The following is a 54,996-nucleotide window of genomic DNA, read 5'->3' on the forward strand; positions in this document are numbered from 1 at the left end:
GGGCTGGCCGGGGCGGTAGTGCAGCGGTTCGTGCCAGCGCTGCAGCTTCCACCCGGCTTTGGTTTCCAAACCGATCTTCTCGTGCTTCCACGCGCCGAGGGTCGCGCCGGAGACGACAGGGCCTTGATAAACGAAGGTGGTGCCTGCGGCGGGCAGCGCGGTGAGGGCCGAGAGCGCGGCGTAACCCAGCTCGCGACCATTGCGATCCGCCACGGCGGTGTCACCGACGAAGCCTTCGCGCGGGCCGAGTTCGCCGCTGGCACCTTGCAGAAAGAGGCAGGGCGCTGCGGTCTCGCGCTCCACGAGTTCGCGCACCGCGCCGATGTAGTCGGGGCTGATGAGCGTGTTCTCCCACGCGAGCGTGGTGGGATGGCAGGCGTAGTTCACAATGCTGGCGAGCATCCGCCCGTCATCCGCCGTCACGCGTGCCACGATCACGCTGTTATCCGCAGGCACACCGGGATTGTGACCGCAGATGAACTGGCGGCCGTCCCAGAAGTCGCGCTGTGTGGCCAGACTGCAGCGGCCACGACCATAAACGATGCCCGCTGGTTGCAATGACGCGATGCATTGCTGCACGAGCTGGCCTGCTTTCCCGCCCAGCGCATGCAGGTAGGGCGGAATCAAATCGCCCCCGGGCAGCGTGGCGCGGTCCAGCCCCATGAGGCCTGCGCCGTGGGTGTGGGAGAAGACCACGAGCACCTCCTCCGAGGCCACGCCGCCGACTGCTGAGGTTTGCGCGACGAGCTGCGCATGCTCCGTGGCTCCCATCACGCAATGATCCAGCGCGAGGAGGATCTGCCGCCCTTTTCCCTCCATGGCGGCAAACACCGCCACCGTGGCCCGCAGCGGCCGGTGCACCCCGGTGGCGCGCTCATGTTTCGCCGCGCCCCACATGCGGTGGTAGATGTCCGCTGGAGGCGTGATGTCACACCACGCGAGCGCAAAGCGGCAACGGCTTTGCGGTGTGGGGTCTTCGGTGCGGGAGGGCTGGCGCATGAGACTTGGTAGAATGATGAAGGGTAAAATGCGGGAAAGGCCCGAATCCTTCAAAACATCCTTTTACCCGCCATTATTTTACCGCCGGCTGCTTCGTTCTGCCATGAAGCTGTCTGCCTGTCCTTCTGGTCTGTTTATCATACCAGAGAGTATTTGACTATCTGGCTGCGTAGTTCTGCCATGAAGCTGATTCTCTTCTCCTGCCTGGTTCTTTGCTCCTTCTCTGCATTTGCTGCCGACGCCATCGACATCGGCTCCCGGCGCGAGCTGTTTGTGGATGATTTTTTGATCGACAAACTCAGTGGCAAGGCCGAGCAGCGCCTGCATCATCCGCAGATCCAAGAGATCGCGCTGGTGCATGACCTGCCGTGGGAGGGCAGCGGCAGCGGCTATCACAGCGTCTTCAAAGACGGCGACAAGTACCGCATGTACTACAAGAGCTGGCAGCTCACCGTGACGCCGGGCAAGGTGAACACCGGCGAGCATCCGCTCTTCACCTGCTACGCGGAGAGCGACGACGGCATTCACTGGCGCAAGCCGGAGCTGGGCCTGCATGACTTCAAGGGCTCCAAGGCCAACAACATCGTCATTCCCCATGGCAAGATGGGCAAGGTGGATCCCGACGGTGGTCATCCTGCCGTTTTCAAAGACGAGAATCCCGCCGCGCCTGCGGACGCGAAGTACAAGGCCATCGTGCGCTCCAATTCGCCGAAGGGACTGCTCGCTTTGAAATCACCCGACGGTCTGCACTGGTCACCGATGGCGGATGAGCCCGTCATCACCGATGGCGCATTTGATTCGCAGAACCTCGCATTTTGGGATGCGCACAGCGGCCAGTACCGCGCCTACTGGCGCTACTTCACCAGCGGCACCACGGATGAAAAGAACTGGAAGCCTTCCGGTGATCGCGCCATCCGCACCGCGACCTCGAAGGATTTTATTCACTGGGAAAACCAGCACGATCTGAGCTACGTCGATTCACCCAGCGAGCAGCTTTACACCAACCAGGTGAAGCCCTACCACCGCGCGCCGCATCTGCTCCTCGGCTTCCCCACACGCTACACCGAGCGCGGCTGGTCGGACAGCATGCGTGCGCTGCCCGAGCACGAGAACCGCGAATGGCGGTCCAAGGCCAGCGACCGCTACGGCATGGCCATCACCGAAGGGCTGTTCATGAGCAGCCGCGACGGCGTGAAGTTCAAGCGCTGGAACGACGCCTTCCTGCCGCCCGGCATCGAACGCCCCGGCACCTGGAACTACGGGCATCAGTACATCGCGTGGCATCCTGTGGAAACGAAGTCGGCACTCGAAGGCGCACCCAATGAGCTCAGCTTCTACGCCACCGAAAGCTACTGGACCGGCAAGAGCAGCCAGCTCCGCCGCTACACCCTGCGCATGGACGGCTTTGTCTCCATCCGCGCTCCGATGAGCGGCGGCGAACTGACCACCAAGCCCCTCACCTTCACCGGCAAGGCCCTCACGATGAACTTCGCCACCTCCGCCGCCGGCGGCATTCAGGTCGAAATTCAAGACGCCACCGGCAAACCCATTCCCGGCTTCGCCCTCGCCGACACCACCCCGACCTTCGGTGATGCCATCAACCGCACCGTGACTTGGAAAAGCGGTGGTGATGTGAGCGCACTTGCGGGGAAAACCGTGAAGCTTCGCTTTGTGCTGAACGACGCGGATTTGTACTCGATTAAGTTTGAGTGAGGCCAGCTTACCCAAACTGCCTCGGGTCATGATTTCTTGAGAGAATAGCGACAGAATCTCGCCGATGGAATTGGCGGAGGTTTGTGCCAGCGCTACGCGGTTCCGGACCTGTCGTGATCAGCCTTGGGAATCGCTCTAACTCTGATGCATGGAATGAGCCTGTGCCCTCACAGACTCATCCGCACATCATCTTGTCAATGACAGGAGGTTTTTACACCTTCGCCAAAATCCCATTGAACGTCGCGCTCGGCCGCAGCGCCGCATCAGCCTTCGCAAGGTCAGGCTTGTAGTAGCCGCCGATTTCGACGGGATTGCCCTGCACGGCGAGAAGTTCGGCGACGATCTTGGTTTCGTTGGCGGTGAGTTCTTCGGCGATGGGCTTGAACTTGGCCTGCAGTTCGGCATCGGCGGTCTGAGCGGCGAGGGCCTGGGCCCAGTAGAGGGCGAGGTAGAAGTGGCTGCCGCGGTTGTCGATGGTACCGAGCTTGCGGCCGGGGCTGCGGTCGTTTTCAAGGAACTTGCCGGTGGCGGCGTCGAGGGCGTCTGCGAGCACCTTGGCCTTGGGCAGGCTGAAGTTTTCGGCGATGTGCTCGAAGCTCGGGGCGAGTGCGAAGAACTCGCCGAGGCTGTCCCAGCGGAGGTAGTTTTCTTCGAGGAACTGCTGCACGTGCTTCGGCGCGGAGCCGCCGGCACCGGTTTCAAACAGGCCTCCGCCGTTCATGAGGGGAACGATGGAAAGCATCTTGGCGCTGGTGCCGACTTCGAGGATGGGGAAGAGGTCGGTGTTGTAGTCGCGCAGCACGTTGCCGGTGACGGAGATGGTGTCTTCACCTTTGACGATGCGCTCGAGCGAGAAGGTGCAGGCGTCAGCGGGCGTCATGATGCGGATGTCGAGCCCGCTGGTGTCGTGGTCCTTGAGATACTTCTCCACCTTGGCGATGATCTGGGCGTCATGGGCGCGGGCCTTGTCGAGCCAGAAGATGGCGGGCGTGCCGGAAGCGCGGGCGCGTTTGACGGCCAGCTTCACCCAGTCCTGGATCGGCGCGTCCTTGGTCTGGCAGGCGCGCCAGATGTCGCCGGCTTCAACGGTGTGCTCCAGCAGCACAGCGCCTGCGCTGTCCGTCACGCGAACGGTGCCGTCGGCGGGGATTTCAAAGGTCTTGTTGTGGCTGCCGTACTCTTCGGCGGCCTGGGCCATGAGGCCCACGTTTGGCACGCTGCCCATGGTCTTGGGATCCAGCGCGCCGTTCTTTTTGCAGAAGTCGATCACGGCCTGGTACACACCGGCGTAGCAGCTGTCAGGGATGACGGCCAGCGTGTCCTGCTCCTTGCCTGCGGCGTTCCACATCTTGCCGCCGCCGCGGATCATCGCGGGCATGGAGGCATCGACGATGACGTCGCTCGGCACATGGAGGTTGGTGATGCCTTTGTCGCTGTTCACCATGGCCAGCGCGGGGCCGTTGGCGTAGGCGGCCTTGATGTCGGCCTCGATCTCGGACTTCTTGTCCGCAGGCAGCTTGGAAAGCTTCGCGACGAGATCGCCAAAGCCGTTGTTCAAATCGACGCCGATTTCAGCGAATACAGCGCTGTGCTTGGCGAGGAGATCCTTGAAGAACACACGCACCGCATGGCCGAAGATGATGGGATCGCTCACCTTCATCATGGTGGCCTTCATGTGCAGGGAGAAGAGCACGCCGTCCGCCTTCGCCTTCGCGATCTGGCTTTCGATGAAAGCGACGAGCGCCTTCTTGCTCATGAGCGTGGCGTCGATGATTTCGCCGGCCTTGAGCGGGGTCTTGTCCTTCAGCACCTTGGTGCTGCCGTCCTTGCCGATGAACTCGATCTTCACGTCTGTGGCGGCGGGCACGCAGACGGATTTTTCGTTCGAGAAGAAGTCGTCCTTGCCCATGGTGCCCACGCTGGTCTTGGAATCAGCGCTCCACTTGCCCATGGAGTGCGGGTGCGCCCGGGCGTAGTCTTTCACGGCCTTCGGCGCACGGCGGTCGGAGTTGCCCTCGCGCAGCACGGGATTCACGGCACTGCCCATGACCTTGGCGTAGCGGGCCTTGATGTCTTTCTCGGCGTCCGTCTGCGGGTTTTCCGGGAGATTCGGCACGGCGTAGCCTTTGCTCTGCAGCTCGGCGATGGCGGCCTTGAGCTGTGGCTGGGAGGCGGAGACGTTGGGCAGCTTGATGATATTCGTGGTGGGCTCCTGGCAGAGCTTGCCGAGGTAGGCGAGGTCATCGGACTGCTTCTGCGCATCCGTCAGGAAATCGGGGAAGTTTGCCAGGATGCGGCCTGCCAGGGAGATGTCGCGCGTTTCGACCGTGATACCGGCGGGCTTCGTGAAGGCCTGCACGATGGGCAGGAACGAAAAGGTGGCCAGCAGGGGGGCTTCGTCGGTCAGGGTATAAATGATCTTCGCGGACATGATTTAGAGGGGGAGAATTGAGAGAGGCAGAGCTAAACGAGACCATGCTCCGGCGCAATCCCAAGGTGCGTCGCGGCGCACTGAAAACAAGAGAAGCGGACCCGTTTGGGGCCCGCTTCTCCGCAGATGTTGCCTAGGCGATGCGCCGACTCAGCACGCGGGTGCTGGCTGGCCCGTGAGCAGGGCGTCCATTTTGTCCATGCAGGTGTTCCAGCCCTGGCTGTGATTGCCTCTGCTTTCGGCTGATGGGAAGCCGCTTTGGGTGAGGCGCAGCTCGGTTTGATCCCCGCTGGCGATGAACTCCACGGACACGACCGATTCGCAGCCTGCCCATTCCTCATCGCCTTCATATGTCCAGGTGAAAACCACCTTGGCCGGCGGCGTGATCTCACGATAGACGCCTGTGACGATGAAGGTCTCCCCGCTCTCCGGGGCATGGGTGACGAGGCGGTAGCTGCCGCCGACGCGGAAGTCCGTGGTGCAGGTGGTGGTTTTGCCGCCGCAGCCAAACCATTGGTCCATGTACTGGGGGGTGGTGAAGGCGGCAAACACGCGCTCGCGCGGGGCTTTGAACAGGCGTGTGAGGTTCAGAGTGTCGGATTCGGTGGTGGTCATGGGTGTGGAACGGCGGTGCGGTGCAATTAGTTAACCAAAAGGTTAACAATGCAAGGGCGATTTTCTGGCAAGCTTGACCGCCAAAATTCCGCTCACCGCAAGACGCCGCGAATGGCAGGCACCAGCAGCTCCGCGACGAGCTGCTGTCCGAGGTCATTCGGGTGCATGCCGTCCAGCAGCATGCCCTCGATGGTGGTCTGATGTTTGGCTGCGAAATCCGGGTAGGCCGCGCGGACATCCACCAGCGGCACTTTCAGCTCTGCGGCGAGCTGGCGCAGGGCTTCGTTGTAACCTGCGAGCGTGGCGGAGTCGAAGCCGTCTTCGGCAGCGGGATTGTAGGGCGGTTTGCCATACAGCTCGCGGAGCTTGGAGGTCCAGCGCAGCGGATTGGTGGTCATGAGGATGACCTTGGCCTTCGCCTGCTGGGCGGCGGCGATCATGCGGCGCAGATTGCTGAGGTATTCGTCCAGCGGCACGCGGGATGCTGTGGCGGGAGGGGTCTTCCACACATCCACGCAGGAGTCATTGATGCCGAACTGCATCACGACAATGCGTGGCTGGTACTTCAGCACATCGGTTTGCAGACGCTTGAGCGCATCACGCGTGGTGTTGCCGGGGATGCCTGCATTGTGCACGCCAAACGAGGAGCCGATGCTTTGCAGCATGGTCTCCACCCGCGTGGCATACACCTTCAGGCTGCCGCGCGGCGCGGTGGTGGAATCGCCAAACATGACAATGCCGCCGGGTTTGGGCTCCTTCTTGGGCGGTGGGACAAACACAGGGATCTCACCGGCACCGAGGTCGGCGGTGTTGATCTTCATCCGCAGGCCGCCCTGCATCGTGGTGATCCACAGCTCGCCGGGCTTGCGCTCGTAGAGGTAGGGATACGACACCCGGCCACCCGGCACGTAATTCGCCGCCACGATGACGGGTTTGGACCATGTGGCCGTTTCATCGTCCGAAAAGGCGAGCGACAGCTCCACCCGGCTGGAGCCGCTCTTCGGATCATGCCGCGGCGGTGCATTCCACAGCAGCGCGATGCGTCCGTCGCTCAAACGCGCCATCTGCGGGCAGCAGGTGACGGAGGCGATCTTCGTCTGCTTCAGCCCCTCCCATTTCAAACCATCGCGCGAAGTCGCCTCCCAAAGGAAGCCCGACTCCGTGCGCAGGAGAAGGTAGAGCGAGCCGTCTTTGCGCTCAATGACCGTGCCTTCGAGGGAGCCCGCGTGATCGTGCGTACCGACGCCGTAGTCGAGCATGTCGCCGCGCTGCCAGCTTTTGCCGAGATCGTCCGAAGCCCACATGACCGTGGCATGCCGCCACTGCGGGATGATCTCCTGCCCCACGAGCACGATGCGGCCCGACTTCATCTGGATCATCGAATGAATGCAGCCGCACCATGGCGTGCTGAGCAGCACGGGTTTTTCCCAGGTTTTGCCATCATCGGTGCTGCGGCAGGAGTACGTCGGCAGCACAAAGGCCTTCCAGTCCACGCCCGGCTCGCCCCAGTGCCAGCCTTTGGGCTCCTTGCGCTCCGCCCCGTTCATCCAGGCGGAGATGATGACACCTTCGCGGGTGCGCAGCAGCGCACGCTCGTTGCTGACGCTGAACTTCGCCGGTTCGGCAAACAACGGCGTGGTGCTCCATGTGCGGCCCTCGTCCGTACTGCGCAGCGCGTTCTTGGCATCAATGCACAGCACGCCGCCGTCTGCCGTGGTGACAAACGGCCCTTGATGCGTGAAGGGCAGCGCCGCCGCCTTGGGATGCAGCGTGGGTGATTCAGCGGCAAAGGCAGTGGCGGTGATGCCGAGGAGAAGCGTGAGGAGTCTCATGGTGGTTCATTTCTACGCGTTAAAACAGGAGCTTGTACTCATGGCGCTCTGGTTCTGTAAGCAGACCAGCTGCGCGAATAATTCCGCCCTTAAAGAGCGCCTCCTTCAGGGGCAAGTTCTCTCGTGAACTCAAACCAAGGTTCAGCATCCTCAGTCTGCCACAGCGATGTGGCAAGCTGGCTCGGAAATCGTGGGTTTTGGCGGAGCGCTGATCGAAGGGCAGGAGTGCCCATCGTACTTTTCCTCAGGCGATCACATTCTCACCGCGATTCTCCTTCTGCTGCAGCGTCACCGGCCAGCCTGGGAACTGATTGCCTGGCTTGCCATCGGTCGCATCAATGAGGAAACGGAAGGACTCAATGAAGTAGGTCTTCTTCACTGTGTCAAAGGTGATGAAGCCAAAGCCACTGCCCTTTTCATGCGCCTTGTCGTAACGGTTCGCCGCCTTGCCGACCTCGGGATTGCCCACGGCATAGACGTAGGCCTTGTTGCCGAGACCTTCGATGAACTCGCCTGTGTCCGGCAGGCCATGCTTGGGCCGGTTTTCATGCGGCATCTTGAGCTCATCCGGCCGCCACCAGCGGGGATAACCGGCGGAGATGGCGGGTGTGCAGAAGGACCAGTTGCTGTCGCGCTGCTTGTCCACGCCGTACTGCGTCAGCGTGGTGAGATGCTGGTCGCCATTGATATGCAAAGCCATGGAGGGGCGCATGATTTTCACGGCACGATTGCGCGGCGTCTGCGGCCAGCCGCCTGAATCGAGATCGGCCTTCAGGTAGCCATCGGGCCCGCCATGATGCGTCGCTACATTCGCAAACACCGTCTGGCTGAGCATGGCCTTCAGCGTGTGCCCGCGCCAGTCCTGCGCCCACTTTTTGAGGAACTCCTCCTGCCGTTCGCCGAGCAGCACGAGGCCCGGCTTGTCGAGCGTGGAGGTGTCAAAGTTCGGATCCGGCACGTGGTCTGCGCGGCCAGCGCCCGTCTCCACATGTTCCGGCCCGCTCTTCCACTGGCGGTCGGCGATGATCGCGAAGCTCACGCCGCCATAGACCATGTCGCCATAATACACGCTGATGTCCTGCTGCACCGGCTTGGGATCATACGCATCCGGATGATGCGCCACATTCGTCTTGTGCACCACATTGACCATGCGCGCGGGTTCGATGTAGCCGCCTTTCGAGGAGGCGCCCGTGTCGCCCACGTCCATTTTCTTGCCGCCCTCGCCCCAGATGTTGCCTTGAAAGACATCATGATCATCCGGCAGGCACAGGGTGGGTGCATTGCGCATCACTTCGCGGAAGGCCCAGCCGTGCTGGTAAAACTTGCGCAGGTAGTTCAGGATCGCGGGTTCAGCGGGTTCACGGATGATGCCAAAGCCGCCGTGGTTCTCATAGATCTGGTCGCCGGAGAAGAAGACGAGATCAGGATCGAGCTTGAGCAAATTTTTCGCCACGGGGCCGTAGGGGAAGCCGTAGTCGTTCTGACAAGTCAGCGCCGCCATGCGCAGCGGGCGGCCTTCAGGATTGGCTTTGATGGTGCCGGTCCATTCGTGCGGCGTCTCGCTGCCGTCCGTGTGCTTTTCGCGATAAACCAGCTTGTACGGAGCGGCCTGCTTCTGGTTCCATTTGGGAATGCGGAACGTCGCCACCCATGCATCAGGATCCAGCTTCGCCTCGCCAAGTGATTTCCATTTGCCACCCTGTTGCACCTGCAATTCGACCACCTGACTGTCCTTCGCACCCATGGGACCTGTGAGCGCGCTGAGCTTCATCACAAAGCCCTCGTTCGTGCGTGAGTCGCTCAGCGAGTACATTGACCACAGCAGCAGTCCAAACTGGTTGCCCAGCGTCACGGTGAAGGCGCTGCCTGCCATGGTCCAGTTTTGAAACCGGTAGCGTCCTCCTCCTGCTGCACCCGCCTTGCCCTTATTTTTCTTTGCCCCAGCCACAGCACCGGCGGCGAAGTTGTTGGCGATGGAGACATTGCCGAGAATCTCCTCTGCACGGAAGGGGTGCGAGATCGTCCCCAGCTCCACGCCAGAGTCTGCGATATTGGCCGTGAGTGTCACCATGCACTTGTCTCCTTCAGTCGCGCCCTTGAGAGTCAGCCGCAGCTGTTTCAAAGCGTTGCCGTCTTTGAGCGGAGCGGTCTTTGGGCCCAGAACCAGTTGATCGCCCTGCCACCCGGCATTGATGCCCTTCTGCACAAAGCAGTTGCTGCGGTATTCGTTGATTTCACTGCGCAGGCCAATGCGGAAGCCCGCGCCGCCGTCGGCTTTGCCGATCTCCAGACGGGTCAGCGTCACGCTCATCGTGAAATTACCGCCTTGCGTCAGTTGATGCGTCAGTGAATGCACGCTGCGGCCACCGCCCATGCTTAGGCACTCCGCACCGCCTTCGCTCACGCGCCAGTCTTCCATGGGATTCGCCCAGAATTCACCGCCGAGAAACACACGGTCATGCGTTTTGGCCCAGGCATCCGTTGGTGCGTCGGGTTTGGCCGGAGCGGCAGGTGCGTTGTCACGGGTGCCGAGCCCCATGAGTGTGCCTGCTGTCATCAGCTTGAGTCCAGTGCGTCGGGAGATGTTCCGTTTCATGAGTCCGATGCAACGATGACGAAGGGGCCCGCCCATCATCAAATTTGGTTTTTATGAGGGCGGACAGACCCAATAATGATCGAGTGCGTGTTGAATGTGAGGGCGATCAAATTCCTCGTCGGGGTCGTTCAAGAGAAAGAGCAGGAAGCTCCGCACACTAAGTCGCTGCTCAGGTGACAGGAGATCGAATTTGGTATGATCGACTACAGCTGCATGGGCCAGATGAAACGTCATGCCCATGCGATCGCCGCCCTGCAGATTCAAAATAAGAAAGGCAGGCAGATGAAACCGCATTCCTTCAGCATCGAAGAAGCTTAGACTGCTATGGCAGCGATTCAGCTCCTCGGCGGTGATGCGCCTCCAGTCTTCTTTTTCATCCTTTTCTCGATAGGCAGCACAAGTCACCTCATCTGCATAATCATCCAGACCCTGGGCCTGAAGCAGGCCGACACCTGAGCCGAGCGTCACTCCATGGAATGCCGTTTCAATGACCTCGCATAGTTTCAGCGCCTCCTTGCCCCGTTCCATCTGCTGCACTGCCAGCCTGCTCGTTTCGGCTTCATAGCCTCGCGTCTTCATTTCAGCGATCTCTGCGGCTGTCGGATAATTCATGAGCCCGATGCAACGTGAGTCACGATCCACACTCATCAGCGAATTTTGACTTTTTTCTCAACTGCCTGCCGGAGCCTCAGAGGCGACGCGTCGATAGATTTCCTTCGCCGCCTCATACGCGCGTTTGGCGTCTTCCCGCTCTGCCGGGGCGATGTTTTTCTCCCGCACGCGCCAGAGCTGCTCAATGCAGCCGAGGCACCACTGCGCACTGCGGCGTGAGGCGCGGATGGGTTGTTCTGCGACTAAGACGTTCACCGGGTTCGTGTGAAGCTGTGGAAACTGCCGCACCGCCACCCAGCTGCTGCGGGGGATGTCTGCGCTGAAGGTGATCTCATGAATCTGATCATCTGCAGGCACCTCGCGCATGGACACGGGCTGACCATTCACGATGAGCTCCACCTTGCGTTTGCCGCCGGCATAGGGCTGCGCTGCGGTGACATCATGATAGTTCACCGTGTCACCGGTCAGACGTGCACCTGCGACGGGTGTCGCGCCGCCGTAGGCGATCTCCAGCGGTGTCTCAGAACTGAACGCCACTTTGACGCTGACCTTCACGCGTCCCGGCTGCGCGAGCTTCACTTCACCGCCTGCGGTTTGTCCCTCGACCGCAAAGTTCAATGCGTGGGCGTAGCCATCGCTCACATAGGTGTCGCGACCGTGAGCCATGGCCTCGCACCACTTCGTGAAATCAATGCGGTCGGTCTTGCCGAGCTGAACATACGTGCGGCCCTGGCCCACGCGGGTGCCGCTCATGCAGGGGAAGTCGGTTTCGCCGGCGGCTTTGAGGGGAAAGCCGCAGTTCATGAGGTGGTACCAGGTGTTCCACTCCAGCAGGCGTGCTGTGTCCATCGCGCTGATGAAATCACACACGCCATGCGCGGTGGTGACGAAGATCTCATGGCCGCCCGCGTCGGGAATCGCGACATTCGGCAGGAGATCCAGCACGCGCTCATGGCTGCTGATGAGTTCGGCTTCGTTGAGTCCGCCATCGTGGTCGGCATCGATTTTATCAAACGGCTCCGGCAGCAGCGCACTCTGTGCTTCAGCCGCCGTGAGCCGCGCATCCTTGCTGGCATCGTAGAGATCAAGCAGGCGCTTCGCCGCCGTGGCGGAGTTCACCTGCATGCCGCTGCCAGAGTGCGGATAGCCGGTGAAGCCGCCCTGCTGCTTGGTCCAGCGCAGCGCGGGCAGGGTCCAGGTGGGCCAGCCTTTGATGCCATCGGCACCAGGATACACCAGCTCCCTCAGGTTCAGCAGACACACATGGCCCAGCGCCGCCGAGCCAAAGCCGCTCACTTCCATGTCATATTTCATCTGCGTCAGCGGCTCGCTGAAGAGATCGACCTTCGGGCCGAAGAACTGGCGCTGATAGTCGAAGCAGTAGCCCCAGGCGAGCACGCAGCCGACATTCAACCCCTCGCCCTTCACCTGCTGAAACATGTGCTCCGGCCGCATGCCTTCGGAGGGCGAGGTGTAGTGCGCGCAGCCGGCGGCGTGGATGTGATGATCCCCGCTGTAATACCCAAAGTCCCCCGCATGGATCCAGCGTTCGAGTTTCACAGGCAGCGTGGTTTCCTTCACTGCGGGAATCATCACCTTCGTCTTCACCGTGCGGTATTCAGGGCCGCGTGAGGCCTCCATCGTGAATTCTCCCTGTGGCAGCAGGACGGTGCCGCCGCTTGGGCGGTACAGGTGTTTTTGGAAAAAGAAATCCGGCGCAAGACGACGTGCCTGCGGTGGAAAGACATGGCCTTGGGCATCCGTGAAAGTCAGCCGCGCCGTGGTGGCCTGCCCGTCGAAGTCCTGGATGTCGAGCTTCACCGTCACTGCCGGTGATACTTGAAACAGGACCGGGACCTCCGCGCGGAAGCCAAGATCCTGCGTTCCCTGGCCGATGTCGAAGACGAGCGTGGCCTCGCGTTTGCTCGCCTCGCTCGAATAGACAAGTGCGATGGCGTATTCGACTTCCAGACCGCTGAGGTTTGCGGTCATCGGCGGTGAATCGTACACACTCACTTCCAGAAAGCGGTCGGCTCCCTGCGTGTTCTCGTTTTCCCGCAGATGCGTCTGCCGCTCGCGCTCCATGGTGCCCTTGGCCACGCCAGCGTAGGAGGGCCCGGCCTGCGGGCTGCTGATCTGCAGGCGCGCCACGCTGGTGGCGTGGTTGATCACCTTGATCAGCACAGGCGTGTAGCCTGCCTGCTGCACCTGCGCGGTGGCCGGGCCGCGCTGCGCCTTCACGCGTGATTCGGGGCTGATGTCCACCACGCACAGCACCTGCGGATCCAGCGCAGACTGCACGCCTGAGCCATCACGCGCCGTGATGGCGGTCTGCAGTTTCGTGCGCATTTCGTCCGCGAACGGCCTGCCGAGAAAATCCAGCGCCTGAACGACCCGCTGCGCATTCGCCGCCAGCGGCTGGCCTTCCACTTCGATCACTGGCAGCGACTCAGCGTAGGCTGCGAGGGAAAGCGTCACAAAAAGGGCGCAGAATTTGTTCATGACCTCTATACGTCACGAACACCCGCATCTTGGATCACGGGCCAAATTGCACAGGCGTGCTCACCATCGCATCGCGTTCATCGCTGACGGTGATGAACCAGGTGTTCGCCTCGGCGGGTGGTTTGGGGGCGGTGATGGTGCCACCCTTGATCGTGGCGGGGACGGATTCCCATTCGCGTTTGGAACGCAGGCCGGTGTCGGTGGTGTAGTTGAGCTCGGCTTTCTTGAGAGGCACTTTGCTCTCGCAGGTGGCGGTGACGTTCTCACCAGACACGCTTGGTGCGCCCGGATTGGGCAGGGCATCACCGCCACGGCATTTTGAATCGATGAACAGTGCGATCTCCTTCGGAGCCCAGCCAGGAGGATGTCCATGCGGCATCTTGATCTGGATACGGATGTGCTTCTCGCCGGGGACGGCGTTGTAGCTCTTCATGTAGCTGTCGAGCACGTAGTGGACGTCGTTGGTGCCATTCACAAAGAGGATGGGCACATGGCAGCGTGGCAGCAGGCTGCCGGGATCGTATTCCTTCACCCACAGCGCGCGGTGCTCGGGGTCCAGCTTGTCGATGCTGGGCTTTTGCACGGACTCACCTTCATGCAGAAAGCCGCAGCCATAGACGGGCACGGCGGCTTTGAAGCGATCATCCAACGAAGCCACGAGGCAGGTCGTGTAACCGCCCCAGCTGATCCCGGTGACGGCGGTGTGCTCCGCATCCACCTCCGGGAAGCTGCGCAGCAGGGAGTGCGCGCGCATCACGCTCGCGGCGGCGTGGAAGGGCCAGTCGTCGCTCGTGTCAGGGGTGAGGACGCAGTCGAATTTTTCGGGATGACCGTGCATCGGGCCACCATTCGGCAGGCGTGTGCGCACACCGCGGTGACCGTTGCCAATCGCCATGCCGGTCTTGGGATCAAACTCGGGCTCAGGTGGGCGCGAGCCGCTCAGATCCATCGCGATGGCGGCGTAGCCGCGCTTGGCCCACAGGTGCACCCAGTCGGCGAAGGCCGTGCCGCCACCGCCGTGAATGAGCACCACGCCGGGGAACTTGGTGCCGGGCTTCGCCTCCCCCAGCGTGATCGGTGAGGCGTAAAACGCGAAGACCTCGGTGTCTTTGCCCTGGTACTTCTCGCCCGCATAGGTCAGCGAATGAATCGGCTGATCCTGCCGAACCCACTTCATGGCGGGCACGTTGTTTTTGAGGGCATCAAGATCCCAGGGGCCGACTTTTTCGGCATGGAGTGATGTGGCGAGACAAACAGCGGCGGTGAAAAGAGAAAACCTCATGGCGGAAGATCAAACGCTCCCGCCAAGTCAATTCAGCATCTTTTTTCTACCGCTTGGGCACGCGGTTGTTCTCCTCGTGCCACGGACGGATCACGGCGACATCAAAGCTGGCAGCACGCGAACTCTCCCGAACAAGGTGGCATTCGAATTCATGCTCATGCTCTGGTTCATCGTGGCACCCGTGCCCTCCAGAACCGCCGATACGGGAACCCAGTTTTTGAGATCACTGGACGATTCCACGATGTAGAGGCGTCCGGCCTTGGATTTCCAGGTCAACACCAGTTCGTTGCCGGGTACAGCATGCGAAATGCTGGGCGCCGTCTCCAGTCGGTCCAAGGCGGAACGAGGGTCCGTGCCAGCTTTGAACTCGGCAAGGTCGGTCATTCCATCCCCATCGCTGTCAGAGGCGGCCGTGGCGGCGGAAAGACTGCCGTAGAACTGCATTTCCCACCAGTCGGCAATGCCATCGCCATCAGAGTCGGCAATGGTGAAGGAAGCCTCATGGATGCGGCTGACTTCCGAGCCTTTGACGGAGATGGCGCGGATTTTGCCACTCCAGCTCATGCGGACGGGAGCCCCGGAGACAAGCCATGGGCTGGTGAAATCTGGTGCCGAGCCATCGACAGTGTAGTGGATTCTGGTGGTGGGATCCGCCGCACCGATGACCACACCCACCGGCTGGTCAAAGCTGCCCCCGGGCGGCGTGAAGGTGATCGCCGGCTGCGCAGCCCATGCGGAGACGGTGCCGGTGGCCGGGCTGGAGATGATCAGCGCATCATCGACCACGGCAGGGCTTCCTCCGCGGTTCAGCGTGGCGAGCAGCACTTGGTCGTAACGGCCAAAGACAAAGGTGTTGCTGGCAGAGGCGGCGATGACGAGGTCATCCGTGACAATGGGCTGGCCGGAAAGGTAGGTGCCGGATGGCGTGTCATACGTGGTGATGAGGCTGCCATCCGCTGCCAGACGAGCCTGGACGACGTTCCCACTGAGTGCAAAGACGGTGCCGTTGGAGATGGCAGGAGTGCCGGTGAAGTCGCCATTCACAGACCAGACGACAGTTTGGGTGTCGAGATTGATGCAGGTGAGATCTTCATCGTAATAGACGGTCGTGGGGCTGTCGTTGACGAGATAGGCGCGGCGGCTGTCCAGCGCGGTGGTGCGGTCCATGCTGTAACCAAAACCGCCCCAGCCAAGAGACCGGGTCCAAAGGACGGCACCAGTCGAAGGATTATGGCGGACAAAGTCGCCATTCACAAAGGCGTAAACTTCGGAGTCCAAAATGGAGGGCGTCCATCCGGATGATTGTGGCTTGGTCAGAAAGAACTTCTGCAAACCGTCAGCGAGAGCGAAACCATAGATGCCGCCATAGGTGCCGCCATTGACGAAAACACCGAGATTCGTCACCGCCGGCGCCATGTAGTTCTCCGACTGCGCGGCAAAAGGTGCAGACCAGGCGGTGGTGCCGGTGTCTTCCTGCAAGGCAATAAGCTGGGAGTCGCCGCTATGATTGCCGCGCTGCACATACACACGTCCGTCATAGCAGGTGGGCGGATTCATGGAGTAGGCACTGGCGAAACTGCTTGACCAAAGCTGGGCGCCACTGCTGGCATCAATGGCGACGACGCGGCTTAAGGAGTCGCGGAAGGAGGCGAAAATCCTGCCGCTGGCGCTGACGACGGGCTGCAGGTTGTTGCCGCTGCTGCCCGTGCTATAGCTCCAACGCTGAGCCCAGCCGGTGCGGCCAAGTGCGGATGAGGAGTAGCCCGTATGTGCGGGGCTGTTGCCAAAGGTGGGCCAGGCCCCCGTGATGTTCTCCACAATGGAGATGACGACGTTCGCACTGGCGGTGGCCCCTGACGGATCGGTGATGGTGTAGCTGAACTGGGTGCTTCCCACGGCCACATCTGAAGGCGCACGATAGCACAGCGTGCCGTCTGAATTGAAGGCGACCGTGCCAAGCGTCGGCTGCGTGAAGGAAACAACGGTGAGCAAATCCCCGTCCACATCGAAGTCGTTGAGCCGTTCACGGAGAGGGCTGACGATCTGCCCCGGCTGCGCCACACGAGCATCCGCACGCGCAATGGGCGCATCGTTGACGGGCTGGACTATGACGGTGGCCGTGACTGGGGCGGAAACAGCCTTTCCATCGCTGGCCGCGAACTGGAAGCTCGTCAGAGGTGAGCCAAAGCGGTCGGCAGCTGGTTGGTAGATGACTTTGCCTGCTGCATTGGTGACCAGGGTGGTTGCTGTAGTGATGGGGGTGCCGACAGAGGTCCCATCACTTGTTTGATACAAGGTGCCGAGGGTTGGCAGGGTGGAGATCACAAAGTTCACAGAGTCATTGTCCGCGTCCGTGGCCTGCAGCGTGAAGGTTACGCGCGTATCCTCCGGTGTTGTGGCGGTCTGCGCCAGAGCCACCGGTGAGTGGTTCAGTGCATCTGGCACACCGAAGGCACGAATGATGCCGTTACTGGAGGCAATGTAGAGGGATTCACCAGCGAGGCTGATGTTGCCGCCAAAAGCGATGGTCTGGCGCAGGGCATGGCTGCCGAGATCGAAGACATAGGTCTTCGTGGCCGAAGAGGCGATGACGGAATCGTTGGTGACAATAGGCTGCACGGTGAGACCGGTGTCCGTCCCCGGCAGAGGGTACACTCCAATGTAAGCACCCGTGGTGGCATCATAGGATTTGATGGAGTTGCCATTGGAGATGGCAAACACGGACTGATGTGCCAGAGCAGGTGTGCCAGTAAACTTGCCCCGCACTTTCCATGCAGCCGAATGAAGGACGAGATCCACGCAGATGAGTTCTTGATCACCAGCCGGAATGGTCACGGAGTCATTGACGAGGTAGGCCCGGTCGTTCAAACAAGCTGCGGTCCGATTCATGGAATACCCCCCTGACCAGCCAAAATTCAGGTTCCACAGTGTGGCACCAGTGGTCTTGTTATGACTGCGGAAGACGCCTTTCACGAAGGAATACAGACCATCATTGTAAAGTGTGGGCGTCCACTGGTCATATTGGTCAAGGCTCTGGAAAAACAACTGCGCCCCGGATGATGGATTGAAACCATACATGCCCCCGTAGTTCCCACCATTAATGTAGACACCCGAGGCATCTGCTGCAGGGGCATAGTAGGTCTCAAATTGAGCGGAAAAAGGGGAATTCCAGAGTGTGGCACCGGTTGTCGCATTCAGATTGTAGAACCGGCTGTTGTAGCTGTTGCCGTTTTGCATGAAAACGTTCCCATTGAACCAAGTGGGGGGATTTGTGGAGGTCCCTGAGGGAAAGTTTGACCTCCACAGCTCCCCACCCGAGGCGGTGTCCACTGCGACCAAGCTCTGAGCTGTCAGACCATTAAAGTTTATCAGGCTGGCATAAACGCGCCCCTCGGCGATGGCGAGCTGTCTGGCGGCATAGGTCTGGTTTGACTGCCAGCGCTGCGTGAAGATCGTCGTGCCGAGCCGGATGGGCTGGAAGCCTGTGTGATCCGGACCCGCGCCAAAGGTGGGCCAGGCGCGACCCAAGGTGGTGCTGAGGGTGATGCTCACCGTGCCGGTGGCATGCACATCTGCAGCATCGCGAATCATGTAGGTGAAGGCATCCGTGCCCGTGGTGAAGCCCTCATCGGGAACATACTGCAGAGAGCCGTCTGCACTCTGCGTGACCTGCCCCGAAGTGCCTTGGGTGAAAGCCACCACCGAGAGCAGATCCCCGTCCGGGTCACGATCATTGGCTTCGGGGCGGAAATTCAGCAGGGGCTCGCCCGGACGAAGGGCCACAAGGTCAGAGACTGCCACTGGAGGGTCATTGACCGGCGTGATGTTGACGGTGATCGTGGCTGTAGCGGAGGAGGAGATTTGATCATGCGCCGTGAAGGTGAACGACCCGGCGCCTGCACCAAATACATTGAACGGGGCCTGGTAAATGATGGCACCAGTGCTGTTAAGCACCTGGGCCGGCACTTGGTTGATCACGGCCCCCTTGGTGGAACCGTCGGTCGTTTGATACAGAGTCCCCTGTGTCGGAAGTGTGCGAACCACATAACTGAGCACTTCTCCATTGCCATCCGTGCCTTCGAGTTTGATGGCGACCTCCGCCTCCTCAAGAATACCAACTTGAGCCGCCTGCGCAACGGGTGCCAGATTCGTCGGTACGCCTCTGCCATAGACGTGCACTTTGTTATCCGCGCCGGAAAGGTAAAGGAGATCGTTGGCGACGGCGATCTGACTGCCGAAACTCAGCGTCTGAATCAATGCGCGCGTAGCGAGATTGAAGATATAGGTCTTGCTGGAGGAACCGATCATCAGAAGGTCGTTGCTGACTACAGGAGCTCCGTTCAGGCTGGTTTCCGTGCCGGCGGTGTAATCGGCCACTGACCGGCCACTGGAAGCATTGAATCCTTTCACCACGCCACCGCTGCATGCGTACACGACGCCGTTGGAGGCGGCGGGAGTGCCGGTGAACGCCCCTGAGACACGCCACGTCACCGCCGGCCCTGCAAGATCGACACATACCAGCTCGCTGCCGCTTGCAGTATTGTTTACGACATAGGCTTTGCCAGAGTCCAGACAGATAACCCGGTCCATCGACCAGCCGGACCAATTCCATCCGAGATCCAGCGTCCATTGAGAGACGCCGGTGTCGGGATGATGCTGGCGCAGCTTGCCTTCGACAAAAGAATACACCTGCCCGTTATAAACTCCGGGTGTCCAACGATCATATTGAGCCAGAGTCGAGTTGAAAAACTTCTGTGTTCCCGTCGTGCGGTCAAACCCGTAGATGCCCCCGAAAGTGCCTCCGTTAATACACACACCAAGATCCGACACCGCCGGCGAGTAATGTCGGTAACCCTGACTTCCATACGAAGTACTCCACAGGGCGGCACCGCTTGCCGCATCGAACGAACGAACGCGATAGTCATTGGTAACCGCATGCTGGATGTACACCTTGCCTTGATAAAAGCTGGGCGGATTCACACCGCCTGCGGCCATCTGCGCGCGCCACACTTCTGCGCCAGTGCTTTCATTTAGCGCAATCAAATAGCTGTATCCATTGACGCTGTCCGTAGGAGCCACGAAGACTTTTCCTCCAGCCACTGCGAGGGGTGTCATGGCAATGGTGGAAGCGTATTCCCACCGCTGGACCCAGGTCTGCGTCCCAAGCGAACCAGGATAGCGTCCAGTATGATCCGGCCCATTGCCGAACTGCGTCCACTCCGTGCCATAGGAGGCACTGACGAGAACCTGCACGACTCCTGTAGATCTCAAGCCCGCACCATCTTGAATCGTGTACTGGAAGCTGTCGGAGCCTTCCTGGAAATCCGCTTGTGGCACATAGCGCAGGGAGCCATCTCCATTCTGAGTGAGAGAGCCCTTGGACGGAGTGGTGAAGGAGACGGTCTGCAGCACCTCGCCATCCACGTCCACATCATTGGCTGCCGGCAGGCAGGCCGCCAGGGTGTTGCCTGGTCGCAGATAGATCGTGTCATTCACCGCGATGGGAGGGTCATTGACATTAGTGACATTGATCGTGGCTGCGGCCTCGGTGGAACTGATCTTGCCGTCGTTAATCCTGAATTTGAACGTTGTGTAGGGGGTGCCAAAACCATCAGGCGCAGGGCGGTAGATCACCTTGCGCGCCGGGTTTTGTACGATGACGGGCACTTGGGTGATCGGATTCCCCACCTGCACGCCGTCCGTGGTCTGGTAGAGAGTGCCTTTGGCTGGCAGGGCAGTGATGAGACCGGCGAGGGGATCGCTGTCAGCGTCTGTCCCAGGAAGTGTCAGGGTGACGGTCTGATCCTCCACGCAGGTAGCGGTCAGCGCCGTGGCGACGGGGGAGGTGTTGATCAATGCGGCGTAGCACCGCAAAACTCCATCGGTTCCTGCCAGCAGCAGATAGCCGTTGCTGAGGCTGGGGATGCCCCCGGCGGCGATTGTCTGGATTTTTGTGCCGGTGCTCAGATCGTGAACGGCAGTGCTCGTCGCGGAGGAGGCAATGAGAGCATCGTTGGTGACAATGGGCTGGTAGGTGCCGTAGGTGCCGATCCCCGTGGTGTAGGTCTTCTGCAGGGTGCCGGTGGCGGTGTCGTAGGCCTTGACATTCCCTGAAGTGTCAAAGGCATAGACCGACGCTCCAGCCACGGCTGGCGTGCCGATCAGGACACCCGGCACACGCCAGCGCACAGCCTGGGTGGTCAGATCAATGCAGACGAGTTCACCACTCGATGCGGAACTGACATTTACGACGAATGCTGCACCCGAGGCGATGGCCATGGTGTGAGATATGGTCGTGTGCATGTTTGCCCAAATCAGATCCACCATCCATTCGACAGCACCCGTGGCCATGTTGTGCTGGCGGAACTTGCTGGTGACGAAGGAATAGACCTTGCCATTATAGACACCGGGCGTCCAGCCGTCGCCTGTCTCCAGAGTGTTGTTAAAGAACTGCTGGCTGCCCGTTGTGCGGTTAAAGCAGGCCACGCCGCCGATACTGAAGCCGCTGCTCATAAACACTGATGTGTCAGTGACTGTCGCGGGCATATAGCCGGACGACAAACTTGAGAGATTGGAGGACCAATTCAGCGCACCACTGCCCGCATTGATGCTGACTATCTCAGGAGAATCCGTGTAGGTGGTAGATTTCGAACGTTGCACATATAATGCGCCACCAAAATAGGCGGGGCCATTCATCTGGTAGGCTTGGACAGGCCATGTTTTTTTCCACGCCAGGAGCCCTGTGGCCAGATCCACCGCGCTAACCTGCGTTTCGTTGTAATAGATGTTCGGCGTCGCAAAGACTCTTCCTTCCCCAATGGACACCTGATTGAGTGCCTGCGGAGCCACCTGCAGCGTCCATGCCTGCGAAAACGTCTGCCCGTTCAGGGTACCCGGATAAAAGCCGGTGTGCGCCGTGTTGCCGCCAACCATGGGCCAGGGCCCGGCGGCCAAGAGGCCCACGTACACGGTCACCGTGGCGGTGGCGCTGCCTCCGGCACCATCATTGATGGTGTAAGAAAAGGAGTCCTGCCCGCTGGTAAAGCTGCCGCTGGGGGTGAAGCTCAGCGTACCGTCCCCATTGCTGGCCACGGTTCCTTTGAGACCCTGGGTGAAGGAACTGACCGTCAAAGTCTGGCCATCGGGATCGATGTCATTCGCCAGCACCGTGATGGGCGTGATCATCTGCCCCGGCAGGCCCGAGGCAAAATCATTGAAGGCCACCGGGAGGTCATTCACCGCCGTGACATTGAGAGTCACCGTGGCCGCTGTGGACTGGGAGCGCTTGTCATTCATTGCAAACTGGAAGCTGGTATAAGGCGTGCCGTTCTCGTTCGGCGGCGGCACAAAGATGACTTTTTTCGCGTTGTTGGAAACGATCGCCGGCACTGTGACAATGCGTTCGCCCATGCTGGTGCCATCGCTCGTCTGGTACAGGCTGCCCTGGGCAGGCAGCGTCTGAATTTGCGCGGTGAGGGCGTTGCCATCCACATCACTGCCTGTAAGCGTGATGACCGCCTGCGCATCCTCGTTCAGCGTCACTGTCTGCGCGTCCGCCACGGGCGGTGTGTTGGGCTGCTGCTGCACCGTCATGGTCACCGGCACGGACACCACGGGGTTGGCAGGATCATTCGAACTGATGTCAATCTGGCCCAGATAATCTCCCGCAAGCTTGCCGGTCGCATCAAAGGTCACGGTGAGTGTGGTGGACTGCCCGGGTGCCAGCGTGGCGCCGGTGGGTGTCTGGGACAGCCAGTTCAGGCTTGCATCCATCATGCGGATGTCATCCCACCAGGCTTCGGACCCCGTGCTGAAGTTATAAAGCCACAGCTGAGATACTTCGTCCACATACGCCGCATTCCGGAATGGAATGTTGGCCTTCACCAGCGTGCCGTTGACGTAGTAGTCGAAATTTTTCGCCGTCCAGTCGAGATCCTGAAACTCGACGTGGTACCACACATTGGCCTGATAGCTGAAGGTCTCGTCGCCGCCGACGTCGCCATTGACGTAAAACTTGCCTGAACCCCGTGCAAAGAACCAGATCAAGTCATCACCATAGGTGCCGTCTGTGAGCACGAAGTAGCCATCATGAGTGGTCGTGGAGCCGGATCTCACCCAGAAGGAGATGGTTTTGGGCTTGGAGCCAGGGCTGAAGTCACGGTTGATGCCATGAAAGTGATCGGTGCTTCCCTGGTAGTTGTAGTGAAAACTCTTGCTGCCTGAGGCGGCCGTGCTGGACACGATTTCTCGTGTGCCGGCACCGGAACCGTTTGCCCATCCGTTCAAGGTGCCGCTTTCGAAGCCGTCCGAAAATGGCAGTGGCGTCGATCCCGACGCGATGCGCATGAGCTGCTTCACGCCTGCAGGCTGCGTCTCGGCCGCCGCATCCAGCACACCCAGAATCGGCGGAGCCTGAATGCTGGCCGTGCCCGGGTCCATTGAAAGCACCGAGCTGCGCGGCACCGAATTGACGTCAAATGTCAGCGGCTGGTCACCATTGTTGGTCAGCGTCAGGGTTTTCGTGGCCACCGCATCCTCATACTGGGTGGAGGCAAGGGTGGAAGGTGCAACCTGGATGCGAGATTTCCCGAGCGCAAAATCAACCGCGGCAGGATTTGGCGGCACAGTCACGGAGGTGCTCGCGGACGGATTGTAGCCGGGCGCTGTGGCGCGGAACTCATAAGTTCCGTCGGTAAGTTTCACACTGTAGGTGCCATCGGCCGCCGTCACGACGCTGCCCGTGGACGTCCCGGTGTAGTTGATCAAAGCTGCTGCGATGCCCGAGCCGCCCGTCACCGCCGTCACCCGGCCGGACACGGTGCTGCTGGTGAAAACCGTGAGCTGTGCCTGGGAGGTCCACGCGTGGCCGTCGGTGTCCGTCGTGTTCAAAATCAGCGAAAAAACATGCGGCGTAGGGGTGTCTGCGGCGATCCGGATGAGAAAAGGCGTACCTCCGGTGGACGCGGTGCCACCCACGGCAAGATCGCCCCACGAGTTGCTGCCCTGAAGCACGGTCACCTTGTTCCCCGCAGACGTCACCGTCAGCGTGCTCGCGGCGCCCTTGGCAGTTTTCGCCCCCACATTTTTCAATGTCACCGCCAGCGTGATGTCCTCGGCGGGATTCAGCACACCGTCGTTGTTGCCAGCACCTCCCTGCAGGCCGCTGTCGGAGGCCTGCAGTGCAGTCAGTGTCACATACGGCTCCGATGCGATGATCAAGGCGCGTGCCAGGTTCATGCGCCCGTTCGCCGCCACCTTGCCGGTCATCCCCGCCACCCCATCGACATTGCTCATCAGCGAGCTCTTGATGTCCGACCAGTTCATCGCGGGACGGGCTGATTTGATCAAGGCACAGGCGCCTGCCACGTGCGGACACGCCATGGAGGTGCCGCTCAGCGTGCGGTAACCACCACCCGGACTGGTGGAGTAAATGCTCACCCCAGGTGCCGCCAGATCCACCGTGGTGGCACCATAGTTGGTGAAGCTGGCCAGCACATCCGCGTTGTCGCTGGCGGCCACGGAGATGATGTTCGCCGAGTCATAGGAGGCGGGATAGGAGGCAGACAGGTCCGTGTTGATGCCGCTGTTCCCTGCCGCCGCCACAAACAGAATGCCGGCCGTCCCTGCGGCGTCGATCGCATTTTTCAAGGTCTGCGAATAGCCGCCACCGCCCCAGCTGTTGGATGTCAGGGTCACGTGGTTCGCCGTCGCATACAGCACGGCCTCGATGGCGTCTGAGGTCGAACCTCCGCCGCTGCCGGAGAGGAATTTCAGCGCCATCAGCCGCACCGTATGACAAACCCCGGCGACTCCGATGCCGTTGTCTCCCACCGCGCCGATGGTCCCTGCACAGTGCGTCCCGTGATAATGGTCATCGGCCGGATCATTGTCATTCGACACGAAATCCCAGCCCCGCATGTCGTCGATGTAGCCATTGCCATCGTCATCAATCCCGTTCCCCGGGATTTCGCCGGCATTCAGCCACATGTTTGCCGCCAGATCAGGATGGGTATAGTCAATTCCCGTGTCGATGATGCCGACCACGACGGCAGAGCTGCCCCGGGCGACATCCCAGGCCTCCGGCGCGTCAATGTCCGCGTCGCCCACTCCACCACTCTGGCCGGTGTTGTTCATGCCCCACAGGGAGGAGAAGGAAGGATCGTTCGGCGTCAGCGAAGCAAAGACCACGTAGTCCGGTTCCACGATCTGCATCGCAGCCCCGCTCAGCCGGAAATCCTTCAGCTTGATGTCGTACAAGTCCAGGTCAGAAGTGCCCGTTTCCACAATGTAAACCTGCGAATTCGGCAGATGCCTGCGCACCTTGCCGCCCAGGCCGTCCAGCACCGTTTGCAGCTCCCCGGCGGTCACTCCGTCTTTCAGCGTCAGCAGAAAATGGTCCGCCACCATCACCTTCTGCTCCTGCATGGTTTCCACCCCCGTCGCCGCATCACGTTTCCATGACTCCTCAATGCGCAGGAACGGGTATTTGAACTTTGCCTCCACCACCCGCTTCTTGGTGAAGTTTCCCTGCGCATCCGGCGGCGTGGCGCGTTCCTGCAAAATGCGCGCGTCTTGCAGGAAGCGGGCCCGCTCCGTAGTGGCCGCCAGATCCGCCGGCTTCTGCGGCGCGATATACGGTGCCGGCTGAGCTTTGACCTCGGGATTGGCCTCGCGGGTGCCAAAAACGGCGGGGGCAGCAGTCGGGGCAGGTTTTAAATTCGGCGGGCTGGATTTGAGCGCCCCGGCGTCCGCAGGGGGCTTGGACACTAAAGGTGGGGCAATTTCTCTTGTCCCAAAAAGGTACCATCCGACCAAGGTCAGCAGCACGAGGGTTAAAACAGGGACAAAAAATCGTCGGAGCATATACGGCCAGAATTACGAAATTCCGCCCCAGAATTCAACTGTTTCCTTTCTGTTTCCTAGGCAGACCCATTATTTAATTGGGATAAAATCCTATCTATACACCCTGCGGGAAATTCCAAACTCCACCCGAGGACGCTTGAATAAAACAAAACCGCCGCAGCGAGCGACTCCCGGCACTCACTACGGCGGTATGTTTGGGTCAACGAGAGAGGGACGGCTCTCAGTTGGCCTTCTTCGGACGGCCAAGCACATCGTCCTTGGTCGTGAGCGCGACGGCGACGACCTGGTCGATGAGTTCCTGGCTGATCTTGAGATCCTTCAAAGTGTTCACGAGGTTTTCAGCGATGGCGTTAAAATGTACCTCGGTGAGGCCCATGCCCTCATGGGCTTTGCGCATGTCCTTGCCGGTCCATGGCAGCGGACCACCGAAGGCGGCGCTGAGGAATTCCTTCTGCTTCCGGCGCTGTTTGTCCATGCTCACGTCGTCGAAGAAATGCTTCACGCGGTCATCGGCCAGCACTTTGACATAGAAGGCGTCCACCGCAGCCTCCATGGCGGCCTTGCCTCCCAGCTTTTGATACAGGCTGTCTTCGCGGGCCTTCAGCCATTTGGTTTTGCAGTCTTCCTGGGCAAAGGACCATTTCCGGCCTTCGTAGTCGGCGGTGATGGCAGGATCGACCGGTTTGCCGCTGATCGGGCAGACGGTGTTGGAGGCTGTTTCAGTGGCTACGGCAGTGGGTTCGACCGCGAGCGCGGCGGCATTGACCAGCAGGGTCATGACAGCGGTGATGGTGACGATGGAGGAGAGAATAAGTTTCATGGTTTGGTTGGGCTATTTAATAAGTTGCATCGCCGATGCATCAATGCGCCGATCCTGCGCAGAGGTGCGCGTTTATTGCGCGCAGTCCCCCCCGCGCCAATTCCTGCGCACAAGGCCGCACTAAGCGAGAAGCGACAGGTGCGGTTAATGTTGCATGGTAAATACATGTTTGAAGCCAAGCCTGACATCACCGGACGCGCCGAAATCGAAACTCTGGTGAACACCTTCTACGACCGCGTGCGCACCGACGAGGTGCTGGGGTTCATCTTCAACGACGTCGCAAAGACAGACTGGACCACGCATCTGCCCAAGATGTACGCCTTCTGGGAGACGGTGCTCTTCCGCACCGGCGGCTTTACCGGCAATCCCATCGCCGCGCATGCCAAGCTGGTGCCGCAGACGCCCATGGGCCGTGCGCAGTTTGATCACTGGCTGCAGCTCTTTCGCAGCACGGTGGATGATCTCTTTGGCGGTGAGCGCGCGGAGCACATCAAGAACTGCGCGGCAGACATGGCGAACGTGATCTATTCGCGCATCAACCAGGTGCCCGATCCCCGCTTTGATCCCGCCAACCTCACTCCGGAACAACGCGCGCGTTATTCACGTTATCAGCAGCCTGCCGCATGAGCCAGTTTCCCGCCTGCAAACACAAGAAACACAAAGCCACCGGTGCGCGCCGTGATGGCCTGCGCTGGCTCGCGTCGGAGCCCTACCGCCTGTTCTTTTTCAGCGGTGCGGTGTGGAGCATCATCGGCGTGGCACTGTGGCCGTTGTATTATGCGCAGCAGCTTGGTTTTTATCCCAGCTTCGTTCACGCGCGGATCATGATCGAGGCCTTTGGTGCGGCGTTCGTCGTCGGCTTTCTCGGCACCGCCGGGCCGCGCATGGCCACTGCTCCGAAGCTCACGCCTCTGGAGCTGTTCTGGCTCTTCGCGCTGCATCAGGCCTGCGGCTTTTCCCATCTCACCCTGCACATGGCCTGGGGGGATATGTTTTTCATAGCGCTGCTCGGTTCACTGCTGCTGTGTCTTGTGGTTCGCGTGGTGAAGTTTCGAAAGGAAGCGCCGCCACCGCAGTTGCTACTCGCGCTCACAGGTCTGATCTGTGGCATCACAGGTGCGTCGTTGCTGCTGACAAATGCCACTTTGCTCGATCCGCAGCGCCTTCGTCTCGCCAATCTGCTGCTCTATCAGGGCCTGCTGCTGCCGCCGGTGCTGGGCATCGGCGCGTTTGTGTTTCCACGCATGCTCGGCGGAGATTTTGGTGATCCGAAAACGGCGGCGCAGAGCCGCACAAAGCTCATGCGCGCTCTCATGGCGGCAATCCTGCTCGTGGGCAGCTTCTTGCTGGAGGCCTGCGGCCAGATCATCGCAGGCTATGCACTGCGCGCGCTCGTGGCGGCAGGCTATTTGCTCATGGAAGTGCGCTGGAAGACGGCGCAGAGCGGCTCACTCACCACCGGTTTGTTTTGGTCGCTGATCCTCGGCTGGCTCGGTCTGGCGCTGGCCGGATTCTTCTACACCCAGCATGTCAGCGTGGAGCACCTGCTCTACATCGGCGGCTTCGGCATGCTCATGCTCATTGTTGGCAGCCGCGTGCTGTTTGGTCACAGTGGCGATCTCGACGGCTTTTTTGTGACGAGCAAGTGGGTGCGCTTCCTGATCTTCCTTGGCGTTCTGGCCGCCATCACCCGCGCCACGCCCGCTTGGGTGCCTTCGACGACGATGTCCCATCACATCTACGCTGCACTGACGTGGGCACTGCTGGCGCTGTTCTGGCTGCTGTGGCACCGCCGGCGTTTTGTGAAGCGGGATGAGGAGGATTAAGCTGCGGCGGGTTCCAACACCCCCGCAAAATCAGCACAACATTCCCCACGCATAGAAAGGACTGCAACGTCCTCCTCCCGTTAGTCTCACGCATGAACCCTGCGCTGATGAATCCCGAGTGGTCCAAGGTGGCCTCGATGGCCTATGACGGCTTTGATGAACGTCCCTTTCTCGTCTTTTGGGAGATCACGCGGGCCTGTGCGCTGGCGTGCCAGCACTGCCGTGCCGAGGCGCAGTCGCATCGTCATCCCGATGAACTGAATCGTGAGGAATCTAGCCGGCTGATCCGCCAGCTCGCGGAGCTGAATCCACCCATGCTCATTCTCACCGGCGGTGATCCGCTAATGCGCACGGATGCGCTGGACCTCGTGCGAGAGGCGACGGCTGCCGGGCTGCATGTGGGCCTGAGCCCTTCGGCGACGGCGCGGCTCATGAATGCGGATTTTGCGGAGATCAAAGCGGCGGGCGTCGAGCGCATCTCGCTAAGTCTGGACGGTGCCTCACGCGAGACGCACGATGCCTTTCGCGGTGTGAAGGGCACCTTTGACCGCACCATCGCGGCGGTGCATCGAGCCCATGCGGCAGATCTAAGCGTGCAGATCAACACCACGCTCACGCGCGGCAATCTGCGTGAGTATGAGGCCTTCAAGAAGCTCATGTTTGAGCTGAAGCCCGCCATGTGGAGCGTCTTCCTGCTGGTGCCGACCGGTCGTGCCGGCATTGCGGATCTGCCGGACCCCTTGGACATCGAACACGTGTTTCAAGACATGGCCTCGCTCGTTGGCAAGGCTCCCTTCGCCATCAAAACCACGGAGGGCCACCACTTCCGCCGCGTGCTGATTCAAAAGCATGGTGCCGGTGGCAGGCAGCGCCCCGGCATGCGCTCACCGCTTGGAATCCGCGATGGGCGCGGGGTGATGTTCATCTCCCACACCGGCGTGGTGTCTCCCAGCGGCTTCCTGCCCTTTGACTGCGGCAACGTGCGCGACGAGCACCCTGCAGAGATCTACCGGCATCATCCGCTCTTCGTCTCGCTACGCGACAACGATGCACTGGGCGGCAAATGCGGGCGCTGCGAGTTCCGCACCGTCTGCGGCGGCTCCCGGGCACGCGCTTATGGCGTGACGGGAGATCCTTTTGCGGAAGATCCGGCCTGTGTGTATCAGCCGCGGCAGGGCAGCGCGGTGCTCTGCTAAAGCGAAGGGGGCGTCCAGTCGGGGATGCCACCGGACTTGAGCTGATTTTCATAAAGCTCCCAGTAAGGCTTTGTTGGCGACATGGGTGCGTTTTCATTCACCATGAGCGGGCGTGCTTCCTTCCAGTAGCTGTCATAGGCGGCGCTCATTTTTTGCACCACTTCAGGGTAGTCAGCGCTGACATCGGTCTTCTGATAGGGATCGGCTTCGAGATCGTAAAGCGCGCCTTTCGTGGGCTTGGCGGCGGCTTGTTGTTTCTTCTTTGGATTGCCAGCACCTCCACGCGGACCCACGTAGCGGAAGCGCTGGTTGCGCACGCCGTAGTTGAGAAATTCCTGCGTGTTTGGCTCTGTGCCCGTGGGCCAGCGGGCCACATGCGTGAAGAGGAAGCGATCCTCCCACTTGTCGGCCTTGCCCTCAATCAGCGGCAGCAGGCTGCGGCCTTCCACCTGGTTCTTCGGCAGCTCAGCACCAGCCAGCGCGGCAAAGGTGGGCAGCAGATCAATGTGTGCGGCGACGGTGCTGATGTCACGCCCAGCATTGATATGTCCATCCCAGCGGATGAAGAACGGCACGCGCACACCGCCTTCATCGGTGGAGCCTTTCAGACCTACTTGATCGCCGTTGAAGAACGGATAGCCGGTGGCGAGGTCCTTGCCGGGAACGCCTGAGCCGCCACCTGTGGTGCCGTTGTCAGACATGAAGATGACGACGGTGTTTTTGTACAGATCCCACTCCTTCAGCTTCTCCGCGAGGCGGCCCATGTTTTCGTCGATGTTTTCGATCATGCCATAGAATCCGGCCTGATCCTTGCCGAAGCCGAGATCGGTGAAGCGTTTCGCATTCTTCTCCGGCGCGATGTACGGGCCGTGCGGAGCGTTGGTGGTCAGATAAGTGAAGAACGGCTTGCCGCTGTCCTTCTGCTGCTTCATCCAGCCGAGTGCGGCGGTGAAGAAGACATCTGTGCAGAAACCGTGCGTCTTCACAAAGCTGCCATTGTGACGGATCACGGGGTCCATGTACGTGTTGTCCGGCGCATCCGCACAGGAGCAGGGATAGGCCTGGCCGATGCCGCCTGCGCCGTGGATGAAGGCCTCGTCAAAGCCGCGCTTGTTCGGCTGATAGGCTTCTTCATCGCCGAGGTGCCATTTGCCGAAGATGCCGGAGGTGTAGCCCGCCGTTTTGAGCACCTGTGGCAGGATGGTGGCATTCAGCGTCATGCGCTCGCGCTCCAGAATGGTGTGCGTGATGCCGTTTTTGAGATCATGCCGGCCTGTCATGATGGCACTGCGTGTGGGCGAGCACGTGGGGCTGACGAGGAAGCGGGTGAAGCGCAGGCTCTGGGCGTGAAGCGCATCGATGTTCGGTGTCTTCAGCCAGGGATGCCCATGACATGCAAGTTGAGCGTAACCCTGATCATCCGTCATGATGAGAATGATGTTTGGCTTGCCGCCCGCGAGATCCGCGAAGGCATGCAGGGTCAGGACAAAAAGAAGGGTCAGGGCGAGTTTCATGGTCGGGAGTGTGAGGACGCGGATCAAGCGACGCTCTTTCAACGCAATGCGGTCAGATATTACGGGCACTACTTTTTGTATGGCGTGCGTTTCACCTCTTCGATGACAGGAACGTCCTTGTTCATCGCCTCATAGGCGGCCATGAGCCGTTTCACTTCGTCGGGATGCTGTGCGGCCACATCATGCTGCTCACCGGGGTCGTTTTGCAGATCAAAGAGCTGCATCTTGGCTGCGGCATCGCCCGTGTTGAGGCCGGGAAAAGCGTCAATGTTGTACTGCTCGTAAGGCGCGAGAATCGTCACTCCATCTGGCGCGCGAGGATCGAGCCACCTGCCATCTGAGCCGGGTTTGAGCTTCAACTGCGTGGCTGGCAGCACGTGCAGCTTCCAGCGTGCATCGCGGATGTTGGCCAGCTTGGAGTTGAAGTGTCCAAAGAGGTGCTCGTGCGGTGACTTGGCAGCGCTGGTGAAAAGCGGCATGATGCTGCGGCCATCCAGCACGCGCTCATCCGGCATTTTGGCTCCCGTTACCTCCAGGACCGTGGCAAACAGGTCCATCGTGATCGCCATTTGATCGCTCAGATGTCCGGCTGGAATCTTGCCGGGCCAGCGTGCGATCATCGGCACGCGATAGCCGCCTTCCCACTGCGAGCCCTTCATGCCGCGCAGTCCTCCGGTGCTGCCGCCGAACCAAGCACCGTTGTCACTGCTGAAAAGCACGAGCGTGTTTTCATCCAATCCCAGCTCTTTCAGTTTCGCCAGCACCTGGCCTACACTCCAGTCGAGCTCTGCCACGGCATCCCCATAAAGTCCTGCGCCGCTCTTTTTGTAGAACGCTTCGGAGGCCGCGAGCGGCTTGTGCGGCATCGCTTCCGCGAGGTAGAGAAAGAAGGGCCGGTCCTTACTGCGTTCGATGAAGCCCAGTGCGCGCTCCGTGTAGCGCCGCGTCAGCGTGGCCTGCACCACGGGGTATTCGATGACCTGCGTGTTTTCCAGCACCTGCACGGGCCGCATGTCATTCGAGTACGGGATGCCGTAATACTCATCAAAGCCGCGCTCCGTGGGCAGAAAGCCCGCCTTGTGGCCGAGATGCCATTTGCCCACCATGCCTGTGGCATAACCGGAGGATTTCAGCACCTGCGCCAGCGTGACCTCCTTCTCAGGCAGATGCAGCGCATCTGCCACCGGTCCGCCATCCGGCGCGGGATTCGCCGTCATGCCACAGCGAAACGGATAACGTCCTGTCATCAGCGCGGCGCGCGTGGGTGCGCAAAAGGATGCCGGACAGTTGAACTGCGTGAGCCTGGCACCCTCCTCCGCCATGCGGTCCAGGTTAGGCGTTTTGATCTGCGTATGCCCATAGCAGCCGAGATCGCCATAGCCGAGATCATCCGCGAGGATGATGATCACGTTGGGCTGCTTCGCGGCCAAGGACGAAATCAAAAAGACGAGGAGGGAAAGCAGAGTGATGAGAGGAGTCTTCATGTGCGTGGTGGGGCTGCGGCGTGTACTTCACGAAGCCAGATCGGTACTCTTTCGCATCATGGCGATCATGCGCTCAGTGTCTCAGTCCTCCCCCTTGCCACCCGTCGAGTCCGGATTGCGCGGCTCATCATGCTTTGGCAGCCACTGCTGCAGTTCGGATTTGATTTTGGCAGATTCCGGCTTGTTGGCGAGGTTGCTGCGCTCCAGAGGATCAGCGGTGTGGTCATACAACTCCTCCTCACCGTCTGCATAACGGATGTAGCGCCAGCGGTCGTTGCGCAGCGCGTGATTTTTGAAGCCAGCGGTGGTGAGTGCGGGACGATCCCAAGCCACCGCAGGATTTTTGAGCAATGGCATGAGGCTCACGCCATCGAGGCCAGATTTGGCGGGCAGTCCGGCCAGCTCCACCAGCGTGGGGTAGAGATCCAGCAGGCTGACCGGATGCATGCAGGTCTGCTGCGCGGCAATCCCTGGCCCCGCGATGATCAAGGGCACATGGGCTGAGCCCTCGCGCAGGCTGCCCTTGGACCAGTTGTGCTTTTCGCCGAATTCATAGCCATTGTCGCCGCAGATCACGACGATCGTGTGCTCACGGTTTGGGCCGTCGGTGAGGCCCTTCAGAATGCGGCCCACACAATCGTCCGCATAGCGTGAGGAGGCGAGATAGGCCGAGAGCAGTTCCTTGCGCCGCTGAATCAGCTCCGCCTCGGTCTTGTGCGTTTTTTCACGCACGGACTCCGGCAAGCCTGCGCTTTCATCGGCAGCCAGATCAGGCACGGTGATGCTTTGAGGTGGAAAGAGATCGAAGTACTCCTGCGGCACATACCAGGGCGTGTGCGGCTTCACGATACCGCAGGCCAGGAAGAAGGGCACCTCATGCGGCTTCGTCAAAAACTCCGCCGCCCATCCGGCCAGCTTCCAATCCTCCATCTCCTCCTTGCTCTTGTAGAGCGGGCCCCATGCATGTTTGCCGATGGCATTCATGCCCTCGCCTTCCGGGGGTGCCGGAGCATGTTTCTTGGCCTTGCGGCCCAGCTCGATGCTCTCAGCCCAGATGCGCTTGCCTGCAGCAGCGGCGATGGCGGAGCTGAAAACTTTGCCTGCGCCCGCGAGGTGATAGCCCTGATCGCGGAAGTACGTCGGCAGCGAGATCGAGCGCATCAGAAGATGATCTTTTGGCAAAGAGTCCTGGCTGTTGTCATAGATGCCCGTGGTGGAGGGGCGCAGGCCGGACAGAAAGGCCGTGCGCGAAGGATTGCACACCGGCGCAGCGCACTGTGCATTGGCAAAGGTCATCCCACTTTTCGCAAAACGATCCAGCTGCGGCGTCACTGCCTGCGATGCAATATCCGTGCGGCCCGCGAAACCGTTCTGATCATAAATCACGATCAGCAGCACATTGGTCTTCGGCGCAGTGGCTGCCTGACCTGAAACAAGCGGTGCCATTACCAGGAAGAGGAGTGCGCGTGTTTTCATAAACAGCGCCCTCAAACGTTGGTGGGCCCAAGTCTTTCGTGAAATATTCGCCGGGCTTCCACCTCCCATGGTCATGAAGCCTGCCTTTTTTGCCCTCGCCCTCATGCTGCCTTCACTGTCCTGCACCGCCAGCACCCCCGCACAGCCCGAGGAGGCTGGAAAGGTGCGCTGGAGCCGGATTCTGGAAACGGCGCTGGCCTCCAGTGCTCAGACAGGAAAACCGGTCTTTGCCCTGTTTCAGGAGATCCCCGGCTGCGCGGGCTGCAAGCAGTTTGGCCGCGATGTGATGTCCAATCCGTTGCTGGTCGAGGCCGTGGAGAACGAGTTCACCCCCCTGCTGATTCACAACAACAAGGGCGGCAGAGACGCGGAAGTGATGCAGCGCTTTGGCGAACCGGCGTGGAACTACCAGGTGGTGCGCTTCCTCAATGATCAAGCGGAGGACATCATCCCGCGCAAAGACCAGGTCTGGGATGCCGGCGGCATCGCGGAGCGCATGATCGCGACACTGACGCAGGCGAAAAGGCCGGTGCCCGCCTACCTGACACTGCTGGCCGCGGAGCACTCGCTACGGCTCAAGCAGGCCGTGTTTGCCATGTACTGCTTCTGGACCGGCGAGATGGCGCTGGGTCAGATTGAAGGCGTGATCACCACCGAAGCTGGTTTCATGGCCGGACATGAGGTCACGCTGGTCAACTATGACCCGGCGGTCATTTCACTGCCGCAGTTGATCGCAGCAGCGGACAAGGTGGAATGCTCGAATGCTGCCTATGTGCCCGCAGCGGATCTCCTCAGCGCCACGACCTCACGGCTCAAGGTCGGTAAGATCTCCGGCTACCGCACCGCCCCCGCAGACGATCAGAAAAGGCAGCTCAGAGGCACTACAGCAGAAAAGCTGACGCTTTCTCCAGCTCAGGCCACCAAGGTGAATGCGTGGATCCGCAGTGATGCGGCAAAGGCGGCCAGCTTTCTCACACCCTCGCAGCACGCGCAGCTCGGAAGATGAATCACCAGGAAATCACCGCACGATCCTTCACGAACTTCCCGCGCAGCGCATGGGGCGCATCCAGTGCCAGCCATGTCAGCGTATCCGCGCCTTCATCCGGTGTGCGTGGTGCCTCACTGCCGCCCATCTCCGTGCGGCACCAGCCGGGGCACATGCTGTTCACCATCACGTCTGGCAATGCGGCGGTAAGCTGCTGCGTGAGCATGTTGAGCGCGGTCTTGCTGATGCAATAAGCCGGCGCCCAGGACTGCGGCTCACCATCCAGCTGCCCCGCACCACTGGAAACATTGATGATACGCGGCGCACTGGATTTGGCGAGCAGCGGCGCAAACGCCTGACACGCCCGCAGCGTGCCGACGACATTCGTATTCAGCGTTTCCAGCAGCATCTCGGGCTTGAGTTGGAGCAGACTTTGATAGTGATCCAGCAGGATGGCAGAGTTGTTGGCCAGCACATCGAGCCGGCCAAACTGCTGCTCGATTTGTTTCACCGCAGCTTCCACGCTCGCCTGATCCGTGATGTCCAGAGCCACGCCGCAGGCACCATCGCCCACCAGTACAGCGGCCTCGGCGGCCCGCTTGCCATCGCGACTGGCGATGATGACTTTCGCGCCGCGTGCGGCCAACTGCCTGGCTGCAGCGAATCCAATGCCACGCGTGGCTCCGGTGATGAGAATGACAGGCTTCATAGAGAGGTGAAGGGCACGAACCCTCAGGCCCGTTCCCAGCGGAACTTACGCTCCTCCTCGCGGATCGGTTGGTCGTTGATGCTGGCATAGCGCCTGGCCATGTAGCCGTTCTCATCAAACTCCCAGTTTTCATTGCCATGGCTGCGCCACCACTGACCGGCCTCGTCATGCCACTCGTACTCAAAGCGCACGGCGATGCGGTTTCCCGTGAAAGCCCAGAGCGTTTTCTTGAGGCGGTAGTCATGCTCCCTGGCCCACTTCTTTTTCAAGAACTCGACGACTTCGGCGCGGCCATTGAGAAAGACATCGCGGTTGCGCCATTCCGTGTCGGGTGTGTAGGCCAGCGAGACGCGTTCGGGATCGCGGCTGTTCCAGGCGTCTTCGGCGGCCTGGACTTTCTTGATCGCTGTTTCTTCGGTGAAGGGTGGCAGGGGTGGGCGTGGGTTCATGGTGTTTGCAGTTTGAGCTGGGATTCGAGTTCGGCAATGCGCGCCTTCAGCGGCGCCACGGCGTCTTGTACTTCCGCAGCAGTGAAGCGCGGCGTGATGAATTTGGGGCAGTTCCAGTCGTAGGATAAAACGTCGATCACAAAGATGCGCTCCACCTTCGCCGCGTGACCTCCGGGCGGCGCGGTCTTGGCGACCAGATCCGGATGCTCCCGCGCATCCAGGACCCGTGCATGACCAAGGATCTTCAATCGCTCCCGCGCCGGGTAGTCCATGAGGAAGAGGCTCACGCGGTCATTCTTCGCCAGGCTGCCCACGCTGATCATCTGGCGGTTGCCACCGTGATCGGCAAACATGAGTTCGTTCGGTCCGGTGACGCGCAGAAAGCCCTTCGTCCCGCCGCGATGCTGGAGATACGGCCAGCCATTTTCCGTGATGGTGGCCATGTAGAACGAGTCACGTTCCGTGATGAAAGCGGCTTCTCCGGCCGTGAGCGCATCACGCTCGGGCGTGGTGTCAAAGGCGGGATAGGTCCGCCCATAGTAATGACGCTCCGCCTCGAACACGGCAGGCGTGAGCACGGTGTGCATGAATCGGTCGGCCATAGTCGAGGAGGGAGCGAAGGGTTGCTGACGATGAGGAAGCGAAGGGTTGCTGACGATGAGGAAGATTGCCGGATGCTTTTTAGAATACGAGCGTCTGCCAGCCTTCGGCGAGATAGCGGCGGATGCTGGCAAATCCGGGTGTGCCGGCCAGCGCGAAATCTTTGATCTCTGGCAAACCGCAGGCTTCGACTTCCTTCGTCGTACCAAACACGGTGGCACAGCCGCAGGAGGCACCAGTGATGGCGGGACGCACGGCATTGTAGAGGCCATGGGCCGGATGCGTTGGCTTCGAGAATTCGGCAGGCCAGCGCACGCCGGTGCCGGCGAACACGACACTGACTTCGTCGTTCTTTTCCTGGGCCTCCGCCGCAAGAGCAAGGGCATTGAAAGCACGGCCAAGGGCTTCTTCGCCGTTTTTAGGATCAGAGGTGATGATGATTGCGAGTTTCATGGGAGGGTGTGTTTGGGTTGATGAGCTCTTGAGTGAGCAAGCGGACACTGCCGCGCCGGTGAGGCTGCGGGTAATGCCGGTTGGCAGTTGCCGTTATGCCGGATGTGCATAACCTCTGCGGCATGATGGACCGCATCCGAGCCCTGCTCACCGTGATCGAAGAAGGCAGCGTCAACCGCGCCGCTGTGCGGCTGCGGATCACCCAGCCCGCGCTGAGCCGCCAGATGCAGGCTTTGGAAAATGAACTCGGCGGCAAGCTGCTGGAGCGCGAAACGAGCGGCGTGAAGCCCACGGGTCTTGGCCATGCCCTGGTGAAATCCATGAGCCCTCTGGTCGCCAGCTATGATGAAGCATTGGCCGAGCTGCGCCGACAGGCACGTGGAGAGCGCTCCGAGCTGCGCGTGGGCTATCTGCTTTCCGCAGCGCAGAGCATGCTCACCCCGGCACTGGCAAAGCTGCGCAAGTCCCACCCGGAAGTGAAGCTGAAACTGCACGACATGTCCCCGCGCGAGCAGCTCGACGGCCTGCGTGCCGGAGAGCTCGATCTCGCGCTCATCGGCCAGGAAGGAGTGATGGCGGCACGTGAATTTCACAGCGCCAAACTCTGCTCGCTCCATGTCTGCGTGGCGGTGTCGGACGATGATGCCATCGCGGCGCGGAAAAGCATCGCGCTCAAAGAGCTGAAGGGTCGGGACTTCATTGGCGTGGATGAAGACCAGGTGCCCGGGCGAAATCGCTGGGTGACTGCTCTGTGCAAAACCGCCGGGTTCAAACCGCGCTTCGCCGTCGTCGTGGATGGCATCACGAATGTGCTCTCACAAGTCGTCTCCGAGTCAGGAGTGACGCTGCTGCCCGGCTACTTTGAAAAGCTGCAGCATCCCGGTGTCACCTTTGTGCCCGTCAGCGATGAGAGGGCTCGCTGGGACTTCATCGTCCTCTGGCAGAAAGGCCGCGCCTCCACCGCAACGCGTGCCTTGGTCGAGGCACTGAAGCAGGTCGCAGTGAAACTGCGCTGATCAATGCAGCCGCAGGCCATGCTGCTGCCAGAAGGACTGCAGTGCCGCATGCGAGCCGTTGAACACATTGCGCTCCACCGGCCGGTCGAGATTGCCAAAGTAGAGGCTGTTGCGGTGCAGGCCGTGATTGTACACCTTCGGCTGTGAGCGGCCATGTCCCCAGTCCACACCACCGTACTGCCACAGCGTCCAGTCAGACCACACCTGGTATTGATGCAGCAGCCCCCTCGGATTTCCAGGTGCCGGATACACCGGCCCCGCACCACTGTCGTGCGCATAGAGCGCCAGCCAGTAGGGCATGCGGCGCAGCTTCGCTTTGGTGGCCGGATCAGCGCTGCTGAGGAGCTGCTTCAGATGCGTGCTGTTTTCCAGATACGCCACCGGCACCACACCCGTGCGCGATTCCACCCGGTCCATGAACCGCAGAACGTCCGAGAGCCGCGAGTTCGCATCAAAATCAGCGCACAGCAGCAGCGCCGGTGCATTCCATGCCCGACCCCGTGCCAGCGAATGCGCACGTGCGCAGAATTGATCCGCCTGTGCCACCGCATCCACGTGATTTTGCAGGCGATAGTAAACTCCCGGTAGCATCCCGGAGCGATCCGCTGCGGCAAGGAAGTTCCTGCACTTCTCATCCAGATTCCCGCCCTTGCCCGCCCGCGCGATCAAGCCGCTGGCCCCGTTCGCCCGCAGCGCAGACACATCGTGCTCCGAGTAGCCCTGGCCTGCCCGCTGCTTCTCCTTCGGATCATAAGCCGAGACATTGATGATCTGCGGCATGCCCCAAGAGGATGGCGGCAGACTCCCCGGCGTGCCGCCTGACTGCGGAGTGGTACAACTGGCAAGGGCAAGGAGAAGCGGCAGCAGAAAGTGTTTCATTGGCGAATGATTCACTCCGGCTGCTCAGGCGCAAGGAGCCGTTTCAAAGTTCAGTGCTGTTTTTGGATGATGGCCTGCACGGAATTCAATCCAATCCCAGGTCTTCGATAAACTTTTTGTCCTCGCCGTACTTTTCTTCCTGCAGCCCAAGCTGATCGAGAATGATGTGTTTGACGAGCAAGGCGATGTCTCCCTGTGTCAAAGCCTGGCGCTCATCTTCGGTGAGGCGCAGCAGATGGTGGTGCGACATCCACTCAGACAAGTCCCCGAGTGTTTTGAGGTTGGAGGGAAAGTCCGTGCTCAGCCCGAACCAACGAAGACGTGGCCATGCTTTGACATCGAGCTGTTCTTTAAGCTGCCGCCACCGCTGCTGGCGCGAGCTCCGATCTGCAAAAACATCATCCAGTTTTTGATCTCTGCCGACCTCTCCATCCATGACGCCCAAACTTTGCAGAGCATGGGTTAGTTGTACCCATGCAGTCTCCTCTTTAGCCCGAATCACGACGGCGGGGCATCCCACTTTCGCATCCAGCTTCGCAGTGATGCAATCGATCACATCCCGAGGAGTACGCATCCTTTCAGCTTCCTGATCCGAGATCGAAATCTGAAAAACCTCCTCAAATGCCATCACAAGTTCAACGCTATCGAGACCCATGTCGTCTTTTGATCTTTGAGTGGTGCAGAGGCAAGCATTTCATTCAAAACTCCGTCCGCGTCACTTTGCCGTCGTTCTCGGATCGAAGCTCGATCCAATCAATCTCGACGGGCTGCTCCTGCATGGGCAGATAAAGACGCACGATGCCCAGAGGACCCATGGCGGGGATTTGAACAGTGATCTCCTGCCAGTCGCCGCCTATCAGGGTGAAGGGCGCGCGTTCAGCCTTGCCGCCACCGGGCAGCCAATCGAAGTGCGAGGTGCCGGGTTTGGCCTTGATGCGGAAGGTCGCGGTGCTGGGACCGCTGTGCTTGCCGGCACCGAAGCCGAGGAAGCATTCAAAGCCAATGTTCGTCACACGCACGATGCCGTCCTTCACCACCGCTTTGCAGTCGCGGGCCTTCCAGCCTTGCAGGGCGGGATCGCTGTCATCTTTGGCCGGTGCTTTCGCCCTGGCCTTCGGCTGCTGTTTGCCCTCAAGTTCAGGGTGGTATTGCTTGGGATCAAAAGCCGGATTCACCACCGGCACCACGGCATGCGTGTCCTTGAGAAAGGTTTCAATCAGCGCGTCCAGCTCCGCCACGAGTTCCGGTTTCTGCGTGGCGAGATTGTTCTTCTCGCCGAGATCGTCCTTCAAATTAAACAGCAGATGCCGATGAGCGCCGTTCTCACCGCCGTGAAAGATACGGATGAGCTTCCAGTCATCGCGATGCACAGACACCGCAGGCGGGAGCCAGTCCGGCACGGTGCCATAGTGCGGGAAGTACTGGAAGACCGCCTTGCCCGGCAGTTCGCCGCCTTTCAGCGCAGGCAGGATGCTACTGCCGTCAAAGCGTTGCTCAGGTGCTGACTTGATCGACAAACCTTCGAGCAGTGTGGGATAATAATCCTCACTCTGCACCAGTGCATCGTTGCGTGCCCCTGTCTTGGTGATGCCGGGCCAGACGACAATGCCCGGCACACGCGTGCCACCTTCAAACAAACAGGCCTTGCCACCGCGCAGCGGCGCATTGCTGGTGGGAGTCGTGTCGTCCACCTTGTCATACATGTTGCCACCATTGTCAGCGGTGAAAATGATGATGGTGTTGTCCGCGATTTTGAGGCGGTCCAGCGTATCCAGCAGTGTTCCCACAGCGTCGTCCATGCTCTCAACCATCGCGGCATACGTCGGGCTGTGCTGCGGATCAGCGGGATTCACGCGGCTGCGGTATTTCTCAATGAGCGCCTTCTTCGCATCAAACGGCGCGTGCACGCTGAACATCCAGTAGTTCAGGTAAAACGGCCCGCCCCTGTGCTGCTCTATGAATTTCACCGCCTCCTTCGCCATGCGGTCCTCGATGTGCTGGTCCGGCACGTCGGGATCCGCGTCAAAATCCGCAAACTTCCACGGCGCCACGTAGCTGCCAGCCGGTCCTGGTCCTGGATGATGCGGCACATCCACATCAAACCCCTGCTGCAAAGGGGAGAAAGGTTCCGGGCCAAGATGCCATTTGCCAAAATGCCCAGTGGCATAGCCCGCATCGTGCAGCGTCTCCGCCAGCGTTCGATACTCGGTCTTCAATCGTGTTGGCGGGCCCGGCTGCACCACCTTCTGATTCGGCGGCCCCTTCTTGGCCACCGTCGCCTCCATCACCACCTGCGGCATGTGGCAGTTGGGCACGGTGATGCCTGTTCGTGCCGGGCTCAGCCCCGTGAGAAGGGCTGAACGCGTAGGCGAACACAGTGGACTCGCCGAATACGCCCGCGTGAAGGTCATGCCACGCTTCGCCAGACGCTCCATATTCGGTGTCTGGTAAAACTTCGTCGTGCCGTAGAGCGTCGTATCACTCCAGCCGAGGTCATCGGCCAGGATGATGATCACATTGGGCTGCGCCGAAAATGACGCTGGCAGAGCGGCGAAAAGGGAAAGGAATGTGCTGAGGAGAAAAAGCTTCATGGTGCAGAGACGGCTTTCAAATGTGCCGCGAGTCGCTCGCGCATGCGGTTCATACGCTCAGCTTGCGCGGGTTGAGCAGCGAGGTTGTGAAGTTCGTCGGGGTCATTGCGGAGGTCGTAGAGCAGTTCGCCGCCGTTCTGCTCCCAGACGATGTAGCGGAAGGCATCTGTGCGCACGCTATGTCCGGTCAACTTCGTGTGCGGTGCCACCATTGTGCTGATGGCAGTCTGGCGGCTCTTGGCGGCGGGGTCATCGAGCATTGGCTTGAGACTGCGCCCTTGAAGATGCTTGGGCTTTGGCAGTCCGGCGAGATCGCAGAGTGTTGGGTAGATGTCGACCTGTTCCGCAAGTCCCGCACGTGATCCGGGCTTCACGCCGGGCGCGGCGATGAGCAGCGGGACGTGATTCGCACCTTCAAACAACGTCTGCTTCGCCCACAGGCCATGCTCCCCGAGTTGATAGCCATGGTCGCCGGTGAGGACGACGACGGTGTTATCCGTGAGTTTCAATTCATCGAGCCTGGCCAGCACACGGCCGATCTGCGAATCCACAAAGCTCGTGGCGGCCAGGTAGGCCTGCAGCGCATCACGGGCTTCGTCTTGCGTCGGGTCCACATAGCGAAAAACGTTGTTGTTGGGCCGCAGCGACGATTTGGGCAGGTGCGTGAGCACTTCTCCGTCTGCGCGATAAAACTGCGGCAGCGTGAGCTGGGTCTTGTCGATGGAGTCGAAGAACGCTTTCGGCGCCACATAGGGCGTGTGTGGCCGGATGAAGCCGACGGCGAGAAAAAACGGCTTCGCTTTGAATGCATCGAGTGTGGCGATGGCATCATCGGCGATCTGGTAGTCCGTGAAATCGGCCGCCGGTCGCGCTGAAGCAGCGAAAGTGCGGTTGTAGCCTTCACCCTTGGCCTTGGCGCGCGGCTTGTCATCAGGGTCGTTCTCTGCCTTGGCCTCGACGAGGATTTCGCTGTCTTTGTGCAGGGCGGGGCCAAGTTCCACATCCAGCTTCGTCTTCGGATCAGCCACATGGAAGACCTTGCCCACACGTCCGGTGACATAGCCGTGATCTTTGAAATGCTGCGGCAGCGTCACCACATTCGGCAGTGCTTTGCGCAGGCTCGTCGTGAGATCCATCACGCCCGTTTTCTCCGGATAGCAGCCAGTCAGAAACGAGCAGCGGGAGGGATTGCACAGCGCAAACTGCGTGTAGGCATGGTCGAATCGTACACCGCGTGCCGCCAGCGCATCCATGGCTGGTGTATGGACGTGCGTATTGCCGTAACAGGAGAGTGTGGTCGTCAGATCATCGACGATAATGAAGAGCACATTCGGCTGCGACGCATGGAGTGACGCGTTCAGTAAAAGGAGGATGAGCAGAAGCCGGTTCATGGATTTACTTCCTGTTTTGAAACTGCAGGGGCTTCACCGCCGCCTTCAAATAGGCATCATAGCGCTGCCGCAGTTCTTTGACTTTCTCGGGCTGTGCGGCGGCGAGGTCTTTGGTTTCACCGGGATCATCGCGCAAATTGAAGAGTTCCGCCTTGGGTTCGCTGCGCCTTTCTTTCTTTGTCTTCCTGCCGTCCTTTTTGCGTTCGCCGGTGGCCAGATCGACGGACGGCGTGACGCCGTCGTTGCCATTGAGGATCAGCTTCCAGTCGCCCATGCGGATGGCACCGTCATTTGCCGTGATGGCATTGAGCAGGATGTCCTCGTGCGGCGAGGGTTTGCCTTCGGTGAGCACAGGCATGATGTCGCGACCATCAAGCGGCAGCTTTTGCTCCAGACTGCCACCGGCGAGCTTCACAAAGGTGGGGAAGAGATCGACCATGTGAAGAGGTTCGGTGATGATGGTGCCGGGCTTGATGTGTCCCGGCCAAGCGGCGAGTGCGGGTGAGCGGATGCCGCCTTCGTACAGCGATGATTTGAAGGCCCGGTAGGGCAGATTGCGCCCCGGCGGCATACCGCCGTTGTCACTGCAGAAAACGATGAGCGTGTTTTCCCGCCGCCCCGTTTCATCGAGTGCGGCAAAGATCCTGCCGCAGCCTTCATCGACCGCCGTCATCGTGGCGGCCAGAGTGGCGCGCTGTTCGTTCATCGCGGGTTGATACGCGGCCGCGGCTTCCTTGCTGGGGGGCTGCAGCGGCCCATGCACGCCCGTGAAGGGTACATATAGGAAGAGCGGCTTGTCCTTCGGTTGTCGCCGGATCACTGCAGCGGCTTCATTGGCCTCCAGTGTGGTCGCATAGCCTTCCTCCACCACATCCTCGCCATTGCGCCGCCAGTCCAGCTCGCCGTTTTTGAAGTAGTTGTGATGCGTGAAGTAATCGATGCCCTCCAGATGACCCAGTGAGTGATCAAAGCCGCGCGCATTCGGCCAGTACGCCTTGTCAAAGTGGCCCACGTGCCACTTGCCGCAGATCGCCGTGGTGTAGCCGGCATCGTGCAGCGCATTGGCGACGGTGCGCTCGTCCAAGGGCATGCCGTATTTGGACTGCTGCCGCAGCACGTTCAGCTGCATGCCCGAGCGAATCGGATAGCGCCCCGTGAGGAAGGCCACGCGCGTCGGCGTGCACACCGGCAGCACATAGAAGTGCTCCAGCTTCGCGCCGTCTGCCGCAAGCTTGTCGAGGTTCGGTGTCCTGATGTCGCTGCCATGCCAGCCGACGTCCGCATTGCCCAGATCATCGGCGAGCAGGAAGACAATGTCCGGCGGACTGGCAGAAAAGAGCGCAGGACAAAAGGCAAGGAAGCAGAGCAAAATTCTTGTCATCGCGAAGCGGGTTGGAGGTCAATCGTGCGAAACTCAGTGTTGCCGGCTGGCAGGTGCAATCGCACGTGAATGACACGGCCTTTGCCAGGAATTTGAACTTCACGCGTCTGCCAGTCCTCGCTCGCTTTCACTTCAAACGGCGCGCGGTTCTTTGGGAGGAAGTCTTTGTCTCCATCCATGCGCCAAGCGATGGCACCCTGGCCGGACACAGCCGTTTTAAATGTCATCGTAGCCGTAACAGGTCCAGCGAGTTTAAGATGGCTGCGGGTGATGAAGGTGCCTTTGCCGGCTTTGTCCGGGGTCAGCACGAGCACACCGTTCTTCTCGATAAGACTGCCACCCCGGGCCAGCCAGCCGTGTGTGGCGCTGGTGTTGGGTTCGGCCTCATGTTTCGGTGCGGGTTTGCCTTCGAGGTAGAAATCAAAATAATCATTCCAAACGGGAGACATCGGGCCAAGTGCGAGTCCTGGCGGATTGAGTTCCGCGCACCAAGCCGTGAGCTTCGCGCGGAGGCGTGCGGCGATGTCGGGATGCTGTGAGGCGAGGGTGCGCTTCTCTTCCAGATCGGTGGCCAGATCATAGAGATACTCACGCTCCCCGCCGCGCAGGAGTTTCCAGTTCCCCTCGCGGATGGCGCTCTGGGCCATCCAGCGCCACATCAGCGCTTCATGTGGTGCTGTGGCGATCTCGCCTTTGAGATAAGGGATGAGGTTCACGCCATCAAGATCGCCTGGCTTCACGGCAATGTCCGCCATAGCTGCCGCCGTGGCGGCGACATCCAGCGCGCTCACGGAGTGCTCATAGGTCTGGCCACCGGGAATCGTGCCGGGCCATGCGATGAGAAACGGCACATGCATGCCGCCCTCGGCCAGCATGCCTTTTTCACCATTGAGCGGTGTGTTCAGGCTGCCATCCCAGCCGCCGGCATCGCCTTCCAGCGGTGAGTCGGTCTTGTGAATCTTGAGCGGTGCGCCGTTGTCGCCGATGAAGAAGATCAGCGTTTTTTCGGAGAGGCCGTTTTTCTTCAGCGTGCTCGTGACGAGCCCCACGCCATCATCCACCGCGGCCAGCATGCCCAGCGCGGCGCGGCGGCGCTCAGGCATCGCGCCGGGGAAGCGGTCTTTGTACGACTGCGGCGCATCCAGCGGCGTGTGTGGGGCGCGGAAGGCGATGTAAAGAAAGAAGGGCTGCTCCTTGTAGCGCTCGATGATCGCCGCCGCGGCCTTCGCACAGCCATCGACATGGTAAAGCGACGGCGGCAGGTCACCCATCGGCCTGTCTTTGCCCTCCAGCGTGATGTTGGCGGAGAACCTCTGCTGCCCGTGCTGCGAATACACATGCTTGAAACCATGCTTTGTGATCTCGCTTTGCGGGCCGAGGTGCCACTTGCCAAACTGCGCCGTGGTGTAGCCTGCGTTCTGCAGTCGCGTGGCGATGGTGGTCTCCTTGTTGAAGCCGTCCAGCGTGGAGCCGTTGTTGTCGAGATTGAAGCGTCCCTGAAACTTCCCCGTCATCAATCCGCCGCGCGAAGGCACGCACTGCGGCGCGGTGCTGTAACCGTTTTTAGCGATGACGCCGCTGCGCGCCAGCGCATCGAGATGTGGCGTTTTCACGTCCTTTTCAACACCACGAATGCCGAGATCAGCAAAGCCGTGATCATCCGTGTAGATGACGATGATGTTGGGTTTCGTCTCGGCATGAGAAGTGACTGCGAGACTGCCGAAACTCCAAAGACAGATGAGCAGGTGCTTCATGGGCGTTTTTTCTTCGGCTGTTCAATCAAGGCGGTGGCCTCGTGGCCCACCTGGCCGGGGATCACGGCGTCTTTGAGAAACTCGGCCAGGCGCGCACGCATGGTGGCAGTGCGTTCAGGCTCTTTGGCAGCAAGGTTTTCCTTTTCGCCAATGTCTGTTGCGAGGTTGTAGAGGGCAAGAGTTTCACCGGACTCAGCGTTCTTGGGCTTGCCCTTCTTACCTTTGCCCTTCCCTTTGGCACTACCTGCGGGGGTTTCTTCGCTGTCGGCATCGCTGCCGTTCATGACGAGCTTCCAGTCGCCCATGCGCAGTGCAGCCACAGTGGGAGACTGCACGCAGAGGATGGCATCGTGCGGAGAGGGGGCACCTTGCGTGAGCATGGGCCACACATCCTTGCCATCCAATGCAGTCTTTTGCTCCAGCGATCCACCAGCGAGCTTCACGAGGGTGGGATACCAATCCACGGTGTGCATGGGTTCCTTGAGACGTTTGCCTGCGGGGATGTGACCGGGCCAGTTGGCAAAGGCGCAGCCGCGCACGCCGCCTTCGTAAATGCTGCCTTTGAAGGCGCGCAGGGGTGTGTTGCTGCCGGGAGGCGGGCCGCCGTTGTCGGTGGAGAAGATGATGAGCGTGTTCTCACGCTGGCCGGTGGTTTCCAATGCGGCGACGATCTGTCCGATCGCCTCGTCCACGGCGGAGAGCATGCCGGCGAGTTTCTGGCGTGCACCTTTCAGCTCGACATAGGGCTTGAGGTACTCATCCGGCACTTCGTGCGGCGAGTGTACACCATTGAACGGGACGTAGAGGAAGAGGGGCTTGGTTTTGTCCTTCTCCGAGATGATGCGGCAGGCTTCGCGAGAGAGAAGATGAGTGGTGTAGCCTTCCTCTTTGATTTGTTTGCCGTCGCGATACCAGTCGAGATCCTGGCCGCGCAGGTGGGTGAAGTAGCCCAGCATGCCGAAGTAGTGGCCATAGTGATGGTCAAAGCCGCGTGCGGTGGGCAGGTAGGCGGGCTCGAATTCGCCGAGGTGCCATTTGCCGGTGATGGCGGTGGCGTAACCGGCATCGTGCAGCGCATTGGCCAGCGTGCGCTCAGCAAGGGGCAGGCCCCAGGTCGCATGCGGACGCACGATGGTGTAAACGCCTGTGTGCGTGGCGTAGCGACCCGTCATCAGCGCGGAACGCGTGGGCGAGCAGACGGGCTGCACATAGAGCGACTCCAGCACCGTGCCCCCCGCCGCGAGCTTGTCGATGTTCGGCGTGTGGATGTCTTTGCCGCCATTGAAGCCGCAGTCGGCGTAGCCGAGATCGTCGATGAGCAGGAAGACGATGTTGGGCTGTTTCTCTGCAGCGAATGACGATGCCAAAAGGAGCAACGACGAAAAGAGGAGTGTGATGATTTTCATGGGAGGAGAATAAAAATGCGCAGTCATTTGGCCTTCTTCTTTTTGCCAGCGCCGGGATCGACCATGGTGACGGGTTCGCCGATCAGCAGCGGCTTGCCGAAAACGGTCTGCTTGTCTCCCTGCTGCTGCATCCAGGTGTCCACGTCGGTGCGCATTTCACACAGGCGCCCAGCCTGTGCGGGGTCAGCGGCGAGGTTGTGCAGTTCAAGGGGATCGTTCTTCAAATCGTAAAGCTCTTCCGCCGGACGCACGGAGTAGCGTTTCAAGACAGCCGCTGCCGCAGGATTGCTTTCGGCCGCAGTGAGCCAGCTCTGCCAGTAGTTGAACCCGCTGGTCACGTTGCTGGAACGCGAGATGTGAGTGTGATGCTGAAACTCGGGATGCAGATTGCGGATGTATTTCCAATCACGGGTGCGAACGCTGCGGATGGGATAGACATTGAAGTCGCCATCGCCGCTGTGGGTGGTGAAGATTTTTTCCCGGTGCGTCGTGGCTGTGCCGCGCAGAACATTGGCAAAGGATTTGCCATCGATGCCCTCCGGCACGGTGCCGCCGCCGAGTTCGATGAAAGTGGGCAGCAGGTCCGGCCAGGAAATCATGGCGTCATTGGTCGAGGCGGGCTGCAAATGGCCGGGCCATGCGGCAATGAAGGGGATGCGGATGCCGGCATCGTAGAGGTTCCATTTGGCGAAGGGCCACTGCGCACCGTGGTCGGCGGTGTAGATGAAGAGCGTGTCTCCCGGCACCTTGTCCTTGGCCAGCGCGCGAAGTTCCCCCAGCAGAGTGTCGGCACGCGTGATGTCCGAGCAGTAGCGGGCGCGTTGTTCGCGGGTGCCTGCTGTGTCCACATGCGTGGGTGGCAGTTTTAGCTTGGAAGCATCGTAGCCTGCATTCTCCCCCCAGGGCACATGCGGATGATGGGTGCCAAAGAAGAGGCAGAGCGGTTTCGATGCATCGCGGTTGGCCAGGAATTTGCCGACTTCCACGGTGTCGATGTCGCCCTGCTGCTGGCCGCCCAGAACATCGAAGCCGTGATCCTTGCCGTAGTTTCCATGGGCCACCTTGCCAAAGGCCGCCACCTCATAGCCCAACGCGTGAAGCACCGGAGGTGGCGAGCGCACATCAGGATTCTTCGCCTTGTGATTTGGCTCCGCGCCATTGCGTGCCGGCCAAAGTCCGGTGCAGAGCGTGGTGCGGCTCGGCCCGCAGGCTGGCGAGGCAACAAAAGCGTGGGTGAACTTCATGCCCTCGGCGGCCAGCTTGGCCATGTTCGGCGTGCGAATGTCCGTGGACCCGTAGGGCTCGGAGTCCAGCATGCTGTGATCATCCGAGATGAAGACGACGATGTTTGGCTTTTCAGCGCCAAAAAGCGGCAGGCTCAGGAAAGCCGCAGCGAACAATGTCAGGGTCAGGTTGGACATGAGCCGGTAACGAAAGATTTTGAGGCAACATCTCAACAAATGCGCATCAGGGTGCCGCCTGCTTTTTCTTCTTCGCCTTTTTTGGTGCTACGGTTTCTTGCTTCGCGTTTGGATCAAAGTTCGGATTGGGCGTCGGCATCAGTGCGCCAACTTCTTTGCGCCAGGCGATGAGCTTCGCATGCAGCTCTTTCACCTTCTCAGGCTGTGCAGAGGCCAGATTGTTCTTTTCGCCGATGTCCTGCGGGATGTTGTAAAGCTCCAGCGCGCCGTCCTCATGCCACTCGATGAGTTTCCAGTCGCCATCGCGGATGGTGGTGCATGGCGGGCCGCCTTGATTGGCATAGTGCGGATAGTGCCAGAAGAGCGGCTTGCCACGAGCGGCGGACTCGCCTTTCAGCAAGGGTAGGAAACTAACGCCATCGAGATGCTGCTCGGGTTTCAACGGCTGGCCTCCAAGTTGCAGCAGAGTGGGATAAAAATCGGTGCTGATGACGGGTGAGTCGCAGGTTGTGTCCGGCTTGGTCACGCCGGGAGCCACGACGATCATCGGCTCGCGCACGCCGCCTTCATAGGGCCAGCCTTTGCCGGCACGCAGCGGCAGATTCGAGGTGGGATGTCCCTCCGCAGTGGCGAGGCCGCCGTTGTCAGACATGAAGACGACGATTGTTTTCTCCATGAGTCCGTTCTTCTCCAGAGTGGTGAGCACGCGGCCAATGGCCGTGTCAAACTGCTCCAGCATCGCGGCATAGACCGGATTGTTCTGCACGAGGCGCACCTGATTCGCCCGCTCCTGGCCCCAGGCATCCGCAGGTGCCTGTTTCGCCTTTTCCTGCCACTTCGCTACGAGGTCGGCGCGTGCGCCGATGGGCACATGCGGTGCGTTGTAGGGCAGGTAGGCGTAGAAGGGCTTTTCTTTGTTGGCCTCGATGAACTTCACCGCCGCATCGGTGATGCTGTCGGTGTTCTTCGGATCGTCCTGCTTTTTGCCCTTGCCACCCTTCGGCCCGGTGCCCTCGCTTTCGTCGTGAGTGAAGCCTTGGTCACGCGGCATGAAGCCCGCGCCGCCCAGGTGCCACTTGCCTGCAAAGAACGTCTCATAACCCGCATCGCGCAGAGATTCCGCAATGGTGACCTCCGCCAGCGGCAGCTGACCTGCATTCGGCGCTGGCAGCAGTTTGCCCGCACGACCTCCAGGAATGAAATTGGTGATGCCAAAGCGCGGCGGATACTTCCCGGTCATGAGACTGCCTCGCGTGGGCGAGCACACGCAGCAGGCTGCATAGCCCTGCGTGAACTTCATCCCGCGCTTCGCCAGCCCGTCGATGTTCGGCGTTTCATAAAACGTCTTCGGGTTGAATGCGCCGATGTCCATCTGACCAAGATCATCGGCCAGGATGAAGACGATGTTGGGTTTTGTCTCCGCGAAGAGGGAAGTGGCAAAGGTGAACGCAAGCAGGGCGAGGAGCGGGGCTTTCATGGTTTGGAGAGATGTGAAAGAAACAAAAATGATCTTCAAGGCAGCGACGGCAGAATCATGGTGTTGTCCTGGGTGTCTGTGTGCCATTGTTTGAGGGCGGCATAGAGACGTTCGAGGTGCGCGCGCTGCGTGGGATCTGGAGCCAGGTTGTGGAGTTCGTCGGGATCGCTTTGGAGATCGTAGAGCTCGATCAGCGGGGGTATTCCTCCCAGGGCGTGCGGGTCCATTTCCTGCAGGATGCGATAGGCTTCGGGAAACTGGGCTTTGACGCGCACGGTCTCGCCGTAGATGCGATTGATCCAGGGTTTCATGTCACGGAGGTCGGCATTGATGACCTTGGGCTCATCGAGATGGCTGCGGACGATGAGCTGATGAGTGGCGTCGATCACACTGCGCTCCTCCATGCCGCGCTGCTGGTTCAAGGAGCGGCCGGAGACCTCACTGAAGATGAAGTCATGGCCTTTGGCGTCTGGCTTGGCTTCAAGCAGGGGTCTGAGGCTGATGCCGTGGAGTGGTGAATCATACTGAATTCCGAGCAGATCCAGCAGGGTGGGCAAGAGGTCGAGCTCACTGACCAATGCATCGCTCACGAGCGGTTTGCATCGGGGAAGGCGAATGACGAGCGGAATGTGCAGGCCCAGATGAAATGGTGTCATCTTGCCATGCTGGTAGGCCGGGCCGTGATCGCCCATGAAGATGACGAGGGTGTTTGCTTCCTGACCGGACTCCCGCAGCGTGGCCATGACCTCGCCAACGACCTGGTCGTTGTGCTGCACACCATCGAGATACTCGGCCCAGTCACGGCGTGCGACGGTTGTGTCCGGCAGATGCGCGGGCAGTTTCACCTTTGCGGGGTCGATGGTGATGGGCTGCTTCTCGCTGTTCACAAAGGGCCGATGCGTAAAGGTCGTGCTGTTGTGAAGCAGGAACCACGGCCTGCCTGCGGAGCGTTTGATGACTGCGGTGAGGGCTTGCTTGGAGCCAGCCTTCGGGATGAAGTCATTGTAGGGAAAGCGTTCATTCGGAGCGATGTGGAGCTTTCCGCACACTGCGGTGTGATAGCCCTGCGCAGCGAGCACCTCGACCATCGTCTTGCCCTGGGAACGGATGCGGGTGTGCAGGTAGGGCGGAGCTTTTTTCTCTGCCTCCGTGAGTTTGGAGGCAGGCTTGAAGAAGTTGTTGGTGTTGTTGATCAGGCCGTTCGTGTGCGAGTGCAGGCCGGTCATGATGCAGGCCTTTGATGCTGAACAGACGGGGTATCCCACATAGGCTCGGCGAAACAACGCACCGCTGGCTGCCAGCGCATCCATGTGAGGCGTTTTGACATCCGTCGTGCCCAGAGCGCCCATGTGCGCGCCTTGATCCTCGGTGAGAATGAAGAGGATATTCGGACGCTGCTCCGCCGCGAATGACGAGAGCACGCTGAAGAATGACAAAACAAGAATGGCCGGGACGCGATGCATGGTGGGTGGTGCGCGTGTAACGAAGGGCTCTGTCATGACATCTCAGCAAAAACTGTGTCGGATTCAGCATGCAGGCTTGTCATTCAAAGAGCGGCATTTTAGTTTTTCGCGCCATGACCTCGAAATCGACCGCCGGTTCCTCGACTGCTGCTGCCACCAAGCAGTCCGCTGAATATGCCATCTACAAACCCAACGGCCGCGGCACCGGGGGTGTGATTCGTTTCGAGTTCAATCGCAGCAAGGGCGCTGTGTTTGTGGACGCGGCGTCGCAGAGCGGGGAGAAGCAGTTCGACTGGGAGCAAAAGATCACCATGAAATGGGGGCTTTCGGACCTTGGCGCTGTGCTGGCGACGCTGCAGGGGCGGCAGGAACAGGCGAAGCTTTTCCATCAGTCTGAGAAGGCCAACAGCGCCTTTGAGCTGACCTTCCGCGATGATCCGCAGAAGGCACCGTACTTCATGAGCATGTCACGCCAGGACGCGTCGTCGAAAAGCGTGAAGAAGGTGACGATTCCCGTCACGCATGCCGAGGCGGTGATTCTCGAAACCGCGCTGCGGGCTGCGATCACGCGGCTGATCGGGTGGTGAGTTTCTAGAGCGCCTCCAATTTCACCGTCAGCGAGTTGTAGCCGAGGGTGCGGTCGAATTTGGCTTCATGTTCGACACGTTCTACGGCTTTGAGAATGGTGATGCTCTTCACGCGTTCGCAGCACAGACGCAGCAGGGTGCGGAGGATGAGGCGGGCATGGGGAGCGCCGAGGCAGAGATGGGTGCCGAAGCCGAAGGAGAGATGCGGGTTGGGTTTGCGGTCGAGGCGGACTTCCTCGGGTGCCGGGAAGGCGCTGGCGTCGAAATTGGCGGAGGCCCAGGCGAGGGAGATGCGGTCGCCGGCTTTGACGGTGATGCCATTCACATCCGTGTCTGCGGGACAGACGCGGCCGATGTGCGTGAGCGGCATGAAGACACGGAAGAACTCCTCGCTGGCGAGGGTGATGCGTTTGGGATCTTCGCGCAGAAATTCCAGGGCTTCGGGATGTTCGGCCAGATAACCCAGAGCGCAGGAGATGGTATGGATGATGGTGTCACGTCCGCCGGCGAAGGCGAGATTCGCAAAGCCCATCATCTCTTCACGCGTGAGCTTGCGGCCGCGGTACTCCGCCTGCGTGAGCGCGCTGAAGAAGTCTGCGCCGGGATTAGCCTCAGCGCGGTCGAACTGCGCGTGGAGGTAATCCTCCAGCACATTGCCCTTTTTAAACTCACCGCCGGTGACTTTGAAGACATGAATGCCCCAGCCGATCCAGGTTTCGCCTTCGGATGCTGGCACGTTGAGCAGGTGGGTCAGGGCGCGTGACTGGATGGGCAGCGCGAACTCGTTGACGATCTCAATCGAGTCGCGGTTCAGCGCCTGCGTGAGCATGCCGTCCATCAATGCCTCCACCTGCGCGATCATCGCGGGATCTTTGGAGCGTTGGAAAAACGGCTCCACGATGGCGCGGTAGTCGGTGTGCTCCGGCGGATTGGTCTCGATGGGAAGCTGACGCATGGTGCGCACTGCCTCCTCCGAAGGGATCGGCACACGGAAGGGCGCGTCCGAGCTGAAGGTCTGCCAGTCTTTGGCGGCCTTGCGCACGTCTTCGTGGCGCAGGATCATGGTGATGTCTTCGCCATGAAAGGGGCACTTTAGCACGCCAGTGGTGGTGCGGACTTCGCGGAAAGGATCGGAGAAAGCGGGCATAGGAGGAGATGAACCAAACGCTGAATGCAGGAAGCTTACAGCGCAAGGTTTGCTCTTTGTAGGATGATGCCTGCGGCCTGTGTTAAGGCCGTTTGCTCACTTCTTTTTCGCTCTCCCGGCTTTTGCCGCAGGCTTCTGCGGTGCGGTGGGATCTTCGTTGATGGCACCATGCCACTGCGGCGCGATGTTTTTGGCATTCCATTCGTCCCAGGCTTTGGCCAGTTTGGTGACGAGCTCGGGCTTCGCAGCGGCGAGGTCGTGCTGTTCGCCGATGTCGGTGCTCAGATCGTAGAGCTGCCAGCCGGACTGGGTTTTGGCCTCCATGTCGCGCACATCGACGAGTTTCCAGTTTCCCTGGCGGATGGCCTTCTGCGGACCGAAACGCCAGGCGAGGGTGTCATGTGGAGCGGTGGTGATTTCACCTTTGAGATAGGGCAGGAGATTCACGCCTTCGACGCTGTCGGGCTGCGGTGCTCCGGTGACGGCGCAGGCCGTGGGCAGGATGTCCATGGCGCTGACCGGTTGGTCGTAGGTTTTGCCAGCGGGCAGCTTGCCGGACCAGCTCACAAAGAATGGCACGCGGATGCCGCCTTCGAGCGTCTGGCCTTTGTCGCCGCGCAGCGGGGTGTTGAGGCCGGTGTTGTAGGCAAAGAAGGGTTTCCTGCCGGAGCCGCCATTGTCGCTGAAGAAGAACACGAGGGTGTTCGGGTGTTTCGCTTTGAGTTCGGCACTAATGCGTCCGATGTCGTCGTCAAGCCCCAGCAGGAGCGAGAGATACCCTCGGCGATTCGGATCGGTGACATCGGCGGGAATGCGGTCCTTGAGTTTGTCGGCGATCTCCAGCGGTGTGTGCACGGCGTTGTAGGCAAGGTAGAGGAACCAGGGCTTGGCCGCGTTGCGGTTCATGAAGCCGAGCGCTTCATTCGTGAACAGGTCCGTCGTGTAGCCGTCGAGGTGCTGCAGCTCGCGGCCGCGATAGATCATGTTGTGCGAATGCGCGGAGCCGAACTCGGGCTCGGCGTCCTTGTGCAGCAGGAAGTTGTGCCCGCCGACGAGGAAGCCAAGGAATTCATCGAAGCCACGCGACAGCGGATGATGCGCGACATCAAAGCCCTGATGCCATTTGCCGATGAGTGATGTGGCGTAGCCGGCATCGTGCAGCACGTTGGCGATGGTGCGCTGATCCAGCGGCAGGCCGAGTTTGGCCTCATCACCGACATGCGGATTGAACTCATGGCCGAAGCGTGTCTGCGACTTGCCCGTGAGAAACCCCGCACGTGAGGGACTGCAATATGGCGCAGTGACGTATCCATTCGTGCAGCGCACGCCGCTGGCGGCGAGGGCATCGATGTTCGGAGTTGGCACCACTTTGCCGCCATGAACGCCGATGTCCGCGTAACCTAGGCAGTGTTTTAAAACTTCTTGAAAGGCTGCATCCAATCGATGACGGCGGCAAAAGCCAACAGAGAGGTGAAGTGCAAGGCAAGTTTATCGCGGCGCAATGACAAGCAGGCCCAAAGCTTGAT

At 60.3% G+C, this 54,996-nt stretch carries 36 protein-coding genes; 7 read left to right on the top strand and 29 right to left on the bottom strand.

What is annotated here, in order from left to right; translation table 11 throughout:
* The coding region (locus tag WAW39_RS14910; protein ID WP_422319993.1) for a hypothetical protein at positions 1-999 on the bottom strand (999 nt) is incomplete at its 3' end.
* A gap of 180 nt (positions 1,000-1,179) precedes the next feature.
* Between WAW39_RS14910 and WAW39_RS14915 the strand changes: the two genes are divergently transcribed.
* Complete coding sequence (locus WAW39_RS14915) at positions 1,180-2,712, top strand: hypothetical protein (protein ID WP_422319994.1); 1,533 nt, start codon at positions 1,180-1,182, stop codon at positions 2,710-2,712.
* A 211-nt stretch (positions 2,713-2,923) separates the two neighbouring features.
* On the opposite strand, the gene WAW39_RS14920 is transcribed toward WAW39_RS14915, so the two are convergent.
* The 9 genes from WAW39_RS14920 to WAW39_RS14960 form a co-directional block, all read right to left on the bottom strand.
* Positions 2,924-5,143 (bottom strand): NADP-dependent isocitrate dehydrogenase, encoded by a 2,220-nt coding sequence (locus WAW39_RS14920; protein WP_422319995.1) that lies wholly within the window; start codon positions 5,141-5,143, stop codon positions 2,924-2,926.
* Between the two features lie 150 nt (positions 5,144-5,293).
* Positions 5,294-5,758, bottom strand: coding sequence for an SRPBCC family protein (locus tag WAW39_RS14925; protein WP_422319996.1), 465 nt, complete (start codon positions 5,756-5,758; stop codon positions 5,294-5,296).
* A gap of 92 nt (positions 5,759-5,850) precedes the next feature.
* On the bottom strand, positions 5,851-7,590 hold the full coding sequence (locus WAW39_RS14930; RefSeq protein WP_422319997.1) for a GDSL-type esterase/lipase family protein: 1,740 nt from the start codon (positions 7,588-7,590) through the stop codon (positions 5,851-5,853).
* Positions 7,591-7,834: 244 nt separating this feature from the next.
* Positions 7,835-10,186 (bottom strand): alkaline phosphatase D family protein, encoded by a 2,352-nt coding sequence (locus tag WAW39_RS14935; protein ID WP_422319998.1) that lies wholly within the window; start codon positions 10,184-10,186, stop codon positions 7,835-7,837.
* A gap of 51 nt (positions 10,187-10,237) precedes the next feature.
* Positions 10,238-10,798, bottom strand: a complete 561-nt coding sequence (locus WAW39_RS14940) for a DUF6714 family protein (RefSeq protein ID WP_422319999.1) — start codon at positions 10,796-10,798, stop codon at positions 10,238-10,240.
* Positions 10,799-10,855: 57 nt separating this feature from the next.
* Positions 10,856-13,300: a CehA/McbA family metallohydrolase gene (locus tag WAW39_RS14945; RefSeq protein ID WP_422320000.1), complete on the bottom strand. Its 2,445-nt coding sequence runs from the start codon at positions 13,298-13,300 to the stop codon at positions 10,856-10,858.
* A gap of 34 nt (positions 13,301-13,334) precedes the next feature.
* On the bottom strand, positions 13,335-14,582 hold the full coding sequence (locus tag WAW39_RS14950; RefSeq protein WP_422320001.1) for an alpha/beta hydrolase family protein: 1,248 nt from the start codon (positions 14,580-14,582) through the stop codon (positions 13,335-13,337).
* Between the two features lie 90 nt (positions 14,583-14,672).
* Complete coding sequence (locus tag WAW39_RS14955) at positions 14,673-25,349, bottom strand: Ig-like domain-containing protein (protein ID WP_422320002.1); 10,677 nt, start codon at positions 25,347-25,349, stop codon at positions 14,673-14,675.
* Between the two features lie 316 nt (positions 25,350-25,665).
* Positions 25,666-26,265 carry a hypothetical protein gene (locus WAW39_RS14960; RefSeq protein WP_422320003.1) on the bottom strand — a complete coding sequence of 200 codons (600 nt, stop codon included), beginning with the start codon at positions 26,263-26,265 and terminating at the stop codon, positions 25,666-25,668.
* Positions 26,266-26,430: 165 nt separating this feature from the next.
* Between WAW39_RS14960 and WAW39_RS14965 the strand changes: the two genes are divergently transcribed.
* From WAW39_RS14965 to WAW39_RS14975, 3 genes are all read left to right on the top strand, one after another.
* Positions 26,431-26,892: a group III truncated hemoglobin gene (locus WAW39_RS14965; RefSeq protein WP_422320004.1), complete on the top strand. Its 462-nt coding sequence runs from the start codon at positions 26,431-26,433 to the stop codon at positions 26,890-26,892.
* Positions 26,889-28,091 (top strand): NnrS family protein, encoded by a 1,203-nt coding sequence (locus tag WAW39_RS14970; RefSeq protein WP_422320005.1) that lies wholly within the window; start codon positions 26,889-26,891, stop codon positions 28,089-28,091. The genes WAW39_RS14965 and WAW39_RS14970 overlap by 4 nt, the downstream gene beginning before the upstream one ends.
* A 92-nt stretch (positions 28,092-28,183) precedes the next feature.
* Positions 28,184-29,287 carry a radical SAM protein gene (locus WAW39_RS14975; protein WP_422320006.1) on the top strand — a complete coding sequence of 368 codons (1,104 nt, stop codon included), beginning with the start codon at positions 28,184-28,186 and terminating at the stop codon, positions 29,285-29,287.
* On the opposite strand, the gene WAW39_RS14980 is transcribed toward WAW39_RS14975, so the two are convergent.
* From WAW39_RS14980 to WAW39_RS14990, 3 genes are all read right to left on the bottom strand, one after another.
* Positions 29,284-30,801 carry an arylsulfatase gene (locus tag WAW39_RS14980; protein ID WP_422320007.1) on the bottom strand — a complete coding sequence of 506 codons (1,518 nt, stop codon included), beginning with the start codon at positions 30,799-30,801 and terminating at the stop codon, positions 29,284-29,286. The two genes, WAW39_RS14975 and WAW39_RS14980, sit on opposite strands and share 4 nt — an antisense overlap.
* A 68-nt stretch (positions 30,802-30,869) precedes the next feature.
* The gene (locus tag WAW39_RS14985) at positions 30,870-32,285 is read right to left on the bottom strand and encodes a sulfatase (RefSeq protein WP_422320008.1); all 1,416 of its coding nucleotides are present in this window, start codon (positions 32,283-32,285) and stop codon (positions 30,870-30,872) included.
* A gap of 81 nt (positions 32,286-32,366) precedes the next feature.
* Entirely contained in the window at positions 32,367-33,761 is a 1,395-nt protein-coding gene (locus WAW39_RS14990; RefSeq protein ID WP_422320009.1) for a sulfatase, read from the bottom strand.
* A 73-nt stretch (positions 33,762-33,834) separates the two neighbouring features.
* On the opposite strand from WAW39_RS14990, the gene WAW39_RS14995 reads away from it, so the two are divergent.
* Positions 33,835-34,767, top strand: coding sequence for a VPGUxxT family thioredoxin-like (seleno)protein, type 2 (locus tag WAW39_RS14995; protein ID WP_422320010.1), 933 nt, complete (start codon positions 33,835-33,837; stop codon positions 34,765-34,767).
* 1 nt (position 34,768) lies between these two features.
* Here WAW39_RS14995 and WAW39_RS15000 read toward each other — a convergent pair whose 3' ends face one another.
* The 4 genes from WAW39_RS15000 to WAW39_RS15015 all read right to left on the bottom strand — a co-directional run bounded on the left by WAW39_RS15000 (position 34,769) and on the right by WAW39_RS15015 (position 36,957).
* The gene (locus WAW39_RS15000) at positions 34,769-35,455 is read right to left on the bottom strand and encodes an SDR family NAD(P)-dependent oxidoreductase (protein ID WP_422320011.1); all 687 of its coding nucleotides are present in this window, start codon (positions 35,453-35,455) and stop codon (positions 34,769-34,771) included.
* A gap of 23 nt (positions 35,456-35,478) precedes the next feature.
* Positions 35,479-35,904: a DUF1348 family protein gene (locus WAW39_RS15005; RefSeq protein WP_422320012.1), complete on the bottom strand. Its 426-nt coding sequence runs from the start codon at positions 35,902-35,904 to the stop codon at positions 35,479-35,481.
* Positions 35,901-36,506: a pyridoxamine 5'-phosphate oxidase family protein gene (locus WAW39_RS15010; RefSeq protein WP_422320013.1), complete on the bottom strand. Its 606-nt coding sequence runs from the start codon at positions 36,504-36,506 to the stop codon at positions 35,901-35,903. The genes WAW39_RS15005 and WAW39_RS15010 overlap by 4 nt, the downstream gene beginning before the upstream one ends.
* Before the next feature lie 79 nt (positions 36,507-36,585).
* Positions 36,586-36,957, bottom strand: a complete 372-nt coding sequence (locus WAW39_RS15015) for a hypothetical protein (RefSeq protein WP_422320014.1) — start codon at positions 36,955-36,957, stop codon at positions 36,586-36,588.
* A gap of 122 nt (positions 36,958-37,079) precedes the next feature.
* On the opposite strand from WAW39_RS15015, the gene WAW39_RS15020 reads away from it, so the two are divergent.
* On the top strand, positions 37,080-37,973 hold the full coding sequence (locus WAW39_RS15020; RefSeq protein WP_422320015.1) for a LysR substrate-binding domain-containing protein: 894 nt from the start codon (positions 37,080-37,082) through the stop codon (positions 37,971-37,973).
* Here WAW39_RS15020 and WAW39_RS15025 read toward each other — a convergent pair whose 3' ends face one another.
* From WAW39_RS15025 to WAW39_RS15070, 10 genes are all read right to left on the bottom strand, one after another.
* Entirely contained in the window at positions 37,974-38,852 is an 879-nt protein-coding gene (locus tag WAW39_RS15025) for a GH25 family lysozyme (protein ID WP_422320016.1), read from the bottom strand.
* Between the two features lie 85 nt (positions 38,853-38,937).
* Positions 38,938-39,507 carry a hypothetical protein gene (locus WAW39_RS15030; RefSeq protein ID WP_422320017.1) on the bottom strand — a complete coding sequence of 190 codons (570 nt, stop codon included), beginning with the start codon at positions 39,505-39,507 and terminating at the stop codon, positions 38,938-38,940.
* 43 nt (positions 39,508-39,550) lie between these two features.
* Positions 39,551-41,443: a sulfatase gene (locus tag WAW39_RS15035; RefSeq protein ID WP_422320018.1), complete on the bottom strand. Its 1,893-nt coding sequence runs from the start codon at positions 41,441-41,443 to the stop codon at positions 39,551-39,553.
* A complete protein-coding gene (locus tag WAW39_RS15040) occupies positions 41,440-42,834 on the bottom strand; it encodes a sulfatase (protein ID WP_422320019.1) in 1,395 nt (464 codons plus the stop codon). Before WAW39_RS15040 ends, WAW39_RS15035 begins: the two co-directional genes overlap by 4 nt.
* 4 nt (positions 42,835-42,838) lie before the next feature.
* Positions 42,839-44,215, bottom strand: coding sequence for an arylsulfatase B (locus tag WAW39_RS15045; protein WP_422320020.1), 1,377 nt, complete (start codon positions 44,213-44,215; stop codon positions 42,839-42,841).
* A complete protein-coding gene (locus WAW39_RS15050) occupies positions 44,212-45,969 on the bottom strand; it encodes a sulfatase (RefSeq protein ID WP_422320021.1) in 1,758 nt (585 codons plus the stop codon). Before WAW39_RS15050 ends, WAW39_RS15045 begins: the two co-directional genes overlap by 4 nt.
* Entirely contained in the window at positions 45,966-47,375 is a 1,410-nt protein-coding gene (locus WAW39_RS15055) for an arylsulfatase (RefSeq protein WP_422320022.1), read from the bottom strand. Before WAW39_RS15055 ends, WAW39_RS15050 begins: the two co-directional genes overlap by 4 nt.
* 23 nt (positions 47,376-47,398) lie before the next feature.
* Positions 47,399-48,796 carry a sulfatase gene (locus tag WAW39_RS15060; protein ID WP_422320023.1) on the bottom strand — a complete coding sequence of 466 codons (1,398 nt, stop codon included), beginning with the start codon at positions 48,794-48,796 and terminating at the stop codon, positions 47,399-47,401.
* Positions 48,797-48,842: 46 nt separating this feature from the next.
* Positions 48,843-50,273 carry a sulfatase gene (locus WAW39_RS15065; RefSeq protein ID WP_422320024.1) on the bottom strand — a complete coding sequence of 477 codons (1,431 nt, stop codon included), beginning with the start codon at positions 50,271-50,273 and terminating at the stop codon, positions 48,843-48,845.
* 35 nt (positions 50,274-50,308) lie between these two features.
* Positions 50,309-51,736 (bottom strand): sulfatase-like hydrolase/transferase, encoded by a 1,428-nt coding sequence (locus tag WAW39_RS15070; protein ID WP_422320025.1) that lies wholly within the window; start codon positions 51,734-51,736, stop codon positions 50,309-50,311.
* Between the two features lie 113 nt (positions 51,737-51,849).
* On the opposite strand from WAW39_RS15070, the gene WAW39_RS15075 reads away from it, so the two are divergent.
* Positions 51,850-52,323 carry a hypothetical protein gene (locus WAW39_RS15075; protein ID WP_422320026.1) on the top strand — a complete coding sequence of 158 codons (474 nt, stop codon included), beginning with the start codon at positions 51,850-51,852 and terminating at the stop codon, positions 52,321-52,323.
* Between the two features lie 4 nt (positions 52,324-52,327).
* Here the strand turns inward: WAW39_RS15075 and WAW39_RS15080 are convergent, their stop codons facing one another.
* Positions 52,328-53,470, bottom strand: coding sequence for a cytochrome P450 (locus WAW39_RS15080; RefSeq protein ID WP_422320027.1), 1,143 nt, complete (start codon positions 53,468-53,470; stop codon positions 52,328-52,330).
* 96 nt (positions 53,471-53,566) lie between these two features.
* Positions 53,567-54,910 (bottom strand): sulfatase, encoded by a 1,344-nt coding sequence (locus tag WAW39_RS15085; protein ID WP_422320028.1) that lies wholly within the window; start codon positions 54,908-54,910, stop codon positions 53,567-53,569.
* Between the last annotated feature and the right edge of the window lie 86 nt (positions 54,911-54,996).

The sequence above is a fragment of the Prosthecobacter sp. genome, from assembly GCF_049294395.1.
Lineage (GTDB): Bacteria > Verrucomicrobiota > Verrucomicrobiia > Verrucomicrobiales > Verrucomicrobiaceae > Prosthecobacter.

Coding starts and splice junctions, on each gene's coding strand:
- WAW39_RS14965 (WP_422320004.1), top strand. CDS start 26,431: ATGTTTGAAGCCAAGCCTGACATCACCGGACGCGCCGAAATCGAAACT.
- WAW39_RS15065 (WP_422320024.1), bottom strand. CDS start 50,273: ATGAAAGCCCCGCTCCTCGCCCTGCTTGCGTTCACCTTTGCCACTTCC.
- WAW39_RS15050 (WP_422320021.1), bottom strand. CDS start 45,969: ATGAAGCACCTGCTCATCTGTCTTTGGAGTTTCGGCAGTCTCGCAGTC.
- WAW39_RS15030 (WP_422320017.1), bottom strand. CDS start 39,507: ATGGGTCTCGATAGCGTTGAACTTGTGATGGCATTTGAGGAGGTTTTT.
- WAW39_RS14975 (WP_422320006.1), top strand. CDS start 28,184: ATGAACCCTGCGCTGATGAATCCCGAGTGGTCCAAGGTGGCCTCGATG.
- WAW39_RS15025 (WP_422320016.1), bottom strand. CDS start 38,852: ATGAAACACTTTCTGCTGCCGCTTCTCCTTGCCCTTGCCAGTTGTACC.
- WAW39_RS14990 (WP_422320009.1), bottom strand. CDS start 33,761: ATGAAAACACGCGCACTCCTCTTCCTGGTAATGGCACCGCTTGTTTCA.
- WAW39_RS14985 (WP_422320008.1), bottom strand. CDS start 32,285: ATGAAGACTCCTCTCATCACTCTGCTTTCCCTCCTCGTCTTTTTGATT.
- WAW39_RS15005 (WP_422320012.1), bottom strand. CDS start 35,904: ATGAACCCACGCCCACCCCTGCCACCCTTCACCGAAGAAACAGCGATC.
- WAW39_RS14945 (WP_422320000.1), bottom strand. CDS start 13,300: ATGAACAAATTCTGCGCCCTTTTTGTGACGCTTTCCCTCGCAGCCTAC.
- WAW39_RS14915 (WP_422319994.1), top strand. CDS start 1,180: ATGAAGCTGATTCTCTTCTCCTGCCTGGTTCTTTGCTCCTTCTCTGCA.
- WAW39_RS15010 (WP_422320013.1), bottom strand. CDS start 36,506: ATGGCCGACCGATTCATGCACACCGTGCTCACGCCTGCCGTGTTCGAG.
- WAW39_RS15060 (WP_422320023.1), bottom strand. CDS start 48,796: ATGTCCAACCTGACCCTGACATTGTTCGCTGCGGCTTTCCTGAGCCTG.
- WAW39_RS15080 (WP_422320027.1), bottom strand. CDS start 53,470: ATGCCCGCTTTCTCCGATCCTTTCCGCGAAGTCCGCACCACCACTGGC.
- WAW39_RS15070 (WP_422320025.1), bottom strand. CDS start 51,736: ATGCATCGCGTCCCGGCCATTCTTGTTTTGTCATTCTTCAGCGTGCTC.
- WAW39_RS14920 (WP_422319995.1), bottom strand. CDS start 5,143: ATGTCCGCGAAGATCATTTATACCCTGACCGACGAAGCCCCCCTGCTG.
- WAW39_RS14995 (WP_422320010.1), top strand. CDS start 33,835: ATGAAGCCTGCCTTTTTTGCCCTCGCCCTCATGCTGCCTTCACTGTCC.
- WAW39_RS14980 (WP_422320007.1), bottom strand. CDS start 30,801: ATGAAACTCGCCCTGACCCTTCTTTTTGTCCTGACCCTGCATGCCTTC.
- WAW39_RS15075 (WP_422320026.1), top strand. CDS start 51,850: ATGACCTCGAAATCGACCGCCGGTTCCTCGACTGCTGCTGCCACCAAG.
- WAW39_RS14950 (WP_422320001.1), bottom strand. CDS start 14,582: ATGAGGTTTTCTCTTTTCACCGCCGCTGTTTGTCTCGCCACATCACTC.
- WAW39_RS15000 (WP_422320011.1), bottom strand. CDS start 35,455: ATGAAGCCTGTCATTCTCATCACCGGAGCCACGCGTGGCATTGGATTC.
- WAW39_RS14970 (WP_422320005.1), top strand. CDS start 26,889: ATGAGCCAGTTTCCCGCCTGCAAACACAAGAAACACAAAGCCACCGGT.
- WAW39_RS15040 (WP_422320019.1), bottom strand. CDS start 42,834: ATGAACCGGCTTCTGCTCATCCTCCTTTTACTGAACGCGTCACTCCAT.
- WAW39_RS15015 (WP_422320014.1), bottom strand. CDS start 36,957: ATGAAACTCGCAATCATCATCACCTCTGATCCTAAAAACGGCGAAGAA.
- WAW39_RS14930 (WP_422319997.1), bottom strand. CDS start 7,590: ATGAGACTCCTCACGCTTCTCCTCGGCATCACCGCCACTGCCTTTGCC.
- WAW39_RS15055 (WP_422320022.1), bottom strand. CDS start 47,375: ATGAAAATCATCACACTCCTCTTTTCGTCGTTGCTCCTTTTGGCATCG.
- WAW39_RS14925 (WP_422319996.1), bottom strand. CDS start 5,758: ATGACCACCACCGAATCCGACACTCTGAACCTCACACGCCTGTTCAAA.
- WAW39_RS14940 (WP_422319999.1), bottom strand. CDS start 10,798: ATGAATTATCCGACAGCCGCAGAGATCGCTGAAATGAAGACGCGAGGC.
- WAW39_RS15035 (WP_422320018.1), bottom strand. CDS start 41,443: ATGAAGCTTTTTCTCCTCAGCACATTCCTTTCCCTTTTCGCCGCTCTG.
- WAW39_RS14960 (WP_422320003.1), bottom strand. CDS start 26,265: ATGAAACTTATTCTCTCCTCCATCGTCACCATCACCGCTGTCATGACC.
- WAW39_RS15020 (WP_422320015.1), top strand. CDS start 37,080: ATGATGGACCGCATCCGAGCCCTGCTCACCGTGATCGAAGAAGGCAGC.
- WAW39_RS15045 (WP_422320020.1), bottom strand. CDS start 44,215: ATGACAAGAATTTTGCTCTGCTTCCTTGCCTTTTGTCCTGCGCTCTTT.
- WAW39_RS14935 (WP_422319998.1), bottom strand. CDS start 10,186: ATGAAACGGAACATCTCCCGACGCACTGGACTCAAGCTGATGACAGCA.